Consider the following 56,339-nt stretch of genomic DNA (forward strand, 5'->3'; position numbering starts at 1 on the left):
AGGTGCCGTTCTCGCCGGCCGACCCTGTGCGTACCCCGCACACCCTCAACACGGCGGCGCCCGGGTTCGCGAAGGCGCTGGCCGACGCGGCGGCGGAGCTGCGGGCCGCCGGGATCCCGCTGGACGCGCCGCTGGGCGCCCACCAGTTCGTCGTACGGAACGGGCAGCGGATCCCGGTGAGCGGCGGCACCGAGTCGCTCGGCATCTGGAACAAGACCGAGTCCGTGTGGGACGCGGCGGGCGGCGGCTACGTGGAGGTCGCCCACGGGACCAGCCATGTGCAGGCGGTCGGCTGGGACGGCGGCCGGTGCCCGGTGGCCCGCACCCTGCTCGCGTACTCCCAGTCGTCGAACCCCGCGTCGCCGCACCACAGCGACCAGACCCGGCTGTACGCGGGCGAGCGCTGGGTGACCTCCCGGTTCTGCGAGAAGGACATCCTGCGCTCGCCGGCGCTGCGGGTGGTGGTCGTCAGGGGCTGACGCTTCCTCCGGGCCCCGCCGTCAGGGGCTGAACGACAGGAAGACGAAGGCGGCGAAGATCGAGAGATGGACGCCGCCCTGGAGGAGGGTGGCCCGTCCGGGCACCACGGTCAGGGCGCTCACCACACCGGTGAGGACGAGCAGGACCATGTGGAGCGGGCCGAGACCGAGCACGAGGGGCCCGGACAGCCAGATGGAGGCGAGCGCGATCGCCGGAATCGTCAGTCCGATGCTGGCGATCGCGGAGCCGTAGGCGAGGTTGAGGCTGGTCTGTACCCGGTCCCTGCGGGCCGCGCGGACGGCGGCGAGGGTCTCGGGCAGCAGCACCATGAGGGCGATGACGACACCGACGACCGCCTTGGGCAGGCCCGCCGACTCGACGCCGTCCTCGATGGTCGGCGAGATCACCTTGGCGTTGCCGACGACGGCGACGAGGGCGAGGAGGAGCAGACCGAGGCTGTTCCAGGCGTCGCGCCGGGAGGGCGGCTCGGCGTGCTCGTCGGCCGAGTCGTGGCCGGGACGCGGGACCGGGAGGAAGTAGTCCCGGTGCCGTACGGTCTGGACGCCGACGAACACGCCGTACAGGCAGAGGGAGGCGACGGCGGCGAAGGCGAGCTGCGCGGTGGAGAACTCGGGGCCCGGCTGGCTCGTGGTGAAGGTCGGCAGGACCAGCGTCATCGTGGCCAGGGTGCAGACGGTGGCGAGCGCGCCGCCGGACCCCTCGGCGTTGAAGACCGCGACCCGGGTGCGGAGCGCGGCGACGAGCAGGGACAGGCCGACGATACCGTTGCAGGTGATCATGACGGCGGCGAAGACGGTGTCCCGCGCGTACGTGGAGGTCTTCTCGCCGCCACCGGCCATCAGCGTGACGATGAGTCCGACCTCGATGACGGTGACCGCGACGGCCAGGACGAGCGAACCGAACGGTTCCCCGACGCGGTGGGCGATGACCTCGGCGTGGTGGACCGCCGCGAGGACGGCGGCGATGAGGCAGAGCGCGATGAGCCCGACGGCGAAACCCGGGAGGTCACGCCCCCAGGCCGCGACAAGTGCAAGCGCCGCCACCACCGGCCCCCAGGTGGTCCACTGCCGTGTCAATGACGCCGTGCTCGAACTCATGATCCGCATCCTGCCACAGAGGGGGCTTTCGCCCGGTTTCGTTCAGTCCAAGGGGTCGCTGAGGCCGCGCTCGTACGCGCCGAGCGTCTCCAGGAACATCCGCCGCTGCGCCGCGTCGAGCGGGGCGAGGGCGGAGCGCCAGGCGTTGGCGCTGCGGCCGAGCCAGCCGTCGATGGCGGCAGCGTGCGCCGGCGCGATGGAGACGATCTTGCGCCTGCGGTCGGCCGGGTCCTCGACGCGTTCCAGTACGCCCTTCTTCGCCAGGTCCCCCACCATGAGGCTCACGGTCGTCGGGGGCGATCTCCAGCCGGGCGGCGGGCTCGTTGACGCGGCCCTGACTCGCACGCGGGCCGCGCCGGGAACGTAGGCCCGCCGCCCGAGGGGGCGAGCCCTGACCGCCCACCGGTTCCTGACGTTCTGGATCCGGATGCACGGCGTCCTGTCGCTGGAACTCGCCGACTCCTTCACCGGCATGGACTTCGACCCGGCTCTGCCTGTCGGGGCCGAGCCGGACGAGCTGGACGAGCTGTCGGCATCGGGGGCCTGCGGCAGGCCGCGCAGGGCCGAGGCGCGGCGAAGCGGCCACAGGGCAGCGACGTGGCCGCCAACGACCCCGCAGGGCGCTCGCTACGGCGTGCGGAAGCCTCGGAAGGTCACGTGCCTGCGTGTCACGAAGCCGAGCTTCTCGTAGAGGGCGATCGCACCGGTGTTCGCCTCGGCCACGTGCAGGAAGGGCCCTTCGCCCCGCGCCTCGATGCGCGCCGCGAGCGCGCCGACCAGCCGGGCGGCGTGGCCCTGTCCGCGGGCCTCGGGCGCGGTGCAGACCGCGCTGATCTCGGTCCAGCCCGGCGGGCGGAGCCGCTCGCCGGCCATGGCCACCAGCGTGCCCTTCTCGCGGATGCCGAGGTAGGTGCCGAGTTCGGGGGTCCGGGACCGGAACGGCCCGGGCCGGGTGCGTGCGACGAGGTCCAGCATCTCGGGCACGTCGTCCGCGCCGAGGTCGAGCACGTCGTCGTCCGCCGCGTCTCCCGGAGCCCCGGACGTGCCGCCGTCCGGCCGGATCATCTGGCGGCCTTCCAGGACGAAGACGGGCTCCCAGTCCGACGGCGGGAGAACCGGGCAGCTGAACATGTCGGCGAACTCCCCCCGGCCGAGGAGTTCGGTGAGGTCGGCCCACCTCGACGGATCCGGGTCGGTGGACACGGCTGCGAAGGTCGAGACGTCCGGCAGGTAGGTGACGGCCCCGCCGACGCGGCGGGCGAGGTGGGCGTGACGGCCCCGGAGGGACTCGGCCACGGGGTCGTCCAGTACGAAGGGATCGCGGCCCGCCATCGTGACGTCCCTCTCGTACTCCGTGCCGAACGGGGAAGGCGGTCCCCGTCGGAGACCTCCCCGCGCACGCAGTCTAGAGCGGGCGCTCGTGGCCCTCCCAGTACGGGTCGCGCAGGCGCCGCTTGTACAGCTTGCCGTTGGGGTCGCGGGGCATGGCCGGGACGAAGTCGACGGTCTTCGGGCGCTTGAAGCCGGCGAGGCGGTCGGCGCAGTGGGCCAGGATCTCGGCGGCGAGCGCGGGCCCCGGCACGTGGCCGTCGGCCGCCTCGACGACGGCCTTGACCTCCTCGCCCCAGTCGGCGTGCGGGATGCCGAAGGCCGCGGCGTCCGCGACGGCGGGGTGGGCGAGGAGCGCCGCCTCGATCTCGGCCGGGTAGATGTTGACCCCGCCGGAGATGATCATGTCGATCTTGCGGTCGCGGAGGAAGAGATAACCGTCCTCGTCGAGGATCCCGAGGTCGCCCACGGTGAAGAAGTCGCCGATGCGGTTCTTCGCCGTCTTGGCCTCGTCCCTGTGGTACCGGAAGCCGCCGGTGTTCATCCTGAGGTAGACGGTGCCGAGTTCGCCCGGCGGCAGCCGTACGCCGTCGTCGTCGAAGACGGCGAGCTCGCTGATGGGCCAGGCCCGGCCGACGGTGCCCGGCTTCTTCAGCCACTCCTCGGCGGTCGCGAACGCGCCCCCGCCCTCGCTGGCGGCGTAGTACTCCTCGACGCAGCGGCCCCACCAGTCGATCATCGCCCGCTTCACGTGCTCGGGGCAGGGCGCGGCGCCGTGGATGGCGTGGCGCATCGAGGAGACGTCGTACCGCTCCCGTACCTCCGTCGGGAGGGAGAGGAGCCGGTGGAACTGGGTGGGGACCATATGGGTGTGGGTGCAGGCGTGGCGGTCGATCAGACGGAGCATCTCCTCGGGTGCCCACCGGTCCATGAGGACGAGCGGGTGCCCGATGTGGAGGGCCGCCGAGGCGAACTGGAGCACGGCTGTGTGGTAGAGCGGCGAGCAGACGAGGTGGACGTTCCCGTCGTGCGGCCGGATGCCGAAGATGCCGAGGAACCCGCCGAGAGGGGTCTCCTCCGGGAGCCTGCCGGGGAGCGGGCGGCGGATTCCGCGGGGCCGTCCCGTGGTGCCGGAGGTGTAGTTCATGACCCAGCCGAGGGTGCGGTCGGCGGGCGGGGTCCCGTCCTGGCCTTCGAGCAGGTCGGCGTACGGACGGAAGCCGGGCACCGCGCCGACGGCGTACCGGTGGGTGGCGGCGAGCCCGGCCTCGTCGGCGGCGGCGGTCACCGTCTCGGCGAACCGTTCGTGGGCGACGAGGACCTTGGCGCCGGAGTCGGCGACGATCCAGGCGATCTCGGGGCCGACGAAGTGGTGGTTGACGGGGACGAGGTAGAACCCGGCCTGGGTGGCGGCGAGATGGGCGGCGAAGAACTCGGGGCCGTTGGGCAGGACGACGGCGAAGGCGTCGCCGCGTTCGAGCCCGGCGGCGCGCAGCCCGTGGACGAGGCGGTTCGCCTCGGTGTGCAGCCGGCCGGCGGTCCATTCCTCGCCGTCGGGTGCGATCAGGACCGTACGGCCCGGGTCGGCGGCGGCCTGGGCCCAGAAGCCGGTGGGGCTCTGATTCACCGTGTGCTCCTTCCGGCGATGCGGTTGATGCGGGTGACGGCTCTCTCGAAGCCCCGGGTGAGGTCGTCGACGACCTGCTGGACGCTGCGCTCGGAGTCCATCCGGCCGACGATCTGCCCGACGGGGGTGCCGAGGAGCGGCAGGACCTCGTGCTTCTGGATGCGGGAGACGGCCTCGGCGACGAGGAGTCCCTGGAGCGGCATGGGGAGCGTGCCGGGCCCCGACGGGTCGTCCCAGGCGTCGGTCCACTCGGTGCGGAGCTGCCGGGCGGGCTTGCCGGTCAGGGCGCGGGAGCGGACGGTGTCACCGGAACCGGCGGCCAGGAGCTTGGCCGTCAGGGCGCGTGAGTGCAGCTCGGCCTCGGTGGTGGTGAGCCAGATCGAGCCGAGCCAGACGCCCTGTGCTCCGAGGGCGAGCCCGGCGGCGATCTGCTCGCCGCTGCCGATGCCGCCGGCGGCGAGCACGGGCAGGGGGGACACGGCGTCGACGACCTCGGGGGTGAGGACCATGGAGGCGATCTCGCCGGTGTGGCCACCCGCCTCGTACCCCTGGGCGACGACGACGTCGATGCCGCCCTCGGCGTGGTGGCGGGCGTGGCGGGCACTCCCGGCGAGGGCGGCGACGAGGACGCCGTGGTCATGGGCGCGGGCGACGACGTCCGGGGGCGGGGAGCCGAGGGCGTTGGCGAGCAGCTTGATCGGGTAGTCGAAGGCCACGTCGAGCTGGTTGCGGGCGACCTGCTCCATCCAGCCGGTGATGCGCCAGCCGGAGGCCTCACCCTCGGCCAGTTCCGGTACGCCGTGCTTGGCGAGCGTGGCGCGCACGAACGCGCGGTGCTCCGCCGGGATCATGGCCTCGACATCGGCTTCGGTGAGCGTGCGATGCGCCGGGGCCTCGACCTTCTTGGCGGGCATCACGACGTCGAGGCCGTAGGGCAGGCCGTCGGTGTGCTCCTGCATCCAGTCGAGGTCGCGGGCGAGGTCGTCGGGGGCGGTGTAGCGGACGGCGCCGAGGACGCCGAACCCTCCGGCTCTGGTGAGTGCGGCGGCCACCGCGGGGAAGGGCGTGAAGCCGAAGATGGCGTGCTCGATCCCCAGGGTGCGACTCAGCTCCGTCTTCATGGGCGGCAGGATGCCGCAGCGGCGCGCCGGAGGGAAGAGAAATTCTGATGCAGCGTCAGATTCTTGCGGAGCGGCACGTGGAGGTGCGCGTGCCGGTGCGGGTGGACCGGGGGTGAGGCTTAGCTTGAGGTCGAGAGTTCGAGCTCGTGGAGGAGGCGACGGACGGTGGCGACGGCGTACGGGGTCGGCGGGGCAGGCGGGGCCGGGCGGCGGACCACCCTGCGGGCGGGTTCGGCCGAGGAGGCCGGTCTGCTCCCGGCCCACCTGGACGGGCTGGTCACCGAGGCCGAGAGCTTCCTCGCCCCCTCCCCCGCCCACCCCTGGTACGCGGGCGCCGTGCTGCTGGCCGGGCGGGGCGGAGTCGTCGCGCTGCACCGGGCGATCGGCTCGGCCGTGCGGTACGCGGCCTACGACGAGGCGACGGACACCGGGGTCGAACTGCCGCCGGAGCGCCGGGTCCCCATGACCGAGGAGACCGTCTTCGACCTGGCGTCGGTCACCAAACTGTTCACCTCGATCCTGGCGGTGCAGCAGATCGAGCGCGGGACGCTGGACCTGGAGGGCAGGGTCGCCGCCTGTCTGCCGGAGTTCGGCGGCGGCGGGAAGCGGGAGGTCACGGTCCGCCAGCTGCTCACCCACACCTCGGGGTTGCGGTCGTGGCTTCCGCTGTACGGGGAGCCGACGCGGGAGGGGATGCTGCGGCTGCTGTGGGACGAGGCCCCGGCGCACCCGCCGGGGACCGCGTACCTCTACTCGGATCTGAATCTGATCGCGCTCCAGCTGGTCCTGGAGGAGATCACCGGTCACGGTCTGGATGTCCTGCTCCACGACGAGATCACCGCTCCGCTCGGGATGCACCGCACTCGTTTCCGTCCACCGCTCTCCTGGCGGCCGGGGATCGCCGCCACCGAGGACGCCCGGCCGCCGTGGTCGGACCTCGACCGGGGCATGGTGCGGGGCGAGGTCCACGACGAGAACGCCCACGCCCTGGGCGGGGTCGCGGGCCACGCCGGGATCTTCTCCCGCGCGTGGGACCTCGCGGTCCTCGCCCGCGCCCTGCTCAACGGCGGGGCGTACGGCACGGCCCGCGTCCTGTCCCCCGCCTCGGTGGAGCTGCTGTTCACCGACTTCAACAGCGCCTTCCCCGGTGACGGCCACGGCCTCGGCTTCGAGCTGGACCAGCGCTGGTACATGGGTGCGATGGCCACCCCGCGTACGGCAGGGCACACCGGCTTCACCGGGACCAGCGTGGTCCTGGACCCGACGACCGACACCTTCCTGGTCGTCCTGGGCAACTCCGTGCACCCGGTCCGCTCCTGGCGCTCGGGCTCCGCCCCACGTGTCGCCCTGGCGAACCGGCTGGCCAGGGCGGTGCCCGTACGGTCGGCCGGGGGCCGCGCGGCCTGGTTCTCCGGCATGGAGAGCGGCAGCACCGGCACGCTCACCCTGCCGCCGGCGCCGGGGGCGCAACGGCTCGAATGCGCCCTGTGGTGGGACACCGTGCCGGGCGCTGACGCGGTCGCCCTGGAGGCATCCGCCGACGGGGGCGCGACCTGGCGGCCGGTGCCCCTCACCACCGACGGGCGCACCGAGCACCCGACGGGCACGGTCGGCGGCTGGTCCGGGCGCGTCTGGCACACCGTGTCCGCGCCGCTGCCCGACGCGGGCGGGCTCGTGCGCTGGCGGTACACCATGGACCGGCGGTACGTGGGGCGCGGTGTGTACGTGGACGGGCTCCGGCTTCTCGACGGCGCGGGACGCCCGGCGTTCGACGCGGCGCGGCCGGAGGACTCGGCGCGGATCGAGGCGAACGGGTGGAGCACGTCGGCCGATTGAACACACCGGGCCCCACACCCGTACGGAATGCGCACATGTGATCACATGGAGTACCGCCCCGGCGGGAGATCTCCTTCGTAACGAGGTGTCCTTCGTGTCGTCCCTGTCCGAGCGCCGCCCACCGGGCGCGCGCCGCTTCGCACCGACCGCGTGGATGTGCGCACTCTCCCTCGCCGTCCTGGCCGCGGTCGCCCTCGCCGTCACACCGCCGTCGCACGCGGCCGCGCCGGCGACGAGCGCCACCCCGGCGTCCACGACGTCCCTCACGACGCAGGTGCTCAACACGCCGTTCAAAGCTCGGGAGCACTACTTCTGCACGCGGATTCCGGCCCTCGTCACCAGCACCGGCGGCGTCCTCCTCGCCTTCGCCGAAGGCCGCACCCGGCTGAGCACGACCGGCTGCCACGACGTCGGCGACAACGACATCGTGCTCCGGAGGTCCCTCGACGGCGGTGCGCACTGGGAGGAGCCTCAGGTCGTCGTCGGCGCGGGCGACGCGCTCGCGCACGGCAACCCCGCCCCCGTGGTGGACGCGTTCACCGGCCGGATCACCCTGCTGTACTCCAGCGGAGACTGGAACCGTGACGGGGCCAAGCCGAACCGCGACGACTACCCCCGGACCGTCCGCGCGGTCCACAGCTCGGACGGCGGAGTGACCTGGTCCCCGAGCGTCGAGCTGCCGCAGGCGAAGGCGCCCGGGTGGGGCTGGGTGTCCACCGGGCCCGGTCACGGCATCCAGCTCGACCGCGGACCGCACAAGGGCCGGCTGATCGTGCCCGGCGACCACACGGCGGGGGGCAACACGACCGCGGGCGCCCAGCTGTACTACAGCGACGACGGCGGCATGACCTGGACGCTCGGCGCCACGACTCCCGAGGTGAGCAAGTCCGGTGCGTTCCCGGCCGAGTTGACGGTCGCCCAGACCACGGACGGCGACGTGTACGTCAACGCGCGCAACTCCGAGCCCACCCGTTGCGCCACCAACGAGCACCGGCTGGAGACCACGAGCGCCGACGGCGGAGCCTCCTTCGCCGCGCCCTTCACCCCGGTGGCGAACCTGGACACCTCCCCGACGTTCGGCTCGCTGCTGCGGCTGCACGCCCAGGACCATGACGGCAAGCCCGACCGGCTGCTCTACTCGGGTCCCTCCCGGCTGGGCCCGAACCCGCTGGAGGACCGGCGTGAACTGGCCGTCCGCTCCTCGTACGACGAGGGGAAGAGCTGGAAGACCGTCGGCACCCTCGTCTCGGCGGCCCGCACCGGCTACTCCGATCTGACACTGCTTCCGGACGGTTCCCTCGGCGTCCTGTACGAGACGGCCGGCAACATCCCGCACGGCAACCTCGTCTTCGCGGCCTTCACCGAGAAGGACATGGACGACGCCGCGACCGAGCTGCGCCGCCCCCGCACCGCCGACACCCGTGTGCGTCCGCCGGGCGTATCCGGCAACCATGCCGTCATCCACGGCGGGGCCGTGCTCGGCACGCGCCTCGGCGGCAAGGCCATGGAATTCGACGGCACGGACGACTACCTGCGACTCGTCTGCTCGCCGTCCCTGCGGGTCGAGGACCAGGACTTCACCGTCACGGCGTGGTTCCGGCACTCGGCCACCACCGGCACGCTCCCGATCATCTGGGCGTACGGGATGCCGGGCACCGACCCGCTGAAGAAGGGCCGGCACTTCTCGATCCGGGCGGAACCCGGAGCGGGCGACGTCCTGCGCGCCACCGTCGGCACCGACATCGGCTCCACGGAGGTGACGCTCCCCTCCTCGTACGACGACGGCGGATGGCACCACGTCGTCCTCACCCGCAGCGGCCTCACCCTCGGCCTCGCGGTGGACGGCGGCGCTCCGGCCACCGCCACCATGCCGCGGGGAGCGTCGGCCGCGGACAGGAACGTCACCCCCGCGGCCCAGTTCAACATCCACATCGGCGCCCGGCCCGACTTCCCGAACCAGCCGGCCGGGGTCGCGCAGCTCTTCCGCGGCACGCTGGACGACGTGAGGCTCTTCCGGAGCGCGCTGACCCCGGACGAGGCCGCCCGGGTGAAGAACGGTTCGCTCGACGTGGCCACCGAGGACGAACGCCTCCGCCTCGGATTCTCGACCATCTGGTAGCGCCCACCCCCGGCCGGGCCCCTCGGTGGCGGACGGACCGTCCGCCACCGAGGGCCGCGCGGCGCCGGGGGCCGTCCGCCACCGGGGCCGTACCGCGCGGCGGCGCGCCTCAGGCGCCGGGTCCCGAGGCCGTGCGCAGGGCCGTCAGGACGGGGCTGATCAAGGGGTGCTCCTCCGCGCCGCGGCGGACGGCGGCGAAGACCCTGCGCGTCGGGGCGACGCCGTCGATGGGGCGGACCTCCACGCCCGCGCGTTCCATGCCCCGCAGCGCCGAACGCGGTACAAGCGCCACGCCCGCGCCCGCCGCCGCGAGGGCGACGACCGCGCGGAAGTCGTCGGACGAGTGCTCCAGGCGCAGCGCGAACCCGGCGTACTCGCAGGCCAGGACGGTCACGTCATGGCAGGGGTTGCCGGTGGACTGGCCGATCCAGGTGTCCTTGGCGAGGTCGGCGAGCGCGATCCGCTCGTGGTGCGCGAGCGGGTGGCCGGCCGGCAGGACCGCGTCGAAGGGCTCCGCGTAGAGCGGGACCCGGGTGAGGCGTGCGTCGTCCTCGCCTGGCGCCCCCCGGTACTCGACGGCGACGGCCACGTCCACCTGCCGGTCGAGGACCATGAGGAGGCTCTCGTCACCCTCGGCGTCCCGCACCCGGACCCGGATGCCGGGCGCGGTGCGGGCCAGGGCGGTGAGGGCCGGGGCCACGACGAGCCCGATGCCGGTGGCGAAGGCGGCGACCGTGACCGTGCCGGCGTCACCCGAGCTGTAGGCGGCGAGTTCCGACTCGGCGCGCTCCAACTGGGCGAGGACGGCGTTGGCGTGGCTGAGCAGGATCTCGCCGGCGGGAGTGAGGCGGGCGCCCCGGGCGCTGCGGTCGACCAAGCGGTGGCCGGTCTCCTGTTCCAGGGCGGCGAGCTGCTGGGAGACGGCGGAGGGGGTGAGATAGAGCGCGGCGGCCGCCGCCGTGACCGTGCGGTGGTCGGCCACCGCACGGAGGATGTGCAACCGCCGCGCTTCGATCATGCCCCTAGTCTCGCAGGCCGTGAGACCGCCGCCCGCCTCGGCCGCGCGGGGCGACGGGGCCGGTCCCGACCCTCAGCCGCGCGGGGTCACGGGACCGGTCCCCGTGGTGGCGGAGACCGATGCCCGCCTCTCAGCCGCGCAGGGCCGCGCGGGCCTCGACGAAGGCGTCGACGGCGCGGTTCACATCGTCCGTGGAGTGGGCGGCGGAGAGCTGGACGCGGATCCGGGCCTGGCCCTGCGGCACGACCGGGTACGAGAAGCCGATCACGTACACACCGCGCTCCAGGAGCAGTTCGGCCATGCGGCCGGCCTCGGACGCGTCGCCGATCATGACGGGGGCGATGGCGTGGTCGCCGGGGAGGATGTCGAAGCCCTCGGCCGTCATACGGGTCCGGAACAGCTCGGTGTTGGCGCGCAGCCGCTCGCGGAGGTCACCGGCGGACTCCAGGAGGTCCAGGACCTTCAGGGAGGCGGCGGCGATCACCGGCGCGAGGGTGTTCGAGAAGAGGTACGGGCGGGAGCGCTGGCGCAGCAGGGCGACGATCTCGGCGCGGGCGGCGACGTAGCCGCCGGAGGCGCCGCCGAGGGCCTTGCCGAGGGTGCCGGTGATGATGTCGACGCGGTCCATGACGCCGTGCAGTTCGGGGGTGCCCCGGCCGCCGGGGCCGACGAAGCCGACGGCGTGCGAGTCGTCGACCATGACCATGGCGTCGTAGCGCTCGGCGAGGTCGCAGATCTCGTCGAGCGGGGCGACGTAGCCGTCCATGGAGAACACGCCGTCGGTGACGATGAGCTTGCGCCGGGCGCCGCCCTCCGTGGCCTCCTTCAGCTGCTGCTCCAGGTCGGCCATGTCACGGTTGGCGTAGCGGAAGCGGCGGGCCTTCGAGAGGCGGATGCCGTCGATGATCGAGGCGTGGTTGAGGGCGTCGGAGATGACCGCGTCCTCGGCGCCGAGGATCGTCTCGAAGACGCCGCCGTTGGCGTCGAAGCAGGAGGAGTAGAGGATCGTGTCCTCCTGGCCGAGGAAGGCCGAGAGGCGTGCCTCCAGCTCCTTGTGCACCTCCTGGGTGCCGCAGATGAAGCGGACGGACGCCATGCCGTAGCCCCAGCGGTCCAGCGCCTCGTGGGCGGCGGCGACCACCTCGGGGTGGTCGGCGAGACCCAGGTAGTTGTTGGCGCAGAAGTTGAGGACCTCGCCGGGGCGGCCGCCCGAGGTGACGGCGACGGTGGCCGACTGGGGCGTGCCGATGACCCGCTCGGGCTTGTGGAGCCCGGCCTGCCGGATCTCGTCGAGGGTGGCGCGGATGTCGTCGCGTACGGAATCGAACATGGGTCAGGCTCCCGCAGTCCAGTCGAGGATGATCTTGCCGCTCTTGCCGGAGGCCGCGTCGTCGAAGGCGGCCTCGAAGTCGGTGTACGCGTACCGGCCGGTGATGACGGGGGCGAGGTCGAGGCCGCCCTCCAGGAGCACCGACATCGCGTACCAGGTCTCGAACATCTCGCGGCCGTAGATGCCCTTGACCGTGATCATGGAGGTGACGATCTTCGCCCAGTCGACGGCGAAGTCCTCGCTGGGGAGGCCCAGCATGGCGATCTTGCCGCCGTTGGTCATGTTGGCGACCATGTCGCGCATGGCGTGCGGGTTGCCGGACATCTCCAGGCCGACGTCGAAGCCCTCCTTGAGCCCGAGGGTGCGCTGGCCGTCGGCGATGGTCTGCTCGGCGACGTTGAGGGCGAGGGTGACCCCGGTCTTGCGCGCCAGGGCGAGGCGCTCCTCGCTGACGTCGGTGATCATCACGCTGCGGGCGCCGGCGTGCTTGGCGACGGCGGCGGCCATGATGCCGATCGGGCCCGCGCCGGTGACGAGGACGTCCTCGCCGACCAGCGGGAAGGAGAGCGCCGTGTGCACGGCGTTGCCGAACGGGTCGAAGATCGCGGCGACGTCGAGGTCGACGGCGACGCGGTGGACCCAGACGTTCGAGGCGGGCAGGGCCACGTACTCGGCGAAGGCGCCGTCCCGGCCGACACCGAGGCCGACGGTGGCACGGCAGAGGTGACGACGGCCGGCCAGACAGTTGCGGCACTTGCCGCAGACGAGGTGGCCCTCGCCGCTGACCAGATCGCCGACGGCGATGTCGGCGACGTCACGGCCGACGGAGACGACCTCGCCGACGAACTCGTGGCCGAGGGTGAGGGGCGTGGCGATCGTCTTCTGCGCCCAGCCGTCCCAGGAGCGGATGTGCAGGTCGGTCCCGCAGATACCGGTCCGCTTGACCTTGATCAGTACGTCTCCGGGGCCGGTCTCCGGCTCGGGCACATCCGTGAGCCAGAGTCCCGGCTCCGCCTTCAGCTTGACCAACGCCTTCAATGCCACGGCTCCCGACGTGCGTGTCCTGTGATGTGGGGGTGCGGGCACGACTGTGTGCCCAAGATCCCTGGAAGAGAATCTTCCGTACGGAGAGCTCGCGGTCCATCGAGGATTTCTTAAGCGCGCTCGCAGATCAGCTTCACACCCCGGGCGGGGGCGCGCCGGCGTCGACGCGCCCGAACGGCGGAGCCCCTGCGGAGGGCGCCCCGGTCACCGGCCGAGGGCCGCCATCGCCGCGTTGTGGCCGGGGATGCCGCTCACGCCGCCGCCCCGGACCGCGCCCGCCCCGCACAGGAGCACATTGGCGTGCCGGGTCTCGACGCCCCACCGGCCCGTGCCGTCCTGCGCGTGGGGGAAGGAGAGGTCGCGGTGGAAGATGTGGCCGCCGGGCAGGCGCAGTTCGCGTTCGAGGTCGAGCGGGGTCTTCGCCTCGACGCAGGGCCGGCCGTCCGCGTCGACGGCGAGGCAGTCGGCGATCGGTTCGTCCAGGCGGGCGTCGAGCTGGTCGAGGGTCGCCGCGAGGAGCGCGGCGCGGGTGCCCTCGTTGTCGGCGGTGAACAGTCGTGCGGGGGTGTGCAGCCCGAACAGGGTGAGCGTCTGGTGGCCCGTGGCGGCGAGGTCGCGGCCGAGGATCGTCGGGTCGGTGAGGGAGTGGCAGTAGATCTCGGAGGGAGGGGCGGAGGGCAGCCGGCCGGCGGCGGCCTCGGCGTGGGCGGTGGCGAGCTGCCCGTACCCCTCGGCGATGTGGAAGGTGCCGGCGAAGGCCTCGTGCGGGTCGACGGAGCGGTCGCGGAGTTTCGGCAGCCGGGTGAGCAGCATGTTGACCTTGAACTGGGCGCCTTCCGGGGCCGGCGGTGGCGTCTCACCGAGGAGGGCGGCGAGGTCGCGGGGGGAGGCGTTGACGAGGACGTGGCCCGCCTCGACGGTGTCCTCGCCGTCGGCGGTGCGGAAGGTGATCGCGGCGCGGCTTCCGTCGGTCTCGATCCGGGTGACCTCGTGGCCGGTGCGGAGGTCGGCACCGGCGGCGCGGGCCGCGTCGGCGAGGGCGTCGGTGAGGGCGCCCATGCCGCCGACGGGCACGTCCCAGTCGCCGGTGCCGCCGCCGATGACGTGGTAGAGGAAGCAGCGGTTCTGCGGGAGCGTCGGGTCGTGGGCGTCGGCGAAGGTGCCGATGAGGGCGTCGGTGAGGACGACTCCCCGGACGAGGTCGTCGGCGAAGGTCCGCTCGACGGTGGCGCCGAGGGGTTCCTCGAAGAGCATCCGCCAGGTGTCGGCGTCGTCGACGCGGTCCCGCAGCGCGGCGCGGGTCGGGAGGGGCTCGGTCAGGGTGGGGAAGATGCGGCGGGCGGCCCGGCCGGTGCGGGCGTAGAAGGCCTGCCACGCGTCGTACTCGCGGTCGGAGCCGGTGAGCGCGGCGAAGGAGGCGCGGGTGCGGTCGGGGCCGCCGCCGACGAGGAGGCCTCCGTCGCCCTTCGGGGTGTACGAGGAGATGGAGCGTTTCCGCACGGCGAACCGCAGCCCGAGGTCCCGCACGATCTTCTCGGGGAGGAGCGAGACGAGGTACGAGTACCGGGAGAGCCGCGCGTCGACCCCGGCGAAGGGCCGGGTGGACACGGCGGCGCCCCCGGTGGAACCGAGCCGCTCCAGGACGAGCACGGAGCGCCCTGCGCGGGCCAGGTAGGCGGCGGCGACCAGGCCGTTGTGACCGCCGCCGACGACGACGGCGTCGTAGGGACGGGCGGCGGCGGACTCGGTGGAAGCGGTCATGGCTCATGCTCACACGGGGTGGCGGGCCGGGAAAGAGGGCGGCGGATGTCCGGAGCGGCCGTCGCGAGCCCTGGCACCCGGGCCCGCTCCGGCCACGCGGCGGATCAGGACGGCGGGGCGGCCGCTCTCAGGAGGAGGGCCGCCGCTTCGGCGTGGCGGCCCAGGCGCTCCAGGCAGTGGGCCTCGTCGTCGAGGGCCGCGACGGTGTCGGGGTGGACGGGGCCGAGGAGGCGGGTGCGGGTGGCGGCGATGGCGCGGTGCGCCTCCAGCGCCTCCGCCCAGCGGCCCAGCCGGCCGAGGGCGACGGCGGTCTCACGGCGGCTCAGCAGCGTGTCCGGGTGCTCGGGCCCCAGCACCCGCTCCCGGTCGGCGTGGACGCTCTCGGACTCCGCGAGGGCCTCCGGCCAGCGGCCGAGGCGGCCGAGGTTGACGGCGAGGGCGTGGCGGGCGCGCAGGGTCTCGGTCCCGTAGGCGCCCTGGGCGCGGGTGCGGGCCGCGATGAGGTCCCGGCACACCTCCAGGGCGTCGGCGGCCTGGCCGAGCCGTCCGAGGCAGACACCGGTCTCGTAGCGGGCGGCGAGGGTGTCGGGGTGGTCGGGGCCGAGGGCGGCGGCGCGGGCGTCGGCGACCGCGCGGTACAGGGTGAGCGACTCCTGGCCCCGGCCGAGGCGTCCGAGGGTGTAGGCCACTTCGTGCCGGGTCACGAGGGTGTCGGGGTGGTCCTCGCCGAGCAGCCGGGCGCGGGCCTCCGCGACGTCGTGCGCCGTGCGGTACGACTCCTCCAGGCGGCCGAGGCGGCCGAGCGTGAACGCCAGGTTGTGCCGGCAGCGCAGGGTGTCGGGGTGGTCGGGGCCGACGGTGCGCTCGCGTGCGGCGAGGACGCTGACGTACACCTCGTACGCCTCGGGGTGCCGTCCGAGGCGCCCGAGTGCGTACGCCCGCTCCTGACGGGCCGCCAGGGTGTCGGGGTGGTCCTCGCCGAGGACGCGGGCGCGGATCGCGGCGACCCGGTCGAAGACGCTCAGCGCGTCGGCGGGGCGGTCGAGCCGGGCGAGGGCGAAGCCGACCTCGTAACGGCTCGCGAGGGTGTCGGGGTGGTCCTCCCCGAGGACCGCGGCGCGGTGCTCGGCGACGGACCGGTGCACGGACTCGGCCTCGTCCCAGCGGCCGAGGCGGCCGAGTCCCATCCCGGCCCGGTACCGACCGGCGAGCACGGCGATCAGCTCGGCGGAGGGGGCGACGGGCACGGGCGCGGGCGCGTCCGGTGCGGAACGGGCGGTGGTCCACTCGGTGGTGAGCACGGCGGCGGCGGGGTCGTGGGCGACCGGCCGCGGCGCGGCGCCCGCGTCTGCGGGCCGGGGTCCGCCGGTGATCCCCCGGACCCACGCGGGCACGGGGGCCGGGCCGGGAGCGCCGGGGAAGGTGCCGACAGCGGGGACCGGGCCGGGGACCGGAGCGGGACCCTGCCCCTGGCCGGGGACCGGGCCCGGGCCGGGGATCGGTGCCGGGCCGGGGATCGGGCCCGGGCCGGTGCCAGGGCCTGGGCCCGGGACGACGGTGCCTCCGGGGACGGGCATGCCGACCGTGGTCCCGGCGAGGGACGGCGAGACCCGGCCCGAGACGATCCGGCGGCGCAGGTCGCCCGCGTCGGCCGGCCGTTCCTCGGGCACCTTGGCGAGCAGGTCGACGACGATCCGGTCGAAGTAGTCGGGCAGCTCGGCGCGGTGCGCGCGCGGCGGACGCGGCACCGTGTCCCGGTGTCCGATGAGGATCGCCCAGGAGTCGCCGAGGTCGAAGGGCGGGGCGCCGGTGGCCAGTTCGTACAGGACGCACCCGAGTGAGTAGAGGTCGCTGCGGTGGTCGATCTCGCCGCCGCCGATCTGCTCCGGGGACATGTAGTGGGGCGTGCCCATGGCGATGCCGGTGCCGGTGAGGCGGGAGGTGAAGCCCATGTCGGCGCCGAGGCGCGCTATCCCGAAGTCGCAGATCTTCACCGTGCCGTCCCGCAGCCGCATGATGTTCGCGGGCTTCAGGTCGCGGTGCACGATGCCGTGGCCGTGGGTGTAGGCGAGGGCGTCGGCGACCTGGTCGGCGATCTCGACGACGTCCTGCACGGGTAGCGGATGCTGGGCGTTGGCGGCGAGGAGCTGGCTGAGGTTGCGCCCCTCCAGGAGCTCCATGACGAGGAAGAGGACGCCGTCGTCCTCACCGAAGTCGTGCACGACCGTGATGCCACGGTGCTGGAGCGCGGCGGCCACCCGGGCCTCGCGCCGGAACCGCTCGCGCACCACGGTGAGGACCTGGGGGTCCTGCTGTGGTCCGAGCGGTTTGAGGCACTTCACGGCGACCCCGCGCCCGAGCGCCTCGTCGGTCGCGCGCCACACCTCGCCCATACCCCCGCGGCCGATGACCTCGTGCAGGCGGTACCGGCCCTGGATCAGTCTGGAGTCCCCCATCGTGTGCTGCCGCCCCCGTCGGTTTCCTACGCCTTTTCCGGCTCCTCCAGTATGGACGCCGGTTCGGACAGTGGGTACGGGGCGGGGTACGCGTAAGGCTCGGGTCGCGCCTCCGGGCCGAGCCGCTCCATGGCGCGGATGATGTGCCCGGGCGGGAGGCGCCAGCGCAGGTGGGCGGGGACGCGGCGGAGGAGTCCTGCCGTCGCGACCAGGCGGCGGGTGACGGTGGCCGGCGGTGGGGCGGGGTGGCCGTAGAGCGCGTGGGCGTAGGGGGGCAGAGTGTCGTACGCGAGCGCGGTGACGCGCCGCCAGATCACCTCGCGCGCCGGTACGAGGACGGGTTTCACGGGCGGTCTGCGGAGGAAGGCCTCGACGGTGCGGGCGTCGGGCCCGGCGGTGAGCCGGGGGCGTACGGCGTCGAAGTAGGCGGCGAGTTCGGCGGCGGATCCCGGGACGGCGGCCGGGTCGAGCCCGATGAGGCGGGCCGATGTGCGGTGTTCGTCGACGTAGCGGTCGGCCAGGGTGTCGGTGAGCGGGAGGCCGGAGCGCCGTGCGACGGAGAGGTAGGAGTCGGTCTCGGCGCAGTGCACCCAGAGGAGCAGCTCCGGGTCGTCCACCCCGAGCAGCCGGTGGATCCGGCGCACCCGGGCGGCGGCGGCCTCGGCGACGTCGGCGGTCTCGTAGCTGAGGGTCCCGATGAAGCTCGCGGTCCGCATGAGCCGGCCCCAGGGGTCCTCCCGGAAGCTGCTGTTGATCATGACGCCGCGCACGGCGACGGGGTGCAGTGCCTGGAGCCACAGGGCGCGGACGCCCGCGAGCCACATGACGGGGTCGCTGTGCAGCTGCCAGGTGACGGAGCGGGGCCCGAAGAGCCCGGGGTCGGCATCCTGCGTCATGGCGCTCAGGCTAAGCCCGGCCCTCGGGGCGCGAACAGATGCGGGCACCCGGGTTCGCGGGGTGCCGGAGCCCCTGCGCCTCTGGAGTCCCTTGCGCCCCTCGCGTAGACCTCGACATGGCTCGTTCCCGCCCACCGCTGACTGACATGATCCCGCCAACCATGCGGCGGGGGGCTCCCCGGGAAGGGGTTCCGGCGGCTGGCCGCGGCCCCCCGATGACGACCCGTCGGGACTCTCCGTACACGTTCCCCCGGCGCGCGCCCGGGCTCGGAGACAGGCCCAAGCCGACACCATCCGCAGCAAAAGGACCAGCACCATCACGCCATCTGGCTCGTTTAATTCGGCCGAAACAAGAGGGAAACACATCGCCCCCTCCGATGGAAATCAGCCGCGACTTGACGGCAATTCAAGGTCACGCTTGATTGCCCCGACGAGGGAGTCCTAGGGTCACTCCTGATCAAGATCGCCGGAACGGGAAGCATCACCGTCGGAACCGTCCACCCATCGATTCCCGACATTGGTGCAGACCAGTGATCCTGCGCCTCGGCGGCGCATTTCGATCTGCGCTGCCGAGAGAAGAAGCCCGCGAATGGACGCCACAGAGGAGGTCGAGACATGGAGACAGTCCGAATTCCTGACAGTGAAAAACAGGCACTCATGGCGCTCATTCCCGCCGACGCCACACAACGCGTCGCGATCGGGACATTGGGCCCGAAGGGGACCAGCAGCGAGCACATCGCACGGCTGATGCTGCACAGCGTCGGCGACCCCGAATCCTGCCGGATCGTCCTGAAGGACACCTTCGAGCAGTGCATGGACGCGCTCGTCGGCGCGCGCATCGAACTGGCTCTGGTCCCTCACGCCTATTCCCATATCAACGTCTTCTACATGCATCCGGGACTGGAACCGGTGAGCGTCTTCTACGGGAGTACGCCCGAATACGGACTTGCCGCACGAGCCGACTTCCCCTTCCACGAGGAACTGCTCAGCACCGAGACCGTAGCCACTCACCCGGCTCCGATTCCCATGCTGCAACACCACTTCGACCACCCCGTGAAGCTGGCCACCGTCAGCTCCACGAGCCAGGCGGCAGATCACGTCGCCAGCGGCCGCTACAACATCGCTCTCACGAACGAGCAGGCGGTCGAGGAATACAACCTGAAGTTCGTCTACAGGTTTTCACGGATCCCCATGACCTGGACGGTCTTCTCAAGGAGGAAGGATCTCAATGACCGCGGAAGTGCGTGAGCACCCCTACTTCCCCGCTCCCGGCGTCACGCTTCACGACGACGGGGTCCGGATCGAGTCCTACCGACGCGAGGACACGGAGGTACGACTCCTCTACATCGCCCCCGGCGCCGGTGTGCGAGGCGACGAATCCCGGCGGGAGGCACACGTCGGGATGGTCATCCGGGGCGAGATCTCCGCGACGGTCGGAGACGTCACGAAGCTGATGAAGCCCGAGCACGACGTGTACGTCGCGCCGCCCGGCATCGAACTCTCGGCCGTGAACACGAGTTCCGCCGAAACCATTCTCCTCGAGATCAGGCGCTGTAAGGCGGGCGAGTCCTATCCCGCGCCCAGCGGTTACTTCCTCGAACCGCTCGAGTCGCGCAAGTTCGTCAAGATGGACGTCACGTTCTTCCTGGCCGACTGGATCGAGCTGATGGTCGCCGACATTCCCGGCGGCGGCGAGATGCCGTACCACAAGCACTCGCACGAGCAGATCGGGACGTGCCTCGACGGCCGGTACGAGATGACGGTCGAGGGATCGCGCCACGAGCTGCAGTTCGGCGCCACCTACTTCTGCGGGAGCCAGGAGGGGCACGGGGCCGCCAACCCGAACGAGAGCCTGGCCCGCTCCCTCAACATCTTCATCCCGCCGCGGTACCACCGGGTCCCCCAGCAGGAAGCCGAGCAGGAGTCCCGGTGACCCGGGTAGCGATCATCCTGGGCGCCGGCCGCGGCATCGGGAGGGCGACCGCACTGCACCTGAGCGCCAAGGGGTACACGACCGTCCTGTGCGCGCGCGGTTCCGAGGACCTGGAGAAGGTCGCCGCGGAGGCGAACGCGGGAACGGGTGACGGCGGGCGGTCCGCGTACGTCCTTCCGGGCGACGTCACCTCGCCGTCCTTCCGCGAGGAGTTGGTGGGCGACGTCGAGCGCCGTTTCGGCAGGATCGACGTCCTGATCAACAACGCCCCCGGACCGCCGCCCGGACACTTCGACGACATCCTGGTCGACGACGTGCGTTCCGCGATGGACCAGAAACTCGTCCCGTACCTGGACCTGATCAAATCCGTCGCCCCCGTGATGGTCCGCAACGAATTCGGCCGGATCGTCAACATCGTCGGCAACATCGGCAGGGAACCCACGGCCGGCATGTTCCTCTCCGGCCTGGTCAACGCGGCGGTCTCGAACGCCGTCAAGTACCTGGCGAGCCAGTACGCCCGGCACAACGTGACCGTGAACTGCGTGCACCCCGGAATCATCCGGACCCAGCGCTACGACAACGCCGTCGCCCATATGGCCCGGACCGGCGGCATCACCCGACAGGACGCGGAAGAGCGCCTGCGACGGGCGATCCCGATGGACAGGCCGGGAGAGGCCGACGAGGTCGCCGCCCTCATCGGCTTTCTGGCGTCCGACGAATCGTCCTACGTCACCGGTCAGCAGATCTCGGTCGACGGCGGCCACATGACATGCGTGTGAAAGGAGACCTGCTCATGTTCGAGGACAAGGTGGTCGTCGTCACCGGTGCCGCATCGGGGATCGGCAGGCAGACCGCGATCGAATTCGCACGGCAGGGCGCGAAGGTCGTCGTCGCGGACATCGACGAGAAGGGCGGGACCGAGGTCGTCGCCGCGCTCAGGAACGACGGACACGACGCCGTCTTCGTGACGACGGACCTGACGGTCGAGGCGGACTGCAGGAACCTCATAGCCGCCGCCGTCGACGGTTTCGGACGGCTCGACGTCCTGGTCAACAACGCCGGAATCGAGATAACCACTCCGTTCCACGAGATGTCGGAACACGAGTGGGACAGGTTGGTCGACACCAACCTGAAGAGCATGTTCCTGTGCTCCAAGCACGCCCTCCGCGAGATGATCACGGCGACGAGCGGAGCCATCGTCAACGTCTGCTCCGTGAGCGGACTGGTCGCCTGGCCCGGCATCGCCGCGTACAACTCGACCAAGGGAGGGGTGATGATGCTGACGAAATCGCTCGCCGTCGACTACGCCAAGTACAACATCAGGGCGAACTGCGTCTGCCCCAGCATCATCGACACCCCGATGACGGACGTGTCCAACGGACACGACGCTGATATCAAGGCGGAGAAGGCGAAGCTGAACCCGATCGGGCGCCTCGGCACACCGGAGGACGTCGCGAACGCGATCCTTTTCCTCGCGTCGGACAAGTCGTCCTTCATCACGGGCAGCGCGCTCACCGTAGACGGCGGTTACACGGCCATCTAGCCGTCTCGTTCCACATGCACGAAAGAAAGGTTGGCTGGAGTGTCGGACCGATCGACCGACGCGGAACACCCCGGTGGGTTTCCCGTCCTGACCGTCCTCGCGCTGATGGCGGGAATCTTCGCCGTCGGATCCGAGGAGCTGGTGGTCTCACCGCTGCTTGTGAACATGGCCGAGTCCTTCGGCGCAACGGTGGCCCTGATGGCGCTGTCGGTCAGCGTCTACGGCATCGGTACGGCGGTCGGCGCGCTGCTCTTCGCCCCGCTCGGGGACAGGGTGTCGCGCCGCCTCAGCCTGGTGGTAGGGATGGTGATGTTCGTCCTCGGCACGGTTCTGTGCGCGTCCGCCACAGGGCCGGGGACGTTCTTCACGGGCAGGGTGCTGGCCGGCCTGGCCACGGGTGCCTTCGTCCCCACGGCGTACGCCTTCGTCGGTGACCAGATCCCGTACCGGCACCGCGCGAGGGCCATGGGCATCCTCGTGTCGAGCTGGTCGCTCTCGCTGGTCCTCGGCGTGCCCCTGGGGTCGTTCGTCGGGGAATGGGCGGGCTGGCGCTGGACCTTCGGGCTGCTCGCGATCCTCGGCGCCCTCGTCGTCTTCGTGCTGCTCATGGTCGGCGGCGGGAAGCCCGCCCGCGACCAGGGCGACCCTGCCGCCGCGGAGAAGTCCGCGGAGCCGTCGCGAGGCGGCTGGGTGCGCTCGACCGCCCAGGCGTTCCGTGGGCCGAGGGTGACCGTGTACGTGCTGGCGACCTTCCTGAACATGTTCGCCTTCTACGGCATGTACACGTTCCTCGGCAGCGCCCTGCAGTACCGGTTCGGCTCGGGGAGCTCCATGACCGGCCTCATGATCCTCCTCTACGGACTGGGGTTCGCCACCAGCTTCCTCACCGGCAGGTGGGCCGACGAACTGGGCAAGGAGAAGGTGCTGGTCGCCCTGCTCGCGGGGCTGGTCCCGGCGCTGGTGGCGATCCCGTTCGTCACCCGGTGGACGGCGCTGCTCGTCGTCTGCCTCTTCCTGTGGGGCGCGATGCAGAGTCTGGTGGTCACGCTGCTCAGCACTCTGCTGAGCGAGTGCTCGCCCCAGCACCGCGGCGCCATCCTGGCCCTCTACAGCCTCGCGACCAACCTCGGCGTGGCCCTCGGGGCGGCCCTCCTCGGCCCCCTGTTCACGGCGTACGGGTTCTCGGCCGTCGGCTGGGTCTGCGCCGGGATCACGCTCATCGCGTTCGGCCTGAGCGGATGGGTGTACCGGCGGCGCCACGAAGGATCCCCGGACGGTGCCGGCGTCCCGGGCAAGGACAAGGACACGACACACGAGGCGAGGGTCGCTGCACATGAAGACTGAGTTCGCGCAACGGCTCCAGGACCTGCCCAGGAGTTCCTTCGCGACGACGGTGGGCAGGATCGACCAGCTCGTCGCGGCGGGTGAGGACGTCGTCAACCTCTGCCAGGGCAACCCCGACCTCCCCACCCCTCCGCACATCGTCGAGGCCCTGCGCCGCGAGGTGCTCGACCCCGGCACCCACCGGTACCCGTCGTTCTCGGGGCTGCTCGAACTCAAGGCCGCCATAGCCCAGTGGTACGAGGCGAACCACCAGGTCGGGCTGGACCCGGAGACGGAGGTCGCGATCCTGTTCGGCGCGAAGGCCGGACTGGTGGAGATCAGCCAGTGCTTCCTCAACCCGGGCGACGTGTGCCTGATGCCCGACCCGGCCTTCCCCGACTACTGGGCGGGCGTGGTCCTGGCCCGGGCCCATATGCACCCCCTCCCGCTCCTCAGGGAGAACGGCTTCCTGCCGGACTACACCGCGCTCGACGCGGCGACGTGCGAGCGGGCCAAGCTGATGTTCCTCAACTACCCCAACAACCCCACCTCGGTGACGGCGCCGCCGGAGTTCTACGAGGACACGGTCCGCTTCGCGGCCGAGCACGACGTCATCGTGGCGTCCGACTTCGCCTACGGCGCCCTGGGCTTCGACGGCCAGGTGCCGGCCTCGTTCCTGGCGACGGAAGGCGCCAAGGACGTGGGCGTCGAGTTCATCTCCCTGTCGAAGATGTTCAACATGGCGGGATGGCGGATCGGTGCCGTCGTCGGCAACCCGGACGTCGTCGCCGCGATCAACCTCATCCAGGAGCACTACTACGTCTCGCTCCCGCCGTTCATCCAGCGGGCCGGCGTCGCGGCCCTGTCCGGCCCGCAGGACTGCGTCCGGGAGCTGACGGCGATCTACGAGCGCCGCAGGGACATCTTCGTGGCCGGCGTGCGGGAGGCTGGCCACCGGATCGACGAACCCCGGTCGATCTTCGCCTGGCTGCCGATACCCGGCGGCGGCAGCTCCGTCGCGTTCGCCGACGACCTGCTGACACGGGCCAAGGTCGCGGTGGCGCCCGGCCGTTGGTTCGGCGCGCACGGCGAAGGTTACGTCCGGGTCAGCCTGCTCGCGCCGGAGGACCGTCTCCGGGAGGCCGTCGCCCGACTGTCAGCGTTCTGGAACGCCACGGAAGAAGGAACCCCTCATGACTGAGACGAGCCACAGCACCGCCGGGATCGATCAGGAGCGCGTCGCGATCGACGGTCTCGACGGGCACATCATCGAACTGCTCGCCCGACGCGCCCGGATATCCGCCCGCATCCAGCAGAGCCGTATGAACGCCGGCGGCCCGCGCACGGAGCTGTCCCGGGAGATGGACGTCCTCGCGCGCTACCGGGACGGCCTCGGCCCGTACGGCACCCAGGTCGCGATGAGCATTCTCAAACTCTGCCGGGGCGCCGGTCCGCAGGAGCTCCTCGCGCTGACCGCGGAAGCCACCGACCGACCCGCCTGAACCCCAGCCCTCATCGATCCGCAGGAGACCCACCACCGTGATACGTCATGTCGTGCTGTTCAAGTTCAAGCCCGGGATCGACTGGAACGACCCGCGCGCCCTCGAGGCGGAACGTTCCACCGCCAAGGTGGGCGGGGAAGTGCCCGAGCTCCGCGCCTGGCGCTACGGGCGCAACGTCTCCACCAGGGAGATCGCCTACGACTTCCTCGCCGAGGGGGTCATGGACGACATGGAGGCGGTCGAGCGGTACATCGTGCACCCGTTCCACCAGGAGTCGGTCCGTCAATGGCGTGAGATCAGCGATTGGGTCATCGTCGACGTCGAGGACTGAGACATGCCGATCGATGTGGACTTCTCCCTGCCCTTCGCCGCCGGGCGACCGCTCCCCCGGCAGGTGGAGCGCGCCGGCCGGCGGGGCGTGGACTGGGCGACGGAGCACCGGCTGATCCGGCCGACGGAGGCCGCGATCGGTTACTTCCTGGACATGCGGCTTGCGGACGTCTCGACCGGGTTCTGCCCCGAGGCCGACGGACCCGACCTCGACGTGATGACCGACGTCATCACCTGGACCGCGGTCTGCGACGACTTCTTCGACGGTCCGGCCGGCGACGACCCCCGGTTCGCCGAGGCCGCGGTCCTCGCGCTCTCGTCGGTGACCGGGTCCGCCGGGCCGGCCCGGGTCCCCCCGGGCATCGAGGCCCTGGCCGGTGCCACCGCCGATCTGTGGGCCCGGATGCGGGCGCCCATGTCGCCCGCGTGGCAGGCCAGGGCCGCTCGGAACTGGCGCCGTTTCCTCCGGTCGTTCCTGGCGGAGGCCGACGCCCGGCGGGCCCGGACCGTCCCCGATCTGGCCGGCTACCTGGCCCTGCGCAGGGAGACCATGGCGATGTACGTCTATCTGGACGCCGCCGAACGGACCGGCCGCTACGAGGTGCCGGAGCGGGTCCTGACCGACCCGGTACTGCTCCGGCTCAGCACCCTGCAGATCGACATCCTCGCGCATTGCAACGACGTCCACTCCCTCGAACACGAGGAGGCCCGGGGCGACACCCACAATCTGGTGCTCGTCCTGGAACAGGAGAGCGGTCGCCCCCGCGACGAGGTGATCGAGGAGATACGTGACCGGGTGGGCCGGCTCGTCGTCCGGTTCCAGCGCGCCGCGGACGACATCCCGTCCCTCTGCGACCGGTTGTCCTGCGATCCGGCCGAGCGGGCGGCCACGTATCGCCATCTGACGGCGCTCACCCGCCAGCTGCGGGTGACGTACGACTGGTCGCTCGCGACGACGCGGTACACCCGGCGGGCCGCGTCGGGCCGGCGGCCGGAGTACCTGAAGGCGAGCACCGGGCGCAGCGGCGCGGTCGCCGGCCGGGCCGGCCTCGCCCGCACCGGCCTCGTACCGCAGCAGATCGGAGAAGCCCGTTGACCACGTACGACACCCTGTCCCCCGCCCCCGCCCTCGCCGGCGGCCTCCCTCTGCTCGGGCACGCTCCGTGGCTGGCCCTGCGGCCCCTCGACTTCGTGGAGAGACTGCGCGACCACGCTCCGGTCGCCCTCTTCCGAATCGGCACCCGGTCGGCGTACATGGTGAGTTCCGGGGAGCTGATGAAGGATCTGCTGATCACTCATCAGAGCAAGTTCGAGAAGGGCGGCCCTCTCTTCGAGCAGGCCACGAAGCTCCTCGGGAACGGACTCGCCGCCTCGAACGGGGAGTTCCACCTGCGGCAGCGACGCCTGTCGCAGCCGGCCTTCCACCACAGCCGGATGGGCGTCTACGCCCGTGCGGCGCTCGACGCCGCCGTGGTGGTCTCCGGGTCCTGGCGTGACGGCGAGGTCGTCGACCTGGGCCGTGCGCTCAACGACACGACCATGGACATCCTCGCCAGGACGCTGTTCTCGTCCCTCACCGCCGAGGCGGCGGCCGAGATACGGCGGTGCCTGCCGGCCCTGGTGGCGGGCGTGGGCCGGCGGGCCTTCATCCCGGTCGAGTTCGTCCACAGGCTCCCGCTGCCGGTGAACCGGCGCGAGGCGGAGTCCCTGCGACGGCTCTACGAGGTGGTCGACGGCATCATCTCGGACTACCGGGCGAGCGACCTCGACCAGGACGACCTGCTGTCGACGCTGATGCTGGCGCGTGACGAGCAGACCGGCGAGGGCATGACCACCGAGCAGCTCCACGACGAGATCCGGTCGATGATGGTCGCGGGCACGGAGACCTCGGCGACCCTGCTGCTCTGGGCCTTCCAGGTACTGGCCGCCCGGCCGGACGTCGAACGCCGGGTGCACGCGGAGCTCGACGAGGTGCTGGACGGCCGGCCGGTGGGCTACGCCGACCTGCCCTCCCTGGCCTACCTCGGCCGCGTCGTCCAGGAGCTGCTCCGGATGTACCCGACCGGCTGGATCCTCACCCGGCGGGCGACCTCCTCGGTCGTCCTCGGCGGCCACCGCATACCCGAGGGCGCGGACGTGTTCTTCAGCCCGTACGCCCTCCACCGCGACCCGGCGGTCTTCGCCGACCCCGGCAGGTTCGACCCGGACCGCTGGCTCCCCGAGCGGGCGGCAACCGTTCCTCGGCACGCCTATCTGCCGTTCGGGGCCGGGGTGCGCAAGTGCATCGGCGAGTCGCTCGCCTACGCCGAGATCACTCTGATCCTCGCCTCGCTCATGGGCCGCTGGCGGATGCGGTCCGTGACGGGACGGCCGCCCCGCCCGGTCGCGGGCTCCACGCTGCGGCCCAAGGAGTCGCTCATGCGCGTGGAAGAGCGTCGCCGGTGACCGCGCGCGAGGCGCGGTCGCCGGAAGGCGGAACCATGACGAGGACGGCCCCCGCCGGCCCGGACCCGTCCGCACGGGACGACCTGCGGGCACTGCTCGCACAGGTGGAGAGCGGTCTGCGCGCCTTCCTCTCGCAGGAGCGGTTCCGCTGGTCGCGGCCGGACGGCAGAGGAGCGGAGCCGGCTCTGGCGGTGGCCGAGCTGGTCGGTGCCGGAGGCAAGCGGCTGCGTCCGAGGTTCCTCCTCAGCGGCTATCTCGCCGCGGGGGGAGAGCCCGGGGAGGCACCGGTCCGGGCCGCGATGGCGCTGGAGCTCCTGCACGTGTCGGCGCTCATCCACGACGACGTGATGGACGACGCGGACCGCCGCAGGACCCGGCCCACGGTCCACGCCCGGCACGCGGAGATCCACCGGGACCGGGAGTGGTTCGGCGAGCCGAGGCGCTACGGGGAGTCGGTGGCGATCCTCGCCGGCGACCTGGCCTGGGCGTACGCCGACTACCTCATGGCCGGTACGTCCCCGGCGGTGGCCCGGGAGTGGTTCGACCTCAAGTCCGAACTGATCGCCGGTCAGGCGATGGACGTGACCGCCGCGGCCGAGCTGACACCGGATGCCGAACTGGCACGGCACATCGCGCTGGTGAAGTCGGGCCGGTACACGGTGCACCGTCCGCTGACCCTCGGCGCGCTCCTGGCCGGTCGCGCAGATCTCGCCGCGGCGTTCCAGCCGTACGGCGAGGCCCTGGGCGAGGCCTTCCAGCTGCGGGACGACCTCATCGACGCCTTCGGTGACGGGGCGGTGAGCGGCAAGCCGGTGCGCCAGGACTTCGGCCGCGGCAAGATGACGCTGCTGCTCGCCCTGGCGATGCGGTCCGACGAGCGCATCCGCGCGCTGGTCGAGCGAGGTGAGGTCGAACTGCTGCGTGAGCGCCTCTCCGGCACCGCGGTCCACGCGCGGATCGAGGCACGGATCGAACAGCTCGTGGAACGGGCCTGCGCCTCCCTCGCCGTGGCCGCCCTGCCTCCCGAGTGGCGCCGCGAACTCACGTCCACGGCTTCGTCGGCCGCGTACCGGGAGGCCTGAGTCCGCACGGGCGGATGCTCGGCGGTGGCCCGACGTGCCGTCGTGGTCACGAGGTCATGGATTCCAGCTGGTGTCGGGTGGCCGGCCCGTAGACCCCGGGAGAGTCGTCGCTGATGCCGTGTTCCGCCTGGAACCGCTGCACCGCGTCCTGCAGATGCCGGTTGAAGTGACCTCGTAGCGGATGGGGCCACAGCCCGAGCTGACGGAGGCGTTGCTGCAGTTCGACCACGTCGGGCCCCCGGTCCTGACGGCGCAGCGTACGCCCGGGAGCCGAGGTCTCCGGTGTGGGTGCCGCTGTCGTGGCACTGGGGGCGCCCTGGCCGGGTACGGGAAGCGACGCGTCGCTCGCGCCCGGGGAGGTGAAGGGAGGAGAGGCCGGGTCCGACGCCTGGACGGGAGCCGAGGCCGAACCCGACGGGGAGGCCGGGGCCGAGCCCGTGGCCGATGTCCCCACCGCGTCGTGTCCGGGCGCCGTCGCGGTCCGTTCGACGGTGGCCGGGGGTGTGATGTCCGCCTGGCTCGCGGTGGGTGATGCCGACGGCTCCTCCCCGCCGTCGAGCACTTCGAGCCGGCTCGCCGGTGGAGGCCCTGCCACGTCGGTGGTGTCCGAGCTCTGGGAGAACGCGTACGCTCCCGCGATCGCGGCGGAACCGGCGAGGCCGGCCAGGGCGGCGGCGAGGTGGACGGCCCGTCGTCGCTTCGGGGCTTCGCGCCCTCGACGGTGCGCCTGGGTCATGACCACGGGCGGGAGGGTGCCGCCGGGCTCGGGCGGCAGGTCGGCCTCCCGGGGAACGCGCGGTATCACCCAGGTGACCGTCGCACCGTCCGCCCCGTCGTCCGGCAGGGCGTCCTGCGCGGGGAGGTACGGCCGCACCCATTCCTGGTCGAACTCCCCCCGGGTCTCGCCCTGGTACGTCCCGGCTGCGTCCCGCGGGGTGAGGCAGGCGCAACGGGAACGGCCACCGCACTGGGGGCAGGAAAGAGCGCTCACTGAAATCCTGTCGACTGCTTCAGGACACGCCGCACGGACTCGCGTCGCGTGCTGTGCGTGGACCGGGGGATGCGGGGCGTAGGGGCGAACAGGTCGTGAGAATACTGTGTGAGGCGCGTGGCAAACCAGCGAAGATGAACAGGAATCGATAACGACCTGCTCAGCGCGTGTTTGCGTGAACAGCCGTCACCTCGGATCGCCGGACCGCATCGCGTCACAGGAAACGCGGGCCGTAGATGATCTGCCTTCATCGGTGGTATTCCTGTGCGGTGCGTCCCACGCCCGGGGCTTGACCAGCTCACGGCCCGGGCCGACCACGCGTCAGGCTGACGTTCCGGCACCCCACTCCGGCCGTCGGAGCTGTCGCCCGTCTCTCCTCCTGCCCCCGGTGAGCGGCGACCGAGGCGTGGCCGCACCGCGCCCCTCGGACCGCGTCACCGCGTACCCCCTGCCCCGAGGTGTTCCATGCTCCAGCGTCCTGTGCGTCGGCGAACGGCCGGCGTGCTTCTGACAGTCGTTCTCGCGGTGGGAGCCGCTCCGGCCGGGACCGCGGCCGCGAAGGCCCCCGGCCCCGTGCCCTTCAGCGACGGTTTCGAATCCGGCGGGACCTCGCTGTGGCCCCGCAAGGGGATCGAGGGCACGGGCACGGTGGCCGTGACCACGGCACCCGGCGGGCGGGGAGGCAGGGCCGCTCGGTTCACGATGCCCGACGACGGGCGGTCCTTTCGCTCCGAGATAGCCACCGGCCGCGTCCCGTACGGCAGTTACCGGTACTCCTTCTCCAACTACCTTCCCGGCGACTGGACGTCGTACAAGTACATGACCATCGTCTCCCAGTGGCACGGCGGGACCGGCACCGTTCCCGCGATCGCGCTCGCGGTCAAGGGGGGCAGGTGGGTGATGGACACCCACTGGAAGGTGGGTTCCGGGCCCGTGACCGGCCTCAAGCACGATCTCGGCGACGCGACGCTCGGGCGCTGGAACCGGTGGACCTTCGACGTCACCTGGTCCACCGGCACGACGCCGGGCTCCCTCACGGTGTGGCGCGACGGTGTGCGGGTGGGATCGCACCAGGGGCCCAACAGCTACCACCAGGACACCGCTCCGTATCACAAGATCGGCTTGTACCGGCCGAACTGGAAGGCGTCGAAGGGACACGTGAAGGGCGGCAAGGCCCCCGTGGTGATCTACTACGACGACGTCACCGTCACGGCCCTCTCCCCCGCTTCGGACACGCCGGGGCCCCCGCCCGGCCGGCCCACCGCGACGAAGCCCCCGGCGGCACCCGCTCCGGGCCGCCCCACGGCATCGGCGTCGGCGTCCTCCTCGACGTCGGCCACCGCGTCGGCTCCGGCCTCGTCGTCGGTATCGCCGTCCCCCTCCGCGTCCGTCACCGCGTCCGTCACCGGGACCGTCACCGGGACCGCATCCGCGACGGTCGCCGCGGCACCGCCGTCGAGCGGAAGCACGAGTGCCGCCGCTCCCGGCAACGACATGACGCACCTGGCCAGTCCCGGCCCGTCCAGCCGTCTGCCGCTCGTGCTCGGGTTCTGCGGAGTCCTGCTCGGCGCGGGCGCCCTCCTCACCGTCCGCAGCCGCGGGAAGGTCAGGCGCCGCACCGGCTGACCCATCCGATCGGCGGACGAGCGGCGACCGCGGCGGCATACCCAACAGTTGGCTGAGACGAAAGGTGCAGCTTGGGGGCAACGGGAGCCTCCCGGTCAGGTGACCAGCTCGTAGATGCTCCGGGCCGTCAGCCACACGCCGGCGACCAGCGCCAGGGTGACGATCAGTTGCTCCTGGTGCTGTGCCAGGGACGTCCGCAGGGCGTTCAGGCGGGCGTGCGCGACGGCGGGCACCCAGACCACGTACATCTCCATGACGATGAGGCTGAGCGTGGCCAGCAGGCAGTAGGCGGTCAGCGCGAACCAGGCGGCGGCGGTGGAGAGGTTCGCGTCGAGCGCCGTCGCGGCACCGGCGCCGACCAGCCCCCAGGGCTGCAGCAGCCATGCCAGGCCGGCCGCCGTGACCGTGGAGGCGTCGTCGATCCGGGCGGCCCAGCGTGGCGGGCCGTGGGGGCGGGGCGGGCGGCGCCGCCGGTACTCCCCGTACACCACCAGTGCCAGGCCGATGGCGAGTTTCGCGGCGATCGCGGCGGTCGACGGCACGCTGTGACGGGCCGGGGGCTGGCCGCCGGTGAGCAGCAGCACGACGGCGACCACCGTGACCAGGTTGGCCAGCCACGACAACAGGAAGGCCAGACCCTTGCGGACGCCGCGCCGCGAGGAGAGCAGCAGGATGAAGGCGCTGTTGTGCAGAGGCCCCAGAGTGATGGCCGTACCGATCACCACCAGGTCGAGGACCATCGGACCAGTCGCTCCTGGATGTCAGGGCCGCCCGCCCCCCCATGGACGAGGGACCGGTCGGCGGAGGAGGGATGCGGCACCGTCCCGGTGCGCAAATCCGACTGTGCAGGCGGCGTCCCGACCGGTCAAGGAGGCCACGCCCATGAAGCTCTGTCAGTCCGTTCGGCCATGGAGTTCCGTCAGTCCGTTCGGTGCGAGTCGGCCTACCTCCCGGTTCGCCCGGAGCTCGCCATGGCGACGAGAGCAGCCGCCAGGCCGAGGCCGGCGAGGGCGCCGAACAGCTCCGGGTATCCGCCCAGTGGTACCGCGAGCAGGGCGGCCGCGAAGGGGGCAACGGCCGCGGCCGTCGTGGCGGGGGCGCTGAGAAGTCCGGAGAGCCGGCCGTAGTGCCGCGCGCCCCAGCGGTCGGTGATCGCGGTGGCCTGGAGGAGCGTGAGGTTGCCGCGGACCGTGCCGGCCGCGATCGACACCGCGATCACCAGGCCGTACGGACCCGGCGTGACCGCGAGAGCGGCGGTGGTCAGGGCGCCGAGTGCGAGGAGCGTCGTGGTGCGGACCGTCGTGCCGGTGCGGCGGGCGAGCGGGGCGTGGAGAGTGCGGCCCAGGGTCTGGCCCGCGCCGCCGAGGCCGAGGGCCCAGGCGGCCTGGGCCGTGGTGTAGCCGCGTTCGAGGAGGAGCGGGACGAGGGTGACGACGACGGCGTACATCGCGAAGGCCGAGATCGTGAACGCGACCGCGAGCAGGACGAACGGCCGGCTGCGGGCGACCGTGCCGGGGTCGGCGTCCGTGCCGTCCGGGGCAGGTGGTGTCGGCGGCCAGGGGGCCCTGAGCGCGAGAGCGTGGGCCGGGAGGGTGACGACGGCGAGGATCGCGGCCAGCACCAGGTAGGTCCCGCGCCAGGAAAGGTGGTCGGCCAGGACGGCGGTGAGCGGCGCGAAGACGGTGGAGGCGAGGCCGCCGGCGAGGGTGACGACCGTGAGGGCCCGGACGTGGTCGGGGGCCCACCAGCGGGTGAGGGCGGCGAAGGCGGGCTGGTAGAAGGTGGCGGCCATGGAGAGCCCCGCGAGGGTCCAACCGGCGAAGAAGACGGGCAGGTTCGGTGCCAGGGCCACGATGGCGAGGCCTGCGACGCCGGCCGCGGAACCTGCCGTCATGACCATGCGCGGGCCGCGCTGGTCGATGATGCGGCCCACGCGGATTCCGGCGATCCCGGAGACGACGAGCGCCAGTGAGAACGCCGCCGTCGTGGCGCCGGTGGACCAGCCGCTGTCGGCGGTGATCTGCGGGTTCAGGACCGGGAAGGCGTAGTGGACGATGCCCCAGCCGGTGATCTGGGTGACGCAGAGGGCGGGCAGGACGGCGCGGGGCCGCGACCGGTCCCCTGTTCCGGTCGCGGCCCCGCGGGTGTGGAGGTCGGCCATCGGGAGATCAGCAGCAACCGCCCGCGGCGACCGGTTCTGTCACCTCGTCGTCGGCGCCGGCGGCCGGGCCGGCGCAGCAGGTGCTGCCCTGTTGCCTGGTCAGGGTGTCGGCGTCGGCCTTGACCACGTACACCTCCCACGGTTCGCGGCCGGGGCCGTGGACCCACACCTTGTCCTGGAGGGCGTGGCAACAGGTGGTGTCGTTCTCCTCCGTCGTCGGCAGACCGGCCTCGCCCAGGCGGGCGGTGGCGGCGTGGACCGCCTCGGTGGTGTCGACCTCGACGCCGAGGTGGTCCAGACGGGTGTCCTCGTTCTCGGTGCCTTCGACGAGGACGAGCTTGAGCGGCGGTTCGGCGATGGCGAAGTTGGCGTACCCCTCACGGAGCTTGGCCGGTTCGCTGCCGAAGAGCTTGGTGTAGAAGGCGACGGATGCCGCCAGGTCGGGAACGCGCAGGGCGAGCTGTACGCGGGACATGGTGTCCTCCAGCTGTCGGTGGTCGGGCAGGGTCAGCGGGCGCCGGAGGCTGCCGGGGCTCCGAAGCCGATCTGGAGCGCGGTCGGGGTCGCGCAGCAGCCTCCGCCGTCGGTCGTGGTGTCGGCGGGCTGGTCGAAGAGGCCTGCGCCGCCGCAGACACCGGTCTCGGGGAGGACGAGTTCGACGCGCTCGGCGGACTCGCGGTCGCCGGCGATGGCGGCGACGACCGAGCGGACCTGCTCGTAGCCGGTGAGGGCCAGGAAGGACGGAGCGCGGCCGTAGGACTTCATGCCGACCAGGTACAAGCCCTCCTCCGGGTGCGACAGCTCCGTCACGCCGTGCGGGTAGACCGTTCCGCAGGAGTGCTGGTTCGGGTCGATGAGCGGCGCGAGCCCGACGGGGGCCTGGAGCCGCTCGTCGAGCCCCAGGCGCAGTTCGCCGAGGAAGGTCAGGTCGGGGCGGAACCCGGTCAGGACGATGACCTCGTCGACCGGGTCGAGCCGCCGGCCGTCCTCGGCGACCAGGACAAGGCGCTCACCCTCGCGCTCGATCGCGTCCGTGCGGAAGCCGGTGACGGCGTCCGCGTACCCCTCGTCGACCGCGGCCTTCGCCGCGAGGCCGAGGGCGCCACGGGCGGGGAGCTGGTCGGCGCCGCCCCCACCGTAGGTGGTGCCCGAGATGCCGCGCCGCAGGATCCAGGTCGCACGGGTGGCCTCGCCGCCCTGGGACTTCGCGAGGGCGGCGAGCGAGGCGAGCGCGGTGAAGGCGGAGGCTCCGGAGCCGATGACGGCGGTGCGCCTGCCCGCGTACCGGGCGCGCACGGCGGGGTCCTTGAGGTCGGGGACGCGGTAGGAGATCCGGTCGGCCGCCGCGCGCTCGCCGAGGGCCGGGAGGCCGTCCCCGCCGGCCGGGCCCGGGGCGGTCCACGTACCGGAGGCGTCGATCACGGCACGGGCGAGGACGCGCTCCTCGCGTCCGTCGCCGTACCGGACGTGCACGGTGAAGGGCTGCTGCTCGCGGTCGGCGTCGACGACGCGATCGCGACCGGTGCGGGAGACGCCGGTGACGCGGGCGTCGAGCCTGATCCTGTCGCCGAGGACGTCCGCGAGCGGCTGGAGGTAGGCGGCCGCCCAGTCACCGCCGGTCGGGTACGTGTCCGGGTCGGGCTTCACCCAGCCGGTCGGGGCCAGCAGCCTCTCGGCGACCGGGTCGGTGACCTCGCCCCAGGCGGAGAAGAGCCGCACGTGGGACCACTCCCGTACCGCGGCTCCCGCCCGGGTGCCGGCCTCCAGGACCAAGGGCTCCAGGCCCCGGTCGACGAGGTGCGCGGCCGCGGCCAGACCGGCGGGTCCGGCTCCGACGACCACGACGGGCAGCTGGTCGGTGGCGGTGACGTTCACGGCTCTTCCCCTTTGATTCGACGTTTGTCGATCTCTTGCGCCTTCAGCATGGCACTTGCTTCGACAGGCGTCAACATAGACAAGTATCGAATCCAAACCCTGGACTGGTTCGACATGTGTCAACATAGATACATGTCGAACGTGAAGTCGCTGCCGCTCGTGGAGCCCGAGATAGCGCCCTGCTGCCCGCCTCTCGACGAGCGGCCGCTGACCGCCGAAGAGGCCGAGCGGACCGCCGTCATGTTCAAGGCGCTGGGCGATCCGGTCCGGCTGCGGCTCTTCTCCTCCGTCGCCTCGCACGAGGGGGGCGAGGCCTGCGTCTGCGACATCTCCGACGTGGGCGTCTCACAGCCCACGGTCTCCCACCACCTGAAGAAGCTGAAGGAAGCCGGGCTGCTCTCCTCGGAACGACGCGGCACCTGGGTCTACTACCGCGTCGAGCCCACTGTCCTCGCGGCGATGGGAGCGCTTCTCACCCAGGCGGCTTCGGCCTGACGTCACGACGCGACGGCGCCGCCGCCCCCGCGTGTGGGGACGACGGCGCCGTCGCGTCGTGACGTCAGGAGACCTGGGCCTCCATGGAGATCTCTTCCTGGCCGGCCTTCTCCGTGTCGGCGAGAAACGCGCCCAGTGAGGCCAGGACGCCGGGCGCCGGGCGGTAGTACACCCAGGTGCCGCGCCGCTCGGAGGTGAGAAGGCCCGCTTCCCGGAGCTTCTTGAGATGGTGGCTGACCGTGGGCTGGGAGACGCCCACGTCGGCTATGTCGCAGACGCATGCCTCACCACTGGGGTGTGAGGCCACTCGGGACAGGAGGCGGAGCCGCACGGGGTCGGCCAGCGCCTTGAACATCGCCGCCATGGTCTCCGCGTCCCCTTCGGACAGCGCGGCCGTCACGAGGGGCGGGCAGCAGGCCGCAGCCCGCGGACCGGATATGTGGGGGGTCGACTCGGTCAAGGGGCCGGTCCTCACGCCGAGGCCGCGGGGCGGCCCATGACGGCGTCGGCAGCGCTGGGAAAGCAGGCCACGCAGGCGACGTTGATGGAGTAGAGCATGGACGTCCCCTGGCGCTCGCGCAGGACGAAGCGCACGTCGGCGAGCAGCTTCAGGTGGTGGGACACCGTCGACTGCCCGACGCCCATGCGGTCCACGATCTCTCCGACACTCATCGGCCCGGTCGCGAGCGCGAGGAGATTGAGGATCTGCACGCGGGTGGGATCGGAGAGGGCCTTGAACCAGGTTGCATAGGACTCGGCCGTGCTTCGGTCGATCAGCTGGGCATTCATCGTACCGCTCATGATCCATCGATGTTATTCGATGACCACCCGCGACGGCAAGGTTCGTCCCGCGTGGAGACGGTCCCCGCAGCGGCCCCATCGTCCCACCAGCCCCTCGCGCACACCCCGCGCCGACGGCGCGAGCGACGGTGCGGGCGCCACCCGGTCCAGATCACCACCGGTGCCACCTGGGCACACGTACGCGACGCTGGGCGCGCCCGACCCGGAGGCAAGGACGGGGACCTTCGGCGGGCCGACGGGGTCTGATCCCCATTGCCGGGCCTCTCTTTAATCGTCTATCATCGATATTCGATAAAGGGGATGCCGTTCGAGCCTCCCCCACGCGGCTCGCCACGTCCCCCGTACATCCCTTCACGGCGCCGCTCCCCTCATGTGTCACCGTCTCAGAGAGGTTCACCCGTGGACGAATTGCGGGCCCTTGGCCTGTTCATCCTGTTCGAGGTGCTGCACTATCTCCCGTGGTTCCTGGTCGCCATCGTCCTGGGGATCGCCGTACAGCGTCTGTCGATCGACGTGGTCGCGCGCCGCAGCTTCGCCCACGGGCGCAGGGGCGTCCTCGGCATCGCCGTCGTCACGGCCATCGGAGCGTTCAGCCCCTTCTGCTCCTTCACCGTGATCCCGCTGATCCGGCGCTTCCTGATAGCGGGCGTCCCGCTCTCGGCGGTCATGGCGTTCTGGATCGCCTCCCCCTCCATGGACCCGGAGATCTACGCGCTCTCCGCCGCCCAGCTCGGGCTCCCCATCGCCACCGCCCGCCTCATCGGCGCCCTGGTACTGAGCTTCGGCGCGGGTCTCATCGTCCTGGCGCTCGAACGGCGTGGGCGGTTCGCCGATCCGCTGCTCGACTCCACCGAGGAGAAGACGCCCGCGAAGACCTGCTCGCAGGAGACGGTGGCCGTTCCCGAGACGGCGTGCTCAACGGCCAGGGTGACCGTCCCGGAGACGGCGTGCTCCACCGCGAAGGTGACCGTTCCCGAGCCCGTGACCGTCGGTGGCGGCGCCGGTGACGGCGCCTCCGAGGGTGGCTGCGGAGGCTCCGCACAAGAGCCCGCGCCCGCGGCGGGAGGCTGCTCCACCGCGGCACGGAACGACACGGACGACGACGGCACTCCGTGGCGTGTGCTCGTCCGGCGTGACATCAAGAACCTCCGCGCGGGCGAGATCCTCAAGGAGATCGTCAGCGACTCGCTGATCCTGGGCAAGTGGCTGCTGCTCGCCATCGTCCTCGAAGCCCTGATCGTGCGCTACGTACCCACCGACGTCGTGTCGGGCATCCTGGGCACGGACGGCGTCCTCTCCGTCCTGGTCGCCGGGCTCATCAGCGTCCCGCTCTACCTCAACGGCGTCGGCGCCATCCCGGTCGTCGAGGGCCTCCTGGACCAGGGCATGGTGGCTGCCGCGGGCGTCACCTTCCTCCTCGGCGGTGCCATCACCACCATTCCGGCCATGGTGGCCGTCAAGAGCGTCGTCAAGGCGAAGGTCTTCGCGTTCTACCTCGCTGTGGGCCTCCTCGGTAGCGTGGGCATCGGCCTGGTCTCGCTGGCGATTCTCTGACCCGGAATCCCTCTCACCCCCCACCCACGCTCCTGTGGCGGCCGACGCCGCCACGGGAGCGTCGCCGTACCCGCCCGTGCGCATCCGCCGCGAGCGCACCCCGGAAAGGAGCCGAGCATGACCACTCCCCCACGCACCGCGATCGCTCTCGCCCCCATGACCGACGACCACGCGCCCGCCGTCATGGCGATCTACCAGCAGGGCATCGACGAGGGAAACGCCACGTTCGAGACGGTCGCGCCGCCGTGGAGCGCCTTCGACACCGCCAAGCTGCCGGCCCACCGGCTCGTGGCGCTCGACCGGCACCGGAAGGTCGTCGGCTGGACGGCGGTGTCCCGCGTCTCGGCCCGCCCCGCCTACGCGGGGGTCGTCGAGCATTCCGTGTACGTCTGTCCCACGGCGCGCGGAGCCGGTGTGGGACGCGCGCTTCTGGAGGCGTTGATCGTCTCCACGGAGAGGGCGGGGATCTGGACGATCCAGGCGGGCATCTTCCCCGAGAACGCGGCGAGCCTGGCGCTGCACGAGTCCGTGGGGTTCCGTGTGCTGGGCCGGCGGGAGCGGGTGGCCCGCCATCACGGCGTCTGGCGCGACGTCCTGCTCGTGGAACGCCGCAGCCCGGTCGTCGAATGACGGATGCCGGTCACCAGGGTGACCGGCATCGGCCCGCACGTCGCCGAGCGGCGCGGATCCCGCCCGCGCCGCTCGCCGTGTCAGGGGAGCTCGAACGGCAGGTCCATCCCCTCGAGCGCCGTCGCGCACGCGCATGCCCGCTCGCGGTCCAGGACGCCGACGGTCTTCAGGACCAGGCCCTTCAGGTGTTCCACGTTCGCCGCGAACACGCGGAACACCTCGTCCTGCGAGACGCCCTCTCCGTGCTCCACGCCGGCGTCGTAGTCGGTGACCAGGGCTATGGAGGTGTAGCAGAGGGCGAGTTCACGGGCGAGTACGGCTTCGGGGTGCCCGGTCATGTTGATCAGGGACCAGCCCGCCGAGGCGTACCATCGGGACTCGGCCCGGGTGGAGAACCGGGGCCCTTCGACGACGACCATCACTCCGCCGTCGTGGACGTCCGCGCCGGTCTCTCCCGCGGCCTTGAGCACGGCCGCGCGGCCCGACGCGCAGTACGGGTCGGCGAACGACACGTGGACGGCCCCGTGCTCGTAGTACGTCTGCACCCGGCCGGCGGTCCGGTCGACGAGCTGATCCGGGAGGACGACGCTTCCGGGGCCGAGGGAACCGCGCAGCGAGCCGACGGCGCAGGGGGCGAGGACCTGTCGTACGCCCAGCGAACGCAGGGCCCACATGTTGGCGCGGTAGTTGATGCGGTGCGCGGGGAGTTCATGGCGGCTGCCGTGCCGGGGCAGGAAGGCCACGCGGCGGTCGCCCACGGTGCCGACGGACACCGCGTCGGACGGGGCGCCGTAGGGGGTGGTGACCTCGACGCGCTCCACCGACTCCAGGAGTGCGTAGAAGCCGCTGCCGCCGATGACCGCGATGTCGGCCTGCGGCGGCGTGCCGGACGGATCACTCATCGCTCGGGCCCTCCTGGGTGTGCGTGTCCACCGGCGCCGTGGAACTGCCCGGGCCGGGTCGGGAAACGAGTGGGGTGAGGGAGGCGACGGCCTCGTGGCCGGGCACGGCCGCGCGTGCGTCGTCGGGGCGGCGGACGGCCACCGTCCGCCAGCCGGCCGCGGCCGCGGCGTCGAGTTCGGCGCCGACGTCGCTGACGAACAGCAGGTCGGCGGGCGCGTGGCCCAGCTCCGCCGCGATGGTGCGGTAGGAGTCGGCGTCCGCCTTGGGTCCGGCCGTCGTCAGGTCGAAGTAGCCGTCGAGCAGTGGGCGCAGGTCGCCGTGGGCGGTGTGGCCGAACCAGTCCCGCTGGGCGGCCACGGAGCCGGAGGAGTAGACGAAGCGGCCTGTGCCCTGTGTCCTCCAGTGCTCCAGTGCGGGCGGTACGTCCGGGTACACGTGACCCTGCAACTCGCCCGTCGCGTAGCCGCGGGACCAGATGAGTCCCTGCAGGGTCTTCAGCGGCGCCGCCTTCACGTCGGCGTCGGCCCACCGCTCCAGGAGCGCCAGAGCGCTCGCCTCGTCGTGGGCCGTCCCGGTGTGGGTGGTGACCGCGTCGAGGATCCGCTGCCAGGGTGCGGTGCCGCGGTGGGCGGCGAGCCAGGGAGCGAGCCGTTCACGCGCGTAGGGGAAGAGGACGTCACGGACGTGGCTGAGGGAACCGGTGGTTCCCTCGATGTCGAGGACGACGGCCCGCGGTGCGCTCTCGGCGATTCGGGCCTGTCGGCTGTCCGGCATCAGCCTTCCCGCAGGAGCGCGTCGAGGCGGGGGAAGTCCGCGGCGATGGGCTGCTGGGTGAAGTCGCCCACCCAGCCGTCCTCCTTCTCGAAGAACCGGATGGCGCAGAAGTCCGGTACGGGTCCCATGTCGAACCAGTGCCGGGTGCCGGCCGGGACCGACAGCAGGTCGCCGGCCTCGCACACCACGGCGTACACGCGGTCGTCGAGGTGGAGGTAGAAGCAGCCGGTGCCGTGGGCGAAGAACCGGACCTCGTCCTCGGCGTGCCGGTGTTCGTCGAGGAACGTCGACCGTGCCGTGGCCGCGCGCTCCCGCCATTCCGCGCCCTCCTCGGGATGGAGGCGGGCGACGTCGACGAGCTTCAGTCCCTGGCGGGCGCAGAGCTCGTCGATCTCGCGGCGGTAGGCGTCGAGCAGCTCGTCGGACGACAGCCGCGGGGTCACCCGGGTGCGCAGCGGCCAGCGGGTGAAGGAGACCGACCGTTCGCGCAGGGCCTGCGCGATGGCCTCCTCGTCGCGGGTGCGGAGCAGGACGGTGTCCGGTGCGTCGTCCGGCATGATCTGCAGCAGTGTCATGGCGCGGTCCTGTGGTCGGGTGCCTGCGCGGCACGGGAGACATGCAGCTCGGCGTGGGAGAGCACGAGCAGCCGGCAGAGCGCCTCGAGGCATTCGAGCCGGTTCTTGGCCTGGCCCAGGGAGTCGCCCCAGACGGTGATGCCGTGATCGGCCAGGAGCAGCCCGGGCGGGCCTTCACGGTCGGCCGCGAGGTGGGCGGCGATGTCGTCGGCGATCCGGTCGACCTGGGGCCAGTTGGGGAACACCGGCAGGTTCGTGGAGGTCGGGTCCTTCAGCCCCAGGCCCTTGAGCAGCTCGAAGCGGTCCACCCGTACCGAGGAGACGGCGTCCGGGGCAGCGGCGCGGTGGGCGACGACGGTGGCGTACGGCGAGTGGACATGGATGACGGCGCGGGCTCCGGTGACGCGGTAGACCGCCGCGTGGACGGAGGTCTCCGCCGAGGGGCGGTCCTGGCCGGGAAGGGAGGTCCGGCCGGTGGAGGCGTCGACCTCCACCACGTCCCGGGCGGTCAGTTCGCCCTTGTCCCGGCCGCTCGCCGTGATCAGTGCCCGGGCGGGATCGTCGGGCAGTCGCAGGGAGATGTTGCCGGATGTGCCCGGCATCCAGCCGCGCTCGTACAGGGTGCGGGAGATGTCGGCCAGCTGCTGGGCGGTCTGCTTGCCGGCGGCGGTGGACGGCGCGTAGCTCATGCGCTCACCTCGGATGCGTGGTGGACCCCGTGCTCGGAGACGATGGCGGTGATCAGGGAGGCCGGGGTGACGTCGAAGGCGGGGTTGTACGCGCGCGTACCGGGCGGCGTGGTGCGGACCCCGCCGTAGCAGGTCACCTCGTCGGCGGTGCGTTCCTCGATGACGATGTCCCGACCGTCGGCGAGGGACCTGTCCCACGACGACTCGGGGGCGACGACGATGAACGGGATGCCGTGGTGGGCGGCGGCGATCGCCAGTGCGTAGGTGCCGATCTTGTTGGCGACGTCCCCGCGCGCGGTGATGCGGTCGGCTCCGACCAGGACGCAGTCGACGAGCCCCTGGCTCATGGCCGCGGCGGCCGCGCTGTCGACGCACACGCGGTGCGGCACCCCGGCCTCGGCCAGTTCCCAGGCCGTCAGCCGGGCGCCTTGCAGGAGCGGCCGGGTCTCGTCGACGAGGACCTCGGTGACCTTTCCGGCGTCGGCGAGGGCCAGGATCGTGCCGAGGGCGGTGCCCACGGCGGCGGTCGCGAGCCGGCCGGTGTTGCAGTGGGTCAGGAGGCGCAGGGGCCGCTGCGGGCAGCGGTCCAGCACGGCCCGGACGGCGTGCGCGACCATCTCGCGGTTGACCGCCCGGTCCTCGTCGACCATGGCGAGGGCTTCGGCCAGGACGGCGTCCGGGCCGTCGGCGAGCCTCCCGAGAGCCCGGTCGACGGCCCAGGCCAGGTTGACGGCCGTCGGACGGGCGGCCGCGAGCCGCCGCGCGTCGGCGCGCACGGCCTCCTGCCCGGCGCCGGTGATGTCCGGCGAGCAGTGGGCGTACGCGGAGAGCACGACGCCCAGGGCGCCCGCGAGCCCGATGGAGGGGGCGCCTCGTACCGCGAGAGTCCTGATGGCGGTGATGACGTCGTCCACGGTGTCCAGGCGCAGGAGCCGCCGCTCGTGGGGCAGCGCGCGCTGGTCGAGGGTGACGATCGCGTGGTCGTCCCAGCGCAGTGACGGCTGGTCGGGGGGCTTGCTCACGGGCGGCGGCTCCTTGGGGGCCTCGAAAGAGAAACCTCAGTCGGTCAGGGGGCGCGACCGCAGTTCGACCAGGGTGGGCGCGGCCTCCACGTCGGCGGTCACCTGCTCGTGGTCCTCGCCGACGGCGATGACGTAGCCGTACCGGTTCATGTACGCGCGGGGCGGGAGTGCCAGCCGGGTTCCGGGGCCGGCCGTCGCGACCGCGCTGTGCACGGTGGGCCCGAAGAGGTCGGTGCGCACGGTCACTTCGACGGCCTCGCAGTCGCTCTCCGGGTAGAGGAACCTGATGGCGGCGGTCTTCCGTGCGGTGGGCGCGGTGTCGGGGGTGAGCCCGGCCGCCACGTGTGCGGCGGCGACGGCGGGATCGGTGCCGGTGGCGAGCGTCCCGATGAGGGGGATGAAGTCGCCGCCGAGGCGCGCGTTGATCTCGACGAGACGGGGTCCCTTCGGGGTGAGCTTGAACTCGGTGTGGGTGGCGCCGTGTTCAAAGCCGAGTGCCTTGTGGATGCGGTGCAGCTGGTCCAGGAGCTCGGGGTCGGCGAGGAGGGGGTCGGAGGCGTCGACGGTGTGGCCGGTCTCCTCGAAGTACGGGTCCATGCCGACCTGCTTGCGCGCCACGATCATCGGGGTGCACACGCCGTCGACGACGACCGCGTCGATGCTGATCTCGGGGCCGGTGAGGTACTCCTCGACGAGGACGTCGGCCTCGTAGCGGGGCACTCCGGGCCAGTTGGCGGAGCTGGCCGCCTGGAAGGCCGCTTCGACGGCGTCGCCGTGGTCGGCCCGGACGACACCGAGGCTGCCGGCGAGGCCTCGTGCCTTGACCACCACGGGGTATCCGGTCGCGTCGGCCGCGCTGCGGGCCTCGGCGGCCGTGGAGACCGGGGTGCAGGCCGGCTGGGGCACGTCGGCGGCCGTCAGCCGCTCCCGGGTGGTCGCCTTGTCGCGGCAGGCGAGCACCGCGTCGGGCGCGCTTCCGGGCAGGCCGAGGGCTTCGGCGAGACGCGCGGCGGCGTGGACCAGGGATTCGTCGTAGGTGAAGACGCCCGCGACGGGCAGCTGCCGCATGATCTTCCTTACCTCGGCGAGGAGTTCGTCGAGGTTCTTGGTGTCGAGGAGCGAGGTCCCCTCCACGTACGACAGCTGCCAGCTCGGCTCGTGGGCGTCGAGGAGCCACAGCCGGAAGTGGCGGGAGACGGCCGCCACGATGTACTCCCGGTAGCGGCGGTCACCACTGCCCATGAGGAGCAGGACCGGTGCCTCGGTGGTGGACGAGTGCGGGTGGGGCGTGGCGGCCATGGTGGGAAACCTTCGTGTCGACGTGTGGTCGGGGCCGGGCCGGCCGACGGAGCGGGGCGGAGCCCAGGTCGGCAACAACGCTGTCGACCAACGGCCGGAGCCTGCCAGCCTTGAGCGATGTATGTCAATAGATCGATGAATGGCCGGGAGGCGGCCCTTGCGGGTCGTTGTCAGGACAGGGGTGCTGCCGCGACTGAAGGGCAGGCGGTGGAGATCGATCGGCAATCATCGATGCTCAGGGGCGGCAGAAAGGCCCGCTCCCGCGAGACCACCGGGGCACCCGCCGAGGAGTTCGGCGGGGATTCGGCGCGGTGAGCGCCGCCGCCGTCAGAGCGACGCGCGGTCGGCTCCGAGCGGGAAGGCCCGCTCCCTGAGCTCCCTGAGGGCGTCCCAGCGGATGGAGAACCAGGCCCAGGTCCCTCGCTGTTCGCGGCGCAGCAGCCCGGCCGTGGTGAGGATCTTCAAGTGGCGGCTCACCGTGGGCTGGGCCAGGTCGAGCGACTCGGTCAGGTCACAGACGCAGAGCTCTCCGGCCGGCGACTGGTCGATGAGGTGGACGATCTGGAGGCGGGTCTGGTCGGCCATCGCCTTCAACTGGGCGGTCAGCGTCTCGACTTCGTCGCGGTCGATCAGCAGCCCCGGGGAGCACGGAACGCAGCGCTCCGCGCTCAGGTCCTCGATCGGTATGCCCGCCAACGGAATTGCCATCCCGACACCATACGAGCCCGCAAGAACGCACACCCCATCCGAGGATCGATATCCGCCAGGCGTTCACCATCCGTTCACCCCCGCAGCCTCGCCGCGACGGTGCGGGCGGCTTCGCGAGCCGGACGCCCGACGCCGATCGGGGTGACACGGGCCGGCAGGAGCCGGCCCCCTGCCGGTGCGGCACGGCAGCGGTCGAGGGGACCTTCAGCCGGCTCCCGGCTCACGGCTCACGGCTCACGGCTCACGGCTCACGGCTCACGGCTCACGGCAGGAGTGGACCGGGGCACCGAGCAGGATGTCGGCGGCGCTGGGGAACTCGGTGACGCAGCGGGGGTTGACGGCGTACCTGATGCTGGCACCGGCACGGCGCCTGGTCAGGAAGCGGGCGGTGTGGAGGAGCTTCAGGTGGTGCGAGACGGTCGACTGGTTGAGCCGAAGATGGGCGACGATCTCACCCACCGGCACGGGCTCCGGCCGCCCGCTCAGGAACCGCATGATGCGGATGCGCGTGGGGTCGGCCAGGGCTCGGAACCAGCGGGCGTACTCCTCGACGGTCTCCCGGTCGAGTGACGTTTCGGACATGGGAATCCTTGACGGACCACGAGGGTCACCTCCGCCGGGCCGGAGCATCGGCTCCGGCCACGGCCGGGTGTGACGGCGTCGTCAGCAGCAGGTGCCGCCGGGCGCGCACTCCTGCGCGGCGGCGTCGCCTTCGACGGGCTTGTGGGCGCGGATGATCGCGGCGTGGAGGCCGTCGGCGGCCTCCTGGGTGAAGACCACCTCCGCGTCCTTCAGGCCCACCGCGTCGAGGAGTTCCTTGTACTCGGCGACCGAGAGGGCTCCGGCGATGCACTGGCTGTGTCCGCCGCGTTCCGCCCGCTCCTCGGGGCTCAGCCGGTCCTCGGCGACGACGTCGCTGATGCCGAGGCGGCCCCCGGGGGTGAGGACGCGGGCCATCTCGGCGAAGACGGCGGGCTTGTTCAGCGACAGGTTGATCACACAGTTGGAGATGATCACGTCGACGGTGTCGGCGGGCAGTGGGATGGACTCGATCGTGCCCTTGAGCAGGACGACGTTGTCGATCTCGGCGTCGGCCACGTTGCGGGCGGCGAGGGCGAGCATCTCCTCCAGGAAGTCCAGGCCGAAGACGCGGCCGTCGGGGCCGACGCGCCGGGCGCTGAGGATGACGTCCAGGCCGCCGCCGGAGCCGAGGTCCAGGACCGTCTCACCCTCGCGCAGTTCGGCGACGGCGCTCGGGTTGCCGCAGCCGAGGCTGGCGAGGAGGGCGGCGTCCGGGGCGCTGCCGGGGCCGATCTCGTCGTACGCGGCGGGGCCGAAGGTCTGCGGGTCGGGCGAGCAGCAGGCGCCGCTCGTCTCGGCTTCGGCGGCCTTGGCCCGGTAGTACTCCCGGACCTCTTCCTGCAGGCTGCCGGCGGTGGTGGTGTCGCTCATGGCGGATGGTCCTTCTCGGTCAGGCGCCGGCGGGGGCGAGGCGGTGCACGGGGCGCGGGTAGGAGGGCTTGAACGACACCGGGGTGGTCGCGGACGAGGTGACGGCGGTCGCCAGATCGGCGGCCTCGACGGCCTCGGTCACGGCCGCGTCCAGGGCGTCGGGCTCGCAGGCGACCCGGGCGTTGACGACGGCCCGGCCGGCCGGCGCGTGCGCGGCGGCGGCGCGGTCGAGGGTGGGCTGCGCGCCGGACTCGGTGAGGCTGAGCTTGGCGAAGTCGCCGTCGGCCGTCTCCACGGTGATCTTGGCGTGGCCGATCACGGCGTCGTGCTCCGCGGCCCAGGCGGACAGCTCCTGGAGGACGGTGCGGGCCCACGCGGTCGTGTCGAAACCGTCCCCGGCGGCGGTGAGGTCGAGCTCCTGGTTCATCCAGGCGAGCTGGGCCTCGGCGGCCGCGTAGCGGTCGTAGTCGATGTCGAGGACGACGTCCTCGTTCGTCGCCGGCGCCCGCCACGCGTCGAGCAGCGTCTCCAGGTGGGCGCCCGTGGTGGCCGAGTAGCCGACGACGGTCGCCTTCGGGTTGCTCGTGCGGAGCGAGGCGAGCAGTTCCTCGGCCCGGTCCGCCTTGATGGTGTCCAGCTTGTTCACGGCGATGACGTCGGCCTCGGTGACCTGCTGGCGGAAGAGGTACGACAGGTCCGACTCCGGCTCGCCCCGCTCGGCGGCGCGGGCGAAGGCGAGGTGCCGCAGCGGGTCGACGACGGTGGTCAGCGGGGCGACGACCATGTCGTCGCCGTAGTACTGGCGCAGCGGTCGTACGACGGTGGCCTGGAGGTCCGTGCAGCTGCCGACGGCCTCGGCGATCACGGTGTCGACGCTGTCGGAGGCGACGAGCGCGACGATGGCCTCGACGAGGTCCTCGAACTTGCAGCAGAAGCAGCCGCCGGTGACCTCGGCGACGCTGTCGAGCTTGCTGCGTACGAGCTTGGTGTCGACCAGTTCGACGCCCTGGTCGTTGGTGATGACGGCGACCTTGCGGCCCTGCTCCTGGAGTGCGAGCGCGGCGGCGGTCATGGTCGTGGTCTTGCCCGCTCCGAGGAATCCGGTCAGGGGGATGAAGGTGATCATGTGGTCCTTCTCGTCCTTGTCGTGGAGTCGGTCGGGGTCAGCCGCAGCAGCTGTCGCCGGTACCGCCCAGGAGGGGCAGGTTCGCGGGTTGGGCCGGGGCGGGGGACGCGGCGCCGAACGCGACGCGCCTGCTGTTGCCGAAGGCGTCGAGCCAGGCGCGGGCCTGCGGTCGCAGCGCCTGGTCGGCCAGCAGCATCGAGGTGGTCACCTCGCGCGGGGTGCAGCCGCGCAGGGCCTTCGCCTGGTGGGCTCCGGCGCCGAACTCGACGGTGCGCAGGCCCTCGGCGTAGGCGTCCCGGACGGGCGCGTCGAGCACGAGGGCGAAGTAGATCCCGCTGCGCTCGCCGATCGCGGCGTAGTCGAAGCCGGCCCACTTCGGGAAGAGGCGGTGGTTCTTGCGGATGGTGACGCAGGTGGCGACCAGCGCGCCGTCCTTGCGGCCGAGGTAGGCGCGGACGTCCGCGCCCTCGTCGATGAGGGCGGAGAGGATGCCGACGATGTGCCCGGGCTCCTCGCCGGCGCCGTTCTTCTCCCGGTTGAGGCAGGTGAGTTCGGCGATGCGGGCGACGTAGGGCCGGATGTCGGTGCCGTCGACGCGCTCGATCGTCACGCCGGCGGCCTCGGCGCGACGCACGTCGCCCTTGATGCGCTGGCGCTTCTTCAGCGGCAGTGCGGCGAGGTGTCCGTCCCAGTTCGGCGCGTCGAGGCTCATGAAGTCCTCGTAACCCCAGAAGGTGCTGGACGCGCCGGCGGAGTCGAGTGCGTCGACGAGGGCGTCGTTGCCGCGCCGGCTGGGGATCCAGGGGGCGACGATGCAGCGGATGCCTGCCTCGAACGCGGCGGGCACGAGCTTGTCGACGATGGCCCCCATCAGGGTGGGGGTCCAGAAGTTGTAGGCGACCTCGGTGCGGTAGCCCAGCGGGGAGCCGAGCAGGAGGGTCGGGAAGAAGGGCTCGGTTCCCAGGGCGTCGACCTCGGCACTGCGCGCGGCGTCGGTCTCGGCACCGCAGCACACCTCCTCACCGGAGGGGGCCTGCCATCCGAGGTAGGTGCGCGGCTCGTGGTCGACGACCGGCGGGGTGGTGAGGATGTAGCCGGGGAGGAGGGCCAGCTCACCGCGGGCGCGGTGGGCGAGGGTGTGCCAGGGCTGGATGTCGGGGAGCACCTTCTCCGTGGCCCGCAGCCAGGTGGGGCCGAGGTACGGCCACGAGTCGGTGAGGCCGGCGAGTTCGCCGGTCCAGTCCATGTCCGGGAGGGCCTGGCCGGTGGAGATGACGACGCGGGGTGATCCACCCATGTCAGTGTCCTTGTCTTGAGGGCGGGCGGGTCAGCACTTCACGCAGCAGCGGATCTTGCCCGCGTCCTCGGCGTCGGTGCGGCGCTCCTGCCAGAGCTCCTCGACGCGCTTGTCGGGGTGGGTCCACTCCACCCAGAAGCCGCGGTCGACGGTGGCGATGTCCTCCATCCAGGGCGAGGAGAGCAGCGGGGAGCCCTTGAACAGCAGCAGTCGGGTCTGCAGGGCGGTGGGGTCGGTGACGCGAGCGAGGCCGGTCTCGACCAGCCAGTCCTCGAAGCCGAGGAGCTCCTCGTACTCGATCCACGGGGTGAAGGGGATGAACGTCGGGTACAGCTCGAAGCCGATCCGCTCGGCCTCGGCGACCGCCTCGCGCATGTGGTCGACGTCGATGTGCTTGTCGAAGATGCGCAGGATGCGGTCGGAGGGGAACTCAAGGGCGCAGGTCACGCGGCGCAGGCCGAGCGAGACGAGCTTCTCCAGTTCCCTGGTGTAGTCGAGGACGTGGTCGACGCGGGTGGTGAACTCGAACGTGATCGGTCCGATGGCCTCGACGAGCCGCTCGACCACACCGATGCCGATCGTGCGGGAGTTGAAGAACTCGGCGTCGATGAAGCAGAAGTGCCGGACGCCCTCCTCCGCGAGCTGCAGGGCGTCGGCCAGGACACTGTCGGCGTCGTACGCGGCGACACCGCCGTCGTAGGCGCCGTAGACGGAGCAGTACGTGCACTTGTGGTGGCAGCCGCGGGACGCCTCGATGTTGCCCATCAGGCCGAACGGCGAGTGGTGCGCGGGGTAGTGCACGAGGGAGGGGAACAGGTCCCGGGCGGGCTTGGTGACCGAGATGCGCCGGCGCGGGGGCTTGGGCCGCATGCCCGTGCGGGTCATCAGGGCGGGCACCTCGTCGAGCGCGACGGTGCCGGCGGCGAGCCCGGCCAGCTCCTCGCTGATGAGCTCGGGCTCCTCCATGATGATGCCGTCGGCGACGTCGAGGAACTCCCGGTGGTTCATCTGCGCGTACTGGCCGAAGGTGACGACCGTGGTGCCGTACGCCTCCGAGACCCTGCGCGCCAGGGCGATTCCCCGCTCAAGACCCTCGAACTGCTGGACCGAGACGAGGGTGAGGTCGAAGGGGCCTTCCGGAAGGGCGTCGGGAAGCAGGTGCGCGTCCCAGCCGACGACGTCGGCGCCGTGGTGCCGCAGAGCGGCAGCCGCACACGCGGACGTCAAGGGCTGGAGCTCCGCTTCGAACGCGGAGGCAACCAGAACACGGGGACTTCTCACACTTCCCCCCAGGGAGTGATCAAGGAGCGTGACGGATCGAGATCGGGCCGGGTCAGAGCCCCGGTCGGCAACGACGCTGTCGGCCGACGGCCGGAACCCTGCCAGCGTTGAGCGATGTATGTCAATAGATCGATGAATGACTGAAAGGGCGCCTCCCCGACCCTCGTCGCCGCGGAACGCCGCTGCCCCGATTCGCCCTCCTCTGTGGCTGGTTGCGAAGAGAGGTCGTCCGCTTGAATTCTGTTGTTCACACAGCTTGCAGCCACCCCAGCCGGAGGTTTCGGGAGGCGACCCCCGCGGCTGCGGATTTCGTGGCCGACCGCGGGACCCGCGCCCGGCGCCCGGGTATGTGACGCGAATTCAATCGTCGATCATCGATTATTTCGTTCAATGAACCTGTCGCCAGGACGCCTCGGAGGCGGTAGCGTTCGGCCACGGCATCGCGGTCCGCACCCGGGGTCAGCGGGTGAACGGGTACCGACGCCCTGCTGCTTCAGGCCCTTCACCGGGGAGCGGGCCGAGCACCCGACTTTCAGGCGCGCGAGCGCCCACGGCAGCCCCTACGGTCCTGAGCGAGTTCGACGGGGAACGCGGTGAGGATCCGCGAGGGCATCCGGCTGCACGTCGTTAGTCAGCGCCGTTCGTCAGCGCCGTCCGTCAGCGTCCTTCGCACGCCTGGTGCCGCCACGCCCTGCCCCGGAGTACCGGATTCCCACCCGTTCCCTCACCGCAAAGGCACCGCCATGTCTTTCACGTCCACCGAAGTCCGCAGGACAGCACCGCGCCGCACCGGACGGCGTGGCCGCCAGGGCGCCTCCGCCGCCTCCGCCGCTCTCCTCCTCGCCGCCGCCCTGACCGGCTGCGCCGGCTCCGCGGAGGCCGGCTCGGACGCCATCCAGGCCAGCGGCTCGACCACCGTCGCCCCGGTCGCCTCCGACGCCGCCGAGGCACTGAAGGCCAAGGGCCTCAACATCACCGTCGCCACCCAGGGCGGCTCCGCCGGCGGCATCTCCCAGCTCGGCACCGGCCAGATCGACATCGCCCTCAGCTCCAAGCCCCTGTCCGACAAGGACCGCAAGGCGTACCCCGGCACGGAGTTCGTCAGGACGCAGATCGGCGCGGACGCCGTCGGCGTCATCATCACGAAGGAAGTGGCCGACGGCGGGGTCAAGGGCCTGTCCAAGGCGCAGGTGGCGGGCCTGTTCGAGGGGAAGATCACCAACTGGAAGGAGGTCGGCGGCCCCGACCTCCAGGTCTTCGTGTACGACAAGGAGCCCGGCCGCGGCACCCGTGAGGTGCTCGACAAGTTCATCTACGGCAAGGGCGAGCCGCCGGCCCCGCCCAAGTCCGCGAACTACGCCGTCGTCGGCGGCAACCTGGAGACCCGCAACAAGCTGAAGTCCACCCGCGGTTCCGTCGCCCCGCTGTCGACCGGCTTCATCGACGGTCACCCCGAACTGGTCGCCGTGCCCCTGGAGGGCGTCGCCCCCACCCTGGCGAACGTGGCGTCCGGCACGTACCCGATGACCCGCCCGCTGTACATGATCACCAACGGCAGGCCGAAGGGCACCGTCAAGCAGTACATCGACCACATCCTCTCGCCCGAGGGCCAGAAGCTGCTGCCCAAGCACGGCTACCTCACGCGTGAGCAGATGGGGCTCTGACCATGGGTCTCACTCTGGAGCGCCCCGCCCGGGCGCCCGGACCCACCGTGTCGCGGCGCTCCTCCGGGAGCGGCCGCGGCAGCCGGGCGAGATGGGTCTGGAGTTGGGCGTACAGCGGCATCCTGTCCGTGCTGCTCGCCCTCGCGGTCCTGCTCGGCTACCTGATCACGGGCATCGCGAGCGGGACCGTCGACTGGGCGGCCCTGTTCACCTCGTCCACCTGGAGTCCGGGGAACCTCGCCTTCGGCGGCCTGGCCATGATCTACGGCTCGGCGGTCGTGTGCGTCCTGGCACTGGTGCTCGCCGTCCCGGTCGGCTGGGCGGCGGCCGTCGCCCTGTCCGAGTACCTGCCGCCCCGCCTCGCCAAGCCGCTCCGCCTGAGCATCGAACTGCTTGCGGCGGTCCCCTCCATCGTCTACGGCCTCATCGGCATCATGGTGATCCGGCCGTTCGTGGCGGACCTCGGTGACGTACCGGGCGGCGACAGCCTCCTCGCCGCCGGCCTCGTCCTCGCCGTGATGATCATGCCGACGGTCGTGGCGGTCAGCGTGGACGCCCTGGCCGCCGTACCCGGCCGGTACCGGGAGGCCGCGTACTCCCTCGGTCTGACCCGCCGCGAGGTCGTCCGGTCCGCCGTCCTGCCCCAGGCACGACCGGGCATGCGCGCCGCCGTCCTCCTCGGCCTGGCGCGGGCACTGGGCGAGGCCATCGCGGTCTTCATGGTCGTCGGCCGCGCCGACGGACGACTGCCGGAGTCGGTGGGGGACATCTTCTCCTCCCTCGTACGCCCCGGTCAGACGCTCACCACCAAACTGGCCGGCCCCGAGCCGATGCTCGCGGGCACCTCCGGTCCGTACTTCGCGGCGCTGTGCGGTCTCGGCGTCGTCCTGCTGGCCCTGGTCGCCGTCGCCACCGTGTGGGGCACCCGCGGTTCCCCGGGACGGACCGCGCGCGCTCCGCGTGCCCGCAGGTCGTCCGCGTGGCTGCGCGCTCCGAAGGACCGGCTCACCACCGTGGTCCGGATCGGAGCACTGCTGCTGCCGGGGGCCCTGCTCCTCGGCATGCTCGGCATCCTGCTGGCCCGCGGCGGCGCCGCACTCCATCCGGCCTTCTGGTTCTCGCCCTCCGAAGGCGCGGCGGGCGGCGGCATACGCGACCAGATCCTCGGTACGCTCCTGCTCCTCGCGACCACGGCGCTGATCGCGCTGCCGCTCGGCTACGGAGCGGGCATCGTGATCGGCACGCGTGCCTCCGCGAGAACCGCCCGCGTCCTGGAGACGCTGACCGTGGCGGTCGGCGGGACGCCGACCATCCTGCTGGGCCTCGCGGGATACGTCCTCCTCTGCACGACCATGGGCTGGGGCCGTTCCTGGCTGGCCGGCGCCGTGGTCCTGGTGCCCGTGGTGGTGCCGGTGATCGCCCTCACCACGGCGGGCCGGATCCGGAGCATGCCGGGGGAGATCACCGAGGCCGCCCTCGCCCTGGGTCTCACCGGCTCCCAGTACGTCCGCTCCGTGGTCATCCCGTACACCTGGCCGGCCACGCTCACCGGCCTGCTGCTCGGCCTGGCCCGCGCGGCGGGCGAGACGGCCCCGCTGATCTTCACCGCCACGGTGTTCTTCGGGGCCCCCGCCCTCCCGACCGGCGTCGTCGACGCCCCGGTCCAGGCCCTGCCCACGCACATCTTCACTCTGTCGCAGGACTCGGGCGCCCCCGAGGCGATCGCCCAGGCGTGGGGCAGCGCCCTCGTCCTGGTCCTGATCACCGCGGGCCTGCTCAGCCTGGCGGTCCTCCTGCGCAACCGCTTCGAAGGAGCACGACGATGGACGACGTGACCACCGGCGCAACGTCCATGGACGGCATGGCGGACAGGACCGTCATCGCGGTCCGCGACCTGCGGATCCTCGACGGCGCGAAGCGCCTGGTCGGGCCGGTGACGTTCGAGCTGGCCGCCGGATCCACGACCGGTCTGTGCGGCCCTTCGGGCGCCGGCAAGTCCACCGTGCTGCGCGCCCTGGTCGACCTGCTGCCGCACGGGCTCCGCCGCCAGGGCGAGGTGGAGGTCCTCGGCCGTCCCGTCCGGTACGGCAAGGGCGACGCCGGCCTGCGCAGCACGGTCGTCCTGGTGCCGCAGACCCCCGTGGTCTTCGGCGGCAGCATCCTGGACAACGCCCTGTTCGGCCTCCGTCACCTGGTGCGGGCGTCCCGGACGGAGCTGCACGACCGCGCCGAGCAGGCCCTGCGCGAGGCAGGCCTGTGGAGCGAGGTCTCCGACCGTCTTGACACGCCGGCCCAGACACTGTCCAACGGCCAGCGCCAACGGCTGTGTCTGGCACGGGCCTTGGCCCTCGAACCGTCGGCCCTCCTGCTCGACGAGCCGACGAGCGCCCTGGACGAGCGGAGCCGCGACACGGTCGAGGGGTCCGTGGCGGCCCTGCGGGGCAACCGGACGGTCCTGCTCGTCTCCCACGACCCCGCACAGGTGGAGCGGCTCTGCGACCGGACGGTCCGTATCGACCTGCCGGCTACCTCCGCGCCTTCCCCGGCGGCGGCCTGAGCGTTCGCCCCCTGCGCGCCCGCGGGGCTCCCGGGCCCGCCGTCGCGCGAGGACGCGGCGGAGGGCCCGGGCGCACGGCTTCAGCGGCGGACCCTGGGCATGCCCAGGCCGATCCACGAGATGATCTCGCGCTGGATCTCGTTGTTGCCGCCGCCGAAGGTGAAGATGACGGCCGAGCGGTAGCCGCGTTCCAGTTCGCCGTGGAGGACCGCGCCCGCCGAGCCCTCCTTGAGGGCGCCCGCGGCGGCGACGACCTCCATGAGGGCCGCGTAGGCGTCGCGGCGGGCCTCGGAGCCGTAGACCTTGACGGCGGAGGCGTCCTGCGGAGTGAGTGTGCCGTGCTGGACGGCGCTCACCATCTGCCAGTTGAGGAGCTTCATCGCGTCGAGCCGGACGTGGGTGCGGGCGAGGGTGCGGCGGACCCAGGGGAGGTCGATGACGCGGCGGCCGTCGGTGAGGGGGGTGGCGGCGGCCCAGCGCTGCACGTCGTGGAGGGCGCGGATCGCCATGGTGCCGTGCGCGGCCAGGGTGACGCGTTCGTGGTTGAGCTGGTTGGTGATGAGACGCCAGCCCTCGTTCTCCGCACCGACCCGGCGGGAGGCCGGGACGCGGACGCCGTCGTAGTAACTGGCGGTCGTGTCGTGCGAGGCGAGGGTGTTGATGATCGTGCAGGAGTACCCGGGGTCGGTCGTCGGGACGAGGAGCATGGTGATGCCCTTGTGCGGCGGGGCGTCCGGGTCGGTGCGGACGGCGAGCCAGACCCAGTCGGCGGTGTCGCCGTTGGTGGTCCAGATCTTCTGCCCGTCGACGACGTAGGTGTCCCCGTCCCGTACGGCACGGGTCTTCAGGGCCGCGAGGTCGGTGCCCGCGTCGGGCTCGCTGTAGCCGATGGCGAAGTCGATCTCGCCGGAGAGGATCCGGGGCAGGAAGTACCCCTTCTGCTCGTCGGTGCCGTACCGCATGATCGTCGGGCCGACCGTGTTCAGCGCCATGAGGGGCAGCGGTACGCCCGCCTGCGCCGCCTCGTCGAAGAAGATGAACTGTTCCATCGGGGTCAGCCCGCGCCCCCCGTACTCGGTGGGCCAGCCGACGCCCAGCCAGCCGTCGGCGCCGAGCCTTCGCACGGTCTCGCGGTAGAAGCGCTTCTGGGCGGCCGGGTCCGCGTAGCGGGTGTGGACGTCGTCCGGGACCAGTTCGCCGAAGTACGCGCGCAGCTCGGCGCGCAGGCGGTTCTGGTCGGGCGTGTACTCGAGGTGCATGGGGCCTCCCCTGGCGACGGTCCTGCGACGCGCGACGGCGGCCACGGTAGAACGTGTTCCATAAATGCGGAAGCCCTCGGGGGCCCCGGGCAGCCCGCGGCCCCGGTCCGGAGCTGCGGAACCGGGGCCGACGGGGTAGGGAGGGGTACTGAGAGGGGGTACCGCGGGCGATGCCGGGCAGGGGCCGACGCCCCGGGCCCGGCCGGACCTACGGCAGGAGCTCGTCCATGGAGGCGCGACCCTTCTCCGCCATACGGCGTTCCGCCCAGGCGAGGCTCTTGGGATTCACATCACGGCCGGAGGCGAGGACGAGGTCCTCGGCCGTGAACTCGCCCTCCGACCCGGCGTGCAGCAGCCGGTCGGGCGTCGGGAAGTCCCCCAGGGACGTCTTGTCGGGCTCAGCGTTCATGCCGCCTCCTACGTGTTCTTCCGGCACTGGCCATTCTCGTGTCCGGCCCTCCGGACCGCATCCGGGCGGGGCCTCGGGCCGTGACCGGGACCCCGGGCGAACCCCGGGACCCCTGCGACCCCTGGGGCTCCTGCCCGGCTCCGGCCTCCCTACGCCTCCCGGACTCCGGGCCCAGGCCTGCCGGGCCTCCCCCCGTCGCGGACGATGTCCGCGGCGGCCCGGAGCGGGAGCGCGACGCCCTCCGCGTGATGGTGGGCGTAGGTCTCCGGGGAGAGGGCGGCGCGGAGGGTCTCCTCGGCGCGGGTTCTGATCGAGGTCTCCGTCTCCGGGCCGAAGGGCCGGAAACCGCCGTCCGTCATGGAGCCCGCGTGGGCGTCGTACGCGCCGAGGAGCCGGGCGCCGGTCTCGGCGTCGCCGGGCCCGCCCCGCCCTCCGAGCGCCCACGCCGCCGTCGCGAACTGCACGACGAGGAGGTACGGAGCGACCAGGTGCGCCAGGGTCTCCACATCCGTGGCGGCGCGGGCGAGCCGCCGCACCGCCCGGTCGTACGGGCCGCCGTCCACGCAGTCGAGCCACGCCCACACCCCGCCGACGAGGCCCCAGAAGAGGGCAGGGGTGGCATCACCGAACTCCTCCTCCAGCCGGAAGAGCTGCGCGCGGGCGAGGTCGGTGCGCCCGGTGTGGCCGTAGTGCTGGGCGAGCAGCATCCGCGCGGCGCCCGCGGCCTCGGCGCCCCACTCCCCCGCCGCGTCGGCGGATTCGGTCAGGAGCCGTTCGGCCTCGGGGTCCCCGCCCGGACGGAGCCTGAGCCGGGCGGCCGCCAGACGTGCGGTGAAGACGGCGACCTGGGAGCGCGTGCCGACATAGGCGGCGGTGGCCGCGGCGCGCTCGAAGTCGG

General features: G+C 72.1%; 54 protein-coding genes (2 of these 54 running past the window's edge). 21 read left to right on the plus strand and 33 right to left on the minus strand.

Annotated elements, in window-relative coordinates:
• On the plus strand, window positions 1–479 hold the 3' portion of the coding sequence (locus tag AMK29_RS22065) for a penicillin acylase family protein (RefSeq protein WP_073815545.1). It extends 1,909 nt beyond the left edge of the window; only the last 479 of its 2,388 coding nucleotides appear in the window; the start codon falls outside the window, past its left edge; its stop codon occupies window positions 477–479.
• A 21-nt stretch (window positions 480–500) separates the two neighbouring features.
• Here the strand turns inward: AMK29_RS22065 and AMK29_RS22070 are convergent, their stop codons facing one another.
• The 5 genes from AMK29_RS22070 to AMK29_RS22095 form a co-directional block, all read right to left on the minus strand.
• The gene (locus AMK29_RS22070; protein WP_073815885.1) at window positions 501–1,598 is read right to left on the minus strand and encodes a calcium:proton antiporter; all 1,098 of its coding nucleotides are present in this window, start codon (window positions 1,596–1,598) and stop codon (window positions 501–503) included.
• A 42-nt stretch (window positions 1,599–1,640) separates the two neighbouring features.
• On the minus strand, window positions 1,641–1,874 hold the full coding sequence (locus AMK29_RS22075; RefSeq protein ID WP_198942305.1) for a winged helix-turn-helix transcriptional regulator: 234 nt from the start codon (window positions 1,872–1,874) through the stop codon (window positions 1,641–1,643).
• 351 nt (window positions 1,875–2,225) lie between these two features.
• Window positions 2,226–2,930, minus strand: a complete 705-nt coding sequence (locus AMK29_RS22085; protein ID WP_073815548.1) for a GNAT family N-acetyltransferase — start codon at window positions 2,928–2,930, stop codon at window positions 2,226–2,228.
• A gap of 73 nt (window positions 2,931–3,003) precedes the next feature.
• Window positions 3,004–4,554: an acyl-CoA synthetase gene (locus AMK29_RS22090; protein ID WP_073815550.1), complete on the minus strand. Its 1,551-nt coding sequence runs from the start codon at window positions 4,552–4,554 to the stop codon at window positions 3,004–3,006.
• Window positions 4,551–5,675, minus strand: coding sequence for an NAD(P)H-dependent flavin oxidoreductase (locus AMK29_RS22095; RefSeq protein ID WP_073815552.1), 1,125 nt, complete (start codon window positions 5,673–5,675; stop codon window positions 4,551–4,553). Before AMK29_RS22095 ends, AMK29_RS22090 begins: the two co-directional genes overlap by 4 nt.
• A 165-nt stretch (window positions 5,676–5,840) precedes the next feature.
• Between AMK29_RS22095 and AMK29_RS22100 the strand changes: the two genes are divergently transcribed.
• Complete coding sequence (locus tag AMK29_RS22100; protein ID WP_073815555.1) at window positions 5,841–7,511, plus strand: serine hydrolase domain-containing protein; 1,671 nt, start codon at window positions 5,841–5,843, stop codon at window positions 7,509–7,511.
• Between the two features lie 94 nt (window positions 7,512–7,605).
• The gene (locus tag AMK29_RS22105; protein WP_079197066.1) at window positions 7,606–9,630 is read left to right on the plus strand and encodes a sialidase family protein; all 2,025 of its coding nucleotides are present in this window, start codon (window positions 7,606–7,608) and stop codon (window positions 9,628–9,630) included.
• Between the two features lie 109 nt (window positions 9,631–9,739).
• Here the strand turns inward: AMK29_RS22105 and AMK29_RS22110 are convergent, their stop codons facing one another.
• The 6 genes from AMK29_RS22110 to AMK29_RS22135 form a co-directional block, all read right to left on the minus strand.
• Window positions 9,740–10,648, minus strand: coding sequence for a LysR family transcriptional regulator (locus AMK29_RS22110; RefSeq protein WP_073815557.1), 909 nt, complete (start codon window positions 10,646–10,648; stop codon window positions 9,740–9,742).
• 130 nt (window positions 10,649–10,778) lie between these two features.
• The gene (locus AMK29_RS22115) at window positions 10,779–11,978 is read right to left on the minus strand and encodes a glycine C-acetyltransferase (RefSeq protein ID WP_073815560.1); all 1,200 of its coding nucleotides are present in this window, start codon (window positions 11,976–11,978) and stop codon (window positions 10,779–10,781) included.
• A gap of 3 nt (window positions 11,979–11,981) precedes the next feature.
• Window positions 11,982–13,016, minus strand: a complete 1,035-nt coding sequence (gene tdh / locus AMK29_RS22120) for an L-threonine 3-dehydrogenase (RefSeq protein WP_073815564.1) — start codon at window positions 13,014–13,016, stop codon at window positions 11,982–11,984.
• Between the two features lie 210 nt (window positions 13,017–13,226).
• Window positions 13,227–14,783, minus strand: coding sequence for a phytoene desaturase family protein (locus AMK29_RS22125; RefSeq protein ID WP_073815566.1), 1,557 nt, complete (start codon window positions 14,781–14,783; stop codon window positions 13,227–13,229).
• Window positions 14,784–14,887: 104 nt separating this feature from the next.
• Entirely contained in the window at window positions 14,888–17,239 is a 2,352-nt protein-coding gene (locus AMK29_RS22130; protein ID WP_073815569.1) for a serine/threonine-protein kinase, read from the minus strand.
• A gap of 26 nt (window positions 17,240–17,265) precedes the next feature.
• Window positions 17,266–18,135, minus strand: coding sequence for an oxygenase MpaB family protein (locus AMK29_RS22135; RefSeq protein WP_073815571.1), 870 nt, complete (start codon window positions 18,133–18,135; stop codon window positions 17,266–17,268).
• A 615-nt stretch (window positions 18,136–18,750) separates the two neighbouring features.
• On the opposite strand from AMK29_RS22135, the gene AMK29_RS22140 reads away from it, so the two are divergent.
• The 11 genes from AMK29_RS22140 to AMK29_RS22190 are packed head-to-tail and all read left to right on the plus strand — an operon-like array spanning window position 18,751 to window position 28,293.
• The gene (locus AMK29_RS22140; protein ID WP_079197038.1) at window positions 18,751–19,383 is read left to right on the plus strand and encodes a hypothetical protein; all 633 of its coding nucleotides are present in this window, start codon (window positions 18,751–18,753) and stop codon (window positions 19,381–19,383) included.
• Window positions 19,364–20,068, plus strand: a complete 705-nt coding sequence (locus AMK29_RS22145) for a cupin domain-containing protein (RefSeq protein ID WP_073815574.1) — start codon at window positions 19,364–19,366, stop codon at window positions 20,066–20,068. The genes AMK29_RS22140 and AMK29_RS22145 overlap by 20 nt, the downstream gene beginning before the upstream one ends.
• Window positions 20,065–20,847, plus strand: a complete 783-nt coding sequence (locus AMK29_RS22150; RefSeq protein WP_073815579.1) for an SDR family oxidoreductase — start codon at window positions 20,065–20,067, stop codon at window positions 20,845–20,847. Before AMK29_RS22145 ends, AMK29_RS22150 begins: the two co-directional genes overlap by 4 nt.
• Before the next feature lie 14 nt (window positions 20,848–20,861).
• Complete coding sequence (locus AMK29_RS22155) at window positions 20,862–21,611, plus strand: SDR family NAD(P)-dependent oxidoreductase (protein ID WP_073815582.1); 750 nt, start codon at window positions 20,862–20,864, stop codon at window positions 21,609–21,611.
• 39 nt (window positions 21,612–21,650) lie between these two features.
• Window positions 21,651–22,955, plus strand: coding sequence for an MFS transporter (locus AMK29_RS22160; protein WP_073815584.1), 1,305 nt, complete (start codon window positions 21,651–21,653; stop codon window positions 22,953–22,955).
• Window positions 22,945–24,135 (plus strand): aminotransferase class I/II-fold pyridoxal phosphate-dependent enzyme, encoded by a 1,191-nt coding sequence (locus AMK29_RS22165; protein ID WP_073815587.1) that lies wholly within the window; start codon window positions 22,945–22,947, stop codon window positions 24,133–24,135. Before AMK29_RS22160 ends, AMK29_RS22165 begins: the two co-directional genes overlap by 11 nt.
• Window positions 24,128–24,436, plus strand: a complete 309-nt coding sequence (locus AMK29_RS22170) for a chorismate mutase (RefSeq protein WP_073815589.1) — start codon at window positions 24,128–24,130, stop codon at window positions 24,434–24,436. The genes AMK29_RS22165 and AMK29_RS22170 overlap by 8 nt, the downstream gene beginning before the upstream one ends.
• 37 nt (window positions 24,437–24,473) lie before the next feature.
• Entirely contained in the window at window positions 24,474–24,767 is a 294-nt protein-coding gene (locus tag AMK29_RS22175) for a Dabb family protein (RefSeq protein WP_073815591.1), read from the plus strand.
• A 3-nt stretch (window positions 24,768–24,770) separates the two neighbouring features.
• Window positions 24,771–25,862 carry a terpene synthase family protein gene (locus AMK29_RS36540; protein ID WP_073815594.1) on the plus strand — a complete coding sequence of 364 codons (1,092 nt, stop codon included), beginning with the start codon at window positions 24,771–24,773 and terminating at the stop codon, window positions 25,860–25,862.
• A complete protein-coding gene (locus AMK29_RS22185) occupies window positions 25,859–27,211 on the plus strand; it encodes a cytochrome P450 (protein ID WP_073815597.1) in 1,353 nt (450 codons plus the stop codon). Before AMK29_RS36540 ends, AMK29_RS22185 begins: the two co-directional genes overlap by 4 nt.
• Window positions 27,212–27,246: 35 nt before the next feature.
• Window positions 27,247–28,293: a polyprenyl synthetase family protein gene (locus tag AMK29_RS22190; RefSeq protein WP_073815892.1), complete on the plus strand. Its 1,047-nt coding sequence runs from the start codon at window positions 27,247–27,249 to the stop codon at window positions 28,291–28,293.
• A gap of 46 nt (window positions 28,294–28,339) precedes the next feature.
• Here AMK29_RS22190 and AMK29_RS22195 read toward each other — a convergent pair whose 3' ends face one another.
• Window positions 28,340–29,284: a peptidoglycan-binding domain-containing protein gene (locus AMK29_RS22195; RefSeq protein WP_143202939.1), complete on the minus strand. Its 945-nt coding sequence runs from the start codon at window positions 29,282–29,284 to the stop codon at window positions 28,340–28,342.
• A 501-nt stretch (window positions 29,285–29,785) separates the two neighbouring features.
• Between AMK29_RS22195 and AMK29_RS22200 the strand changes: the two genes are divergently transcribed.
• Window positions 29,786–30,910, plus strand: coding sequence for a heparin lyase I family protein (locus tag AMK29_RS22200; protein WP_158071351.1), 1,125 nt, complete (start codon window positions 29,786–29,788; stop codon window positions 30,908–30,910).
• 95 nt (window positions 30,911–31,005) lie between these two features.
• Here AMK29_RS22200 and AMK29_RS22205 read toward each other — a convergent pair whose 3' ends face one another.
• From AMK29_RS22205 to AMK29_RS22220, 4 genes are all read right to left on the minus strand, one after another.
• Window positions 31,006–31,650, minus strand: coding sequence for a GAP family protein (locus AMK29_RS22205; protein WP_073815604.1), 645 nt, complete (start codon window positions 31,648–31,650; stop codon window positions 31,006–31,008).
• Window positions 31,651–31,853: 203 nt separating this feature from the next.
• On the minus strand, window positions 31,854–33,071 hold the full coding sequence (locus AMK29_RS22210) for an MFS transporter (protein WP_073815607.1): 1,218 nt from the start codon (window positions 33,069–33,071) through the stop codon (window positions 31,854–31,856).
• Between the two features lie 7 nt (window positions 33,072–33,078).
• Entirely contained in the window at window positions 33,079–33,546 is a 468-nt protein-coding gene (locus AMK29_RS22215) for an ArsI/CadI family heavy metal resistance metalloenzyme (RefSeq protein WP_073815609.1), read from the minus strand.
• A gap of 32 nt (window positions 33,547–33,578) precedes the next feature.
• A complete protein-coding gene (locus AMK29_RS22220; protein WP_073815612.1) occupies window positions 33,579–34,946 on the minus strand; it encodes an NAD(P)-binding domain-containing protein in 1,368 nt (455 codons plus the stop codon).
• Window positions 34,947–35,078: 132 nt separating this feature from the next.
• On the opposite strand from AMK29_RS22220, the gene AMK29_RS22225 reads away from it, so the two are divergent.
• A complete protein-coding gene (locus AMK29_RS22225) occupies window positions 35,079–35,441 on the plus strand; it encodes an ArsR/SmtB family transcription factor (protein WP_073815614.1) in 363 nt (120 codons plus the stop codon).
• 64 nt (window positions 35,442–35,505) lie between these two features.
• On the opposite strand, the gene AMK29_RS22230 is transcribed toward AMK29_RS22225, so the two are convergent.
• Both AMK29_RS22230 and AMK29_RS22235 read right to left on the minus strand, forming a co-directional pair.
• Entirely contained in the window at window positions 35,506–35,901 is a 396-nt protein-coding gene (locus tag AMK29_RS22230; protein WP_073815617.1) for an ArsR/SmtB family transcription factor, read from the minus strand.
• A gap of 11 nt (window positions 35,902–35,912) precedes the next feature.
• A complete protein-coding gene (locus AMK29_RS22235; RefSeq protein WP_229902042.1) occupies window positions 35,913–36,242 on the minus strand; it encodes an ArsR/SmtB family transcription factor in 330 nt (109 codons plus the stop codon).
• 399 nt (window positions 36,243–36,641) lie between these two features.
• On the opposite strand from AMK29_RS22235, the gene AMK29_RS22240 reads away from it, so the two are divergent.
• Both AMK29_RS22240 and AMK29_RS22245 read left to right on the plus strand, forming a co-directional pair.
• Complete coding sequence (locus AMK29_RS22240) at window positions 36,642–37,796, plus strand: permease (protein ID WP_073815620.1); 1,155 nt, start codon at window positions 36,642–36,644, stop codon at window positions 37,794–37,796.
• 117 nt (window positions 37,797–37,913) lie between these two features.
• A complete protein-coding gene (locus AMK29_RS22245; RefSeq protein WP_073815622.1) occupies window positions 37,914–38,426 on the plus strand; it encodes a GNAT family N-acetyltransferase in 513 nt (170 codons plus the stop codon).
• Between the two features lie 80 nt (window positions 38,427–38,506).
• Here the strand turns inward: AMK29_RS22245 and AMK29_RS22250 are convergent, their stop codons facing one another.
• The 12 genes from AMK29_RS22250 to arsL all read right to left on the minus strand — a co-directional run bounded on the left by AMK29_RS22250 (window position 38,507) and on the right by arsL (window position 49,552).
• A complete protein-coding gene (locus AMK29_RS22250; RefSeq protein ID WP_073815625.1) occupies window positions 38,507–39,328 on the minus strand; it encodes an S-methyl-5'-thioadenosine phosphorylase in 822 nt (273 codons plus the stop codon).
• A complete protein-coding gene (mtnC, locus tag AMK29_RS22255; RefSeq protein ID WP_073815627.1) occupies window positions 39,321–40,103 on the minus strand; it encodes an acireductone synthase in 783 nt (260 codons plus the stop codon). The genes AMK29_RS22250 and mtnC overlap by 8 nt, the downstream gene beginning before the upstream one ends.
• The gene (locus tag AMK29_RS22260; protein ID WP_073815630.1) at window positions 40,103–40,678 is read right to left on the minus strand and encodes a 1,2-dihydroxy-3-keto-5-methylthiopentene dioxygenase; all 576 of its coding nucleotides are present in this window, start codon (window positions 40,676–40,678) and stop codon (window positions 40,103–40,105) included. The genes mtnC and AMK29_RS22260 overlap by 1 nt, the downstream gene beginning before the upstream one ends.
• The gene (gene mtnB, locus AMK29_RS37365) at window positions 40,675–41,367 is read right to left on the minus strand and encodes a methylthioribulose 1-phosphate dehydratase (protein ID WP_073815632.1); all 693 of its coding nucleotides are present in this window, start codon (window positions 41,365–41,367) and stop codon (window positions 40,675–40,677) included. The genes AMK29_RS22260 and mtnB overlap by 4 nt, the downstream gene beginning before the upstream one ends.
• Window positions 41,364–42,389 (minus strand): S-methyl-5-thioribose-1-phosphate isomerase, encoded by a 1,026-nt coding sequence (gene mtnA, locus AMK29_RS37370; RefSeq protein ID WP_073815635.1) that lies wholly within the window; start codon window positions 42,387–42,389, stop codon window positions 41,364–41,366. Before mtnA ends, mtnB begins: the two co-directional genes overlap by 4 nt.
• A 36-nt stretch (window positions 42,390–42,425) precedes the next feature.
• Window positions 42,426–43,688: an ATP-grasp domain-containing protein gene (locus tag AMK29_RS22275; RefSeq protein WP_073815637.1), complete on the minus strand. Its 1,263-nt coding sequence runs from the start codon at window positions 43,686–43,688 to the stop codon at window positions 42,426–42,428.
• A gap of 327 nt (window positions 43,689–44,015) precedes the next feature.
• Entirely contained in the window at window positions 44,016–44,396 is a 381-nt protein-coding gene (locus AMK29_RS22280) for an ArsR/SmtB family transcription factor (RefSeq protein ID WP_079197043.1), read from the minus strand.
• A gap of 255 nt (window positions 44,397–44,651) precedes the next feature.
• Window positions 44,652–44,978, minus strand: coding sequence for an ArsR/SmtB family transcription factor (locus AMK29_RS22285; protein ID WP_073815640.1), 327 nt, complete (start codon window positions 44,976–44,978; stop codon window positions 44,652–44,654).
• An 81-nt stretch (window positions 44,979–45,059) separates the two neighbouring features.
• Window positions 45,060–45,848 (minus strand): methyltransferase domain-containing protein, encoded by a 789-nt coding sequence (locus AMK29_RS22290; RefSeq protein WP_073815642.1) that lies wholly within the window; start codon window positions 45,846–45,848, stop codon window positions 45,060–45,062.
• 19 nt (window positions 45,849–45,867) lie between these two features.
• The gene (locus tag AMK29_RS22295) at window positions 45,868–46,974 is read right to left on the minus strand and encodes a GTP-binding protein (protein ID WP_073815644.1); all 1,107 of its coding nucleotides are present in this window, start codon (window positions 46,972–46,974) and stop codon (window positions 45,868–45,870) included.
• A 37-nt stretch (window positions 46,975–47,011) separates the two neighbouring features.
• Window positions 47,012–48,271, minus strand: coding sequence for a GNAT family N-acetyltransferase (locus AMK29_RS22300; protein ID WP_073815646.1), 1,260 nt, complete (start codon window positions 48,269–48,271; stop codon window positions 47,012–47,014).
• 30 nt (window positions 48,272–48,301) lie between these two features.
• Window positions 48,302–49,552, minus strand: a complete 1,251-nt coding sequence (gene arsL, locus AMK29_RS22305) for an arsinothricin biosynthesis radical SAM protein ArsL (RefSeq protein ID WP_221747292.1) — start codon at window positions 49,550–49,552, stop codon at window positions 48,302–48,304.
• 743 nt (window positions 49,553–50,295) lie between these two features.
• Between arsL and AMK29_RS22310 the strand changes: the two genes are divergently transcribed.
• Genes AMK29_RS22310 through AMK29_RS22320 form a run of 3 tightly spaced genes read left to right on the plus strand, consistent with a single transcriptional unit; the run spans window position 50,296 to window position 53,773 of the window.
• Entirely contained in the window at window positions 50,296–51,216 is a 921-nt protein-coding gene (locus AMK29_RS22310) for a phosphate ABC transporter substrate-binding protein (protein WP_073815650.1), read from the plus strand.
• 2 nt (window positions 51,217–51,218) lie between these two features.
• Window positions 51,219–53,051 (plus strand): phosphate ABC transporter permease subunit PstC, encoded by a 1,833-nt coding sequence (gene pstC, locus AMK29_RS22315; RefSeq protein ID WP_079197044.1) that lies wholly within the window; start codon window positions 51,219–51,221, stop codon window positions 53,049–53,051.
• Window positions 53,039–53,773 (plus strand): phosphate ABC transporter ATP-binding protein, encoded by a 735-nt coding sequence (locus AMK29_RS22320; protein ID WP_382821118.1) that lies wholly within the window; start codon window positions 53,039–53,041, stop codon window positions 53,771–53,773. The genes pstC and AMK29_RS22320 overlap by 13 nt, the downstream gene beginning before the upstream one ends.
• Before the next feature lie 80 nt (window positions 53,774–53,853).
• Here AMK29_RS22320 and AMK29_RS22325 read toward each other — a convergent pair whose 3' ends face one another.
• From AMK29_RS22325 to AMK29_RS22335, 3 genes are all read right to left on the minus strand, one after another.
• The gene (locus tag AMK29_RS22325; RefSeq protein WP_073815653.1) at window positions 53,854–55,032 is read right to left on the minus strand and encodes an acyl-CoA dehydrogenase family protein; all 1,179 of its coding nucleotides are present in this window, start codon (window positions 55,030–55,032) and stop codon (window positions 53,854–53,856) included.
• Between the two features lie 208 nt (window positions 55,033–55,240).
• Window positions 55,241–55,441, minus strand: a complete 201-nt coding sequence (locus AMK29_RS22330) for a hypothetical protein (RefSeq protein ID WP_030216321.1) — start codon at window positions 55,439–55,441, stop codon at window positions 55,241–55,243.
• Between the two features lie 149 nt (window positions 55,442–55,590).
• Window positions 55,591–56,339, minus strand: the end of a protein-coding gene (locus AMK29_RS22335) for an AfsR/SARP family transcriptional regulator (protein WP_241845626.1). It continues 2,719 nt past the right edge of the window; only the last 749 of its 3,468 coding nucleotides appear in the window; its start codon lies off the right edge, out of view; its stop codon occupies window positions 55,591–55,593.

It is taken from the genome of Streptomyces sp. CB02261 (genome assembly GCF_001905665.1).
Classification (GTDB): domain Bacteria; phylum Actinomycetota; class Actinomycetes; order Streptomycetales; family Streptomycetaceae; genus Streptomyces.

Coding starts and splice junctions, on each gene's coding strand:
- AMK29_RS22125 (WP_073815566.1), bottom strand. CDS start 14,783: ATGACCGCTTCCACCGAGTCCGCCGCCGCCCGTCCCTACGACGCCGTC.
- AMK29_RS22325 (WP_073815653.1), bottom strand. CDS start 55,032: ATGCACCTCGAGTACACGCCCGACCAGAACCGCCTGCGCGCCGAGCTG.
- AMK29_RS22280 (WP_079197043.1), bottom strand. CDS start 44,396: ATGGCAATTCCGTTGGCGGGCATACCGATCGAGGACCTGAGCGCGGAG.
- AMK29_RS22260 (WP_073815630.1), bottom strand. CDS start 40,678: ATGACACTGCTGCAGATCATGCCGGACGACGCACCGGACACCGTCCTG.
- AMK29_RS22165 (WP_073815587.1), top strand. CDS start 22,945: ATGAAGACTGAGTTCGCGCAACGGCTCCAGGACCTGCCCAGGAGTTCC.
- AMK29_RS22285 (WP_073815640.1), bottom strand. CDS start 44,978: ATGTCCGAAACGTCACTCGACCGGGAGACCGTCGAGGAGTACGCCCGC.
- AMK29_RS22095 (WP_073815552.1), bottom strand. CDS start 5,675: ATGAAGACGGAGCTGAGTCGCACCCTGGGGATCGAGCACGCCATCTTC.
- AMK29_RS22330 (WP_030216321.1), bottom strand. CDS start 55,441: ATGAACGCTGAGCCCGACAAGACGTCCCTGGGGGACTTCCCGACGCCC.
- AMK29_RS22155 (WP_073815582.1), top strand. CDS start 20,862: ATGTTCGAGGACAAGGTGGTCGTCGTCACCGGTGCCGCATCGGGGATC.
- AMK29_RS22140 (WP_079197038.1), top strand. CDS start 18,751: ATGGAGACAGTCCGAATTCCTGACAGTGAAAAACAGGCACTCATGGCG.
- AMK29_RS22205 (WP_073815604.1), bottom strand. CDS start 31,650: ATGGTCCTCGACCTGGTGGTGATCGGTACGGCCATCACTCTGGGGCCT.
- AMK29_RS22310 (WP_073815650.1), top strand. CDS start 50,296: ATGTCTTTCACGTCCACCGAAGTCCGCAGGACAGCACCGCGCCGCACC.
- AMK29_RS22225 (WP_073815614.1), top strand. CDS start 35,079: ATGTCGAACGTGAAGTCGCTGCCGCTCGTGGAGCCCGAGATAGCGCCC.
- AMK29_RS22245 (WP_073815622.1), top strand. CDS start 37,914: ATGACCACTCCCCCACGCACCGCGATCGCTCTCGCCCCCATGACCGAC.
- AMK29_RS36540 (WP_073815594.1), top strand. CDS start 24,771: ATGCCGATCGATGTGGACTTCTCCCTGCCCTTCGCCGCCGGGCGACCG.
- mtnB (WP_073815632.1), bottom strand. CDS start 41,367: ATGAGCTACGCGCCGTCCACCGCCGCCGGCAAGCAGACCGCCCAGCAG.
- AMK29_RS22215 (WP_073815609.1), bottom strand. CDS start 33,546: ATGTCCCGCGTACAGCTCGCCCTGCGCGTTCCCGACCTGGCGGCATCC.
- AMK29_RS22300 (WP_073815646.1), bottom strand. CDS start 48,271: ATGGGTGGATCACCCCGCGTCGTCATCTCCACCGGCCAGGCCCTCCCG.
- AMK29_RS22135 (WP_073815571.1), bottom strand. CDS start 18,135: ATGACGCAGGATGCCGACCCCGGGCTCTTCGGGCCCCGCTCCGTCACC.
- AMK29_RS22295 (WP_073815644.1), bottom strand. CDS start 46,974: ATGATCACCTTCATCCCCCTGACCGGATTCCTCGGAGCGGGCAAGACC.
- AMK29_RS22190 (WP_073815892.1), top strand. CDS start 27,247: ATGACGAGGACGGCCCCCGCCGGCCCGGACCCGTCCGCACGGGACGAC.
- AMK29_RS22235 (WP_229902042.1), bottom strand. CDS start 36,242: ATGAGCGGTACGATGAATGCCCAGCTGATCGACCGAAGCACGGCCGAG.
- AMK29_RS22110 (WP_073815557.1), bottom strand. CDS start 10,648: ATGATCGAAGCGCGGCGGTTGCACATCCTCCGTGCGGTGGCCGACCAC.
- AMK29_RS22075 (WP_198942305.1), bottom strand. CDS start 1,874: ATGGTGGGGGACCTGGCGAAGAAGGGCGTACTGGAACGCGTCGAGGAC.
- AMK29_RS22115 (WP_073815560.1), bottom strand. CDS start 11,978: ATGTTCGATTCCGTACGCGACGACATCCGCGCCACCCTCGACGAGATC.
- AMK29_RS22210 (WP_073815607.1), bottom strand. CDS start 33,071: ATGGCCGACCTCCACACCCGCGGGGCCGCGACCGGAACAGGGGACCGG.
- AMK29_RS22250 (WP_073815625.1), bottom strand. CDS start 39,328: ATGAGTGATCCGTCCGGCACGCCGCCGCAGGCCGACATCGCGGTCATC.
- AMK29_RS22130 (WP_073815569.1), bottom strand. CDS start 17,239: ATGGGGGACTCCAGACTGATCCAGGGCCGGTACCGCCTGCACGAGGTC.
- AMK29_RS22290 (WP_073815642.1), bottom strand. CDS start 45,848: ATGAGCGACACCACCACCGCCGGCAGCCTGCAGGAAGAGGTCCGGGAG.
- AMK29_RS22170 (WP_073815589.1), top strand. CDS start 24,128: ATGACTGAGACGAGCCACAGCACCGCCGGGATCGATCAGGAGCGCGTC.
- mtnC (WP_073815627.1), bottom strand. CDS start 40,103: ATGCCGGACAGCCGACAGGCCCGAATCGCCGAGAGCGCACCGCGGGCC.
- AMK29_RS22145 (WP_073815574.1), top strand. CDS start 19,364: ATGACCGCGGAAGTGCGTGAGCACCCCTACTTCCCCGCTCCCGGCGTC.
- pstC (WP_079197044.1), top strand. CDS start 51,219: ATGGGTCTCACTCTGGAGCGCCCCGCCCGGGCGCCCGGACCCACCGTG.
- AMK29_RS22320 (WP_382821118.1), top strand. CDS start 53,039: ATGGACGACGTGACCACCGGCGCAACGTCCATGGACGGCATGGCGGAC.
- AMK29_RS22275 (WP_073815637.1), bottom strand. CDS start 43,688: ATGGCCGCCACGCCCCACCCGCACTCGTCCACCACCGAGGCACCGGTC.
- AMK29_RS22085 (WP_073815548.1), bottom strand. CDS start 2,930: ATGGCGGGCCGCGATCCCTTCGTACTGGACGACCCCGTGGCCGAGTCC.
- AMK29_RS22070 (WP_073815885.1), bottom strand. CDS start 1,598: ATGAGTTCGAGCACGGCGTCATTGACACGGCAGTGGACCACCTGGGGG.